56 protein-coding genes and 3 pseudogenes (1 of these 59 only partly in view) are annotated in these 55116 nt (G+C 71.3%); 19 read left to right on the plus strand and 40 right to left on the minus strand.

All coding sequences use genetic code 11. The features are described 5' to 3' along the window. Positions 1-287: 287 nt before the first annotated feature. Positions 288-483, plus strand: a pseudogene (locus ABT129_RS03295) (aldo/keto reductase); the annotation flags it as partial. 206 nt (positions 484-689) lie between these two features. Then, entirely contained in the window at positions 690-1541 is an 852-nt protein-coding gene (locus ABT129_RS03300) for an aldo/keto reductase (protein WP_351895940.1), read from the plus strand. A gap of 146 nt (positions 1542-1687) precedes the next feature. On the opposite strand, the gene ABT129_RS03305 is transcribed toward ABT129_RS03300, so the two are convergent. Together ABT129_RS03305 and ABT129_RS03310 are read right to left on the minus strand one after the other, a co-directional pair. Next, entirely contained in the window at positions 1688-1891 is a 204-nt protein-coding gene (locus ABT129_RS03305) for a cold-shock protein (RefSeq protein WP_351895942.1), read from the minus strand. Positions 1892-2205: 314 nt separating this feature from the next. Then, a complete protein-coding gene (locus ABT129_RS03310) occupies positions 2206-2391 on the minus strand; it encodes a hypothetical protein (protein ID WP_351895945.1) in 186 nt (61 codons plus the stop codon). A gap of 216 nt (positions 2392-2607) precedes the next feature. Here ABT129_RS03310 and ABT129_RS03315 point away from each other — a divergent pair, with 216 nt between their 5' ends. Then, a complete protein-coding gene (locus ABT129_RS03315) occupies positions 2608-2865 on the plus strand; it encodes a DUF6400 family protein (protein ID WP_351895947.1) in 258 nt (85 codons plus the stop codon). Continuing rightward, the gene (locus ABT129_RS03320; RefSeq protein ID WP_351895949.1) at positions 2849-3079 is read left to right on the plus strand and encodes a hypothetical protein; all 231 of its coding nucleotides are present in this window, start codon (positions 2849-2851) and stop codon (positions 3077-3079) included. The genes ABT129_RS03315 and ABT129_RS03320 overlap by 17 nt, the downstream gene beginning before the upstream one ends. A gap of 2 nt (positions 3080-3081) precedes the next feature. Here the strand turns inward: ABT129_RS03320 and hypE are convergent, their stop codons facing one another. The 15 genes from hypE to ABT129_RS03395 all read right to left on the minus strand — a co-directional run bounded on the left by hypE (position 3082) and on the right by ABT129_RS03395 (position 18009). Beyond that, positions 3082-4182, minus strand: a complete 1101-nt coding sequence (gene hypE, locus ABT129_RS03325; protein WP_502981637.1) for a hydrogenase expression/formation protein HypE — start codon at positions 4180-4182, stop codon at positions 3082-3084. After that, the gene (gene hypD / locus ABT129_RS03330) at positions 4175-5359 is read right to left on the minus strand and encodes a hydrogenase formation protein HypD (protein ID WP_351895952.1); all 1185 of its coding nucleotides are present in this window, start codon (positions 5357-5359) and stop codon (positions 4175-4177) included. The genes hypE and hypD overlap by 8 nt, the downstream gene beginning before the upstream one ends. Then, positions 5356-5673: a HypC/HybG/HupF family hydrogenase formation chaperone gene (locus ABT129_RS03335; RefSeq protein ID WP_351895953.1), complete on the minus strand. Its 318-nt coding sequence runs from the start codon at positions 5671-5673 to the stop codon at positions 5356-5358. Before ABT129_RS03335 ends, hypD begins: the two co-directional genes overlap by 4 nt. An 11-nt stretch (positions 5674-5684) precedes the next feature. Continuing rightward, positions 5685-8111 carry a carbamoyltransferase HypF gene (gene hypF, locus ABT129_RS03340; RefSeq protein WP_351895955.1) on the minus strand — a complete coding sequence of 809 codons (2427 nt, stop codon included), beginning with the start codon at positions 8109-8111 and terminating at the stop codon, positions 5685-5687. Beyond that, complete coding sequence (gene hypB, locus ABT129_RS03345) at positions 8108-8803, minus strand: hydrogenase nickel incorporation protein HypB (RefSeq protein WP_351895958.1); 696 nt, start codon at positions 8801-8803, stop codon at positions 8108-8110. The genes hypF and hypB overlap by 4 nt, the downstream gene beginning before the upstream one ends. 2 nt (positions 8804-8805) lie before the next feature. Further along, a complete protein-coding gene (locus ABT129_RS03350) occupies positions 8806-9201 on the minus strand; it encodes a hydrogenase maturation nickel metallochaperone HypA/HybF (RefSeq protein ID WP_351895960.1) in 396 nt (131 codons plus the stop codon). A 138-nt stretch (positions 9202-9339) separates the two neighbouring features. Then, complete coding sequence (locus ABT129_RS03355) at positions 9340-9480, minus strand: DUF6893 family small protein (protein WP_351895961.1); 141 nt, start codon at positions 9478-9480, stop codon at positions 9340-9342. Beyond that, on the minus strand, positions 9477-10007 hold the full coding sequence (locus ABT129_RS03360) for a hydrogenase maturation protease (protein ID WP_351895964.1): 531 nt from the start codon (positions 10005-10007) through the stop codon (positions 9477-9479). The genes ABT129_RS03355 and ABT129_RS03360 overlap by 4 nt, the downstream gene beginning before the upstream one ends. Next, positions 10004-11401, minus strand: coding sequence for a hypothetical protein (locus ABT129_RS03365; protein ID WP_351895966.1), 1398 nt, complete (start codon positions 11399-11401; stop codon positions 10004-10006). The genes ABT129_RS03360 and ABT129_RS03365 overlap by 4 nt, the downstream gene beginning before the upstream one ends. Continuing rightward, complete coding sequence (locus ABT129_RS03370) at positions 11398-12036, minus strand: DUF6084 family protein (RefSeq protein ID WP_351895967.1); 639 nt, start codon at positions 12034-12036, stop codon at positions 11398-11400. The genes ABT129_RS03365 and ABT129_RS03370 overlap by 4 nt, the downstream gene beginning before the upstream one ends. Then, entirely contained in the window at positions 12033-12692 is a 660-nt protein-coding gene (locus tag ABT129_RS03375) for a DUF5947 family protein (RefSeq protein WP_351895970.1), read from the minus strand. The genes ABT129_RS03370 and ABT129_RS03375 overlap by 4 nt, the downstream gene beginning before the upstream one ends. After that, on the minus strand, positions 12689-13246 hold the full coding sequence (locus tag ABT129_RS03380; protein ID WP_351895972.1) for a NifU-related iron-sulfur-binding protein: 558 nt from the start codon (positions 13244-13246) through the stop codon (positions 12689-12691). The genes ABT129_RS03375 and ABT129_RS03380 overlap by 4 nt, the downstream gene beginning before the upstream one ends. Then, a complete protein-coding gene (locus tag ABT129_RS03385) occupies positions 13243-15027 on the minus strand; it encodes a nickel-dependent hydrogenase large subunit (RefSeq protein WP_351895974.1) in 1785 nt (594 codons plus the stop codon). The genes ABT129_RS03380 and ABT129_RS03385 overlap by 4 nt, the downstream gene beginning before the upstream one ends. Positions 15028-15149: 122 nt before the next feature. Then, positions 15150-16232: an NADH-quinone oxidoreductase subunit B family protein gene (locus tag ABT129_RS03390; protein WP_351895977.1), complete on the minus strand. Its 1083-nt coding sequence runs from the start codon at positions 16230-16232 to the stop codon at positions 15150-15152. Positions 16233-16287: 55 nt separating this feature from the next. Continuing rightward, positions 16288-18009: a hydrogenase maturation protein gene (locus ABT129_RS03395; protein ID WP_351895979.1), complete on the minus strand. Its 1722-nt coding sequence runs from the start codon at positions 18007-18009 to the stop codon at positions 16288-16290. A gap of 348 nt (positions 18010-18357) precedes the next feature. Between ABT129_RS03395 and ABT129_RS03400 the strand changes: the two genes are divergently transcribed. Beyond that, positions 18358-18654: a hypothetical protein gene (locus ABT129_RS03400; protein WP_351895981.1), complete on the plus strand. Its 297-nt coding sequence runs from the start codon at positions 18358-18360 to the stop codon at positions 18652-18654. Between the two features lie 202 nt (positions 18655-18856). Here ABT129_RS03400 and ABT129_RS03405 read toward each other — a convergent pair whose 3' ends face one another. The 9 genes and pseudogenes from ABT129_RS03405 to ABT129_RS03445 all read right to left on the minus strand — a co-directional run bounded on the left by ABT129_RS03405 (position 18857) and on the right by ABT129_RS03445 (position 26315). After that, a complete protein-coding gene (locus ABT129_RS03405) occupies positions 18857-19405 on the minus strand; it encodes a chitinase C-terminal domain-containing protein (RefSeq protein ID WP_351895983.1) in 549 nt (182 codons plus the stop codon). Beyond that, positions 19402-19869: pseudogene (locus ABT129_RS03410) on the minus strand (glycosyl hydrolase family 18 protein); the annotation flags it as partial. The pseudogene ABT129_RS03410 and the gene ABT129_RS03405, both read right to left, overlap by 4 nt. A 43-nt stretch (positions 19870-19912) precedes the next feature. After that, a complete protein-coding gene (locus ABT129_RS03415; protein WP_351895985.1) occupies positions 19913-20536 on the minus strand; it encodes a hypothetical protein in 624 nt (207 codons plus the stop codon). Positions 20537-20726: 190 nt separating this feature from the next. Next, complete coding sequence (locus ABT129_RS03420) at positions 20727-21158, minus strand: VOC family protein (RefSeq protein WP_351895987.1); 432 nt, start codon at positions 21156-21158, stop codon at positions 20727-20729. Between the two features lie 159 nt (positions 21159-21317). Continuing rightward, positions 21318-21623, minus strand: a pseudogene (locus ABT129_RS03425) (carbonic anhydrase); the annotation flags it as partial. Between the two features lie 29 nt (positions 21624-21652). After that, complete coding sequence (locus tag ABT129_RS03430) at positions 21653-22357, minus strand: hypothetical protein (protein WP_351896497.1); 705 nt, start codon at positions 22355-22357, stop codon at positions 21653-21655. Between the two features lie 251 nt (positions 22358-22608). Then, positions 22609-23415 carry a hypothetical protein gene (locus ABT129_RS03435; RefSeq protein WP_351895990.1) on the minus strand — a complete coding sequence of 269 codons (807 nt, stop codon included), beginning with the start codon at positions 23413-23415 and terminating at the stop codon, positions 22609-22611. Between the two features lie 200 nt (positions 23416-23615). Beyond that, complete coding sequence (locus ABT129_RS03440; protein WP_351895992.1) at positions 23616-25145, minus strand: adenosine deaminase family protein; 1530 nt, start codon at positions 25143-25145, stop codon at positions 23616-23618. 303 nt (positions 25146-25448) lie between these two features. Further along, the gene (locus ABT129_RS03445; RefSeq protein ID WP_351895995.1) at positions 25449-26315 is read right to left on the minus strand and encodes an AraC family transcriptional regulator; all 867 of its coding nucleotides are present in this window, start codon (positions 26313-26315) and stop codon (positions 25449-25451) included. A 269-nt stretch (positions 26316-26584) separates the two neighbouring features. Between ABT129_RS03445 and ABT129_RS03450 the strand changes: the two genes are divergently transcribed. From ABT129_RS03450 to ABT129_RS03465, 4 genes are all read left to right on the plus strand, one after another. Continuing rightward, positions 26585-27700, plus strand: coding sequence for a serine hydrolase domain-containing protein (locus tag ABT129_RS03450; RefSeq protein WP_351895997.1), 1116 nt, complete (start codon positions 26585-26587; stop codon positions 27698-27700). 229 nt (positions 27701-27929) lie between these two features. Continuing rightward, positions 27930-28706 carry a class I SAM-dependent methyltransferase gene (locus ABT129_RS03455; protein ID WP_351896000.1) on the plus strand — a complete coding sequence of 259 codons (777 nt, stop codon included), beginning with the start codon at positions 27930-27932 and terminating at the stop codon, positions 28704-28706. Positions 28707-28908: 202 nt separating this feature from the next. Continuing rightward, positions 28909-29268 (plus strand): hypothetical protein, encoded by a 360-nt coding sequence (locus ABT129_RS03460; RefSeq protein WP_351896002.1) that lies wholly within the window; start codon positions 28909-28911, stop codon positions 29266-29268. A 411-nt stretch (positions 29269-29679) separates the two neighbouring features. Further along, complete coding sequence (locus ABT129_RS03465; RefSeq protein WP_351896004.1) at positions 29680-30915, plus strand: PP2C family protein-serine/threonine phosphatase; 1236 nt, start codon at positions 29680-29682, stop codon at positions 30913-30915. A 156-nt stretch (positions 30916-31071) separates the two neighbouring features. Here ABT129_RS03465 and ABT129_RS03470 read toward each other — a convergent pair whose 3' ends face one another. After that, positions 31072-32964, minus strand: coding sequence for a transketolase (locus tag ABT129_RS03470; protein WP_351896006.1), 1893 nt, complete (start codon positions 32962-32964; stop codon positions 31072-31074). A 588-nt stretch (positions 32965-33552) separates the two neighbouring features. Here ABT129_RS03470 and ABT129_RS03475 point away from each other — a divergent pair. Continuing rightward, positions 33553-34389, plus strand: a complete 837-nt coding sequence (locus ABT129_RS03475; protein WP_351896499.1) for a class II glutamine amidotransferase — start codon at positions 33553-33555, stop codon at positions 34387-34389. 69 nt (positions 34390-34458) lie between these two features. Here ABT129_RS03475 and ABT129_RS03480 read toward each other — a convergent pair whose 3' ends face one another. The 4 genes from ABT129_RS03480 to ABT129_RS03495 all read right to left on the minus strand — a co-directional run bounded on the left by ABT129_RS03480 (position 34459) and on the right by ABT129_RS03495 (position 37715). Then, positions 34459-35604, minus strand: a complete 1146-nt coding sequence (locus tag ABT129_RS03480) for an MFS transporter (RefSeq protein ID WP_351896501.1) — start codon at positions 35602-35604, stop codon at positions 34459-34461. Between the two features lie 38 nt (positions 35605-35642). Continuing rightward, on the minus strand, positions 35643-36209 hold the full coding sequence (locus ABT129_RS03485) for a Chromate resistance protein ChrB (RefSeq protein WP_351896009.1): 567 nt from the start codon (positions 36207-36209) through the stop codon (positions 35643-35645). Positions 36210-36468: 259 nt separating this feature from the next. Continuing rightward, positions 36469-36711, minus strand: coding sequence for a DUF6332 family protein (locus ABT129_RS03490; RefSeq protein ID WP_351896011.1), 243 nt, complete (start codon positions 36709-36711; stop codon positions 36469-36471). A 194-nt stretch (positions 36712-36905) separates the two neighbouring features. Next, complete coding sequence (locus tag ABT129_RS03495; RefSeq protein WP_351896012.1) at positions 36906-37715, minus strand: hypothetical protein; 810 nt, start codon at positions 37713-37715, stop codon at positions 36906-36908. Between the two features lie 127 nt (positions 37716-37842). On the opposite strand from ABT129_RS03495, the gene ABT129_RS03500 reads away from it, so the two are divergent. Continuing rightward, positions 37843-38361: a P-loop NTPase family protein gene (locus ABT129_RS03500; RefSeq protein WP_351896014.1), complete on the plus strand. Its 519-nt coding sequence runs from the start codon at positions 37843-37845 to the stop codon at positions 38359-38361. Positions 38362-39054: 693 nt separating this feature from the next. Further along, positions 39055-40644, plus strand: coding sequence for a phytoene desaturase family protein (locus tag ABT129_RS03505; protein WP_351896016.1), 1590 nt, complete (start codon positions 39055-39057; stop codon positions 40642-40644). A gap of 578 nt (positions 40645-41222) precedes the next feature. Here ABT129_RS03505 and ABT129_RS03510 read toward each other — a convergent pair. Beyond that, entirely contained in the window at positions 41223-41396 is a 174-nt protein-coding gene (locus ABT129_RS03510; RefSeq protein ID WP_351896018.1) for a CsbD family protein, read from the minus strand. Between the two features lie 367 nt (positions 41397-41763). On the opposite strand from ABT129_RS03510, the gene ABT129_RS03515 reads away from it, so the two are divergent. Next, positions 41764-43440: an FG-GAP-like repeat-containing protein gene (locus ABT129_RS03515; RefSeq protein ID WP_351896020.1), complete on the plus strand. Its 1677-nt coding sequence runs from the start codon at positions 41764-41766 to the stop codon at positions 43438-43440. Positions 43441-43488: 48 nt separating this feature from the next. Here the strand turns inward: ABT129_RS03515 and ABT129_RS03520 are convergent, their stop codons facing one another. From ABT129_RS03520 to ABT129_RS03530, 3 genes are all read right to left on the minus strand, one after another. Further along, positions 43489-44034, minus strand: a complete 546-nt coding sequence (locus tag ABT129_RS03520; RefSeq protein WP_351896022.1) for a TspO/MBR family protein — start codon at positions 44032-44034, stop codon at positions 43489-43491. 176 nt (positions 44035-44210) lie between these two features. Then, entirely contained in the window at positions 44211-44762 is a 552-nt protein-coding gene (locus ABT129_RS03525; RefSeq protein WP_351896024.1) for a glycoside hydrolase family 25 protein, read from the minus strand. 314 nt (positions 44763-45076) lie between these two features. Further along, complete coding sequence (locus ABT129_RS03530) at positions 45077-45232, minus strand: DUF6131 family protein (RefSeq protein WP_200429637.1); 156 nt, start codon at positions 45230-45232, stop codon at positions 45077-45079. Positions 45233-45594: 362 nt separating this feature from the next. Between ABT129_RS03530 and ABT129_RS03535 the strand changes: the two genes are divergently transcribed. Genes ABT129_RS03535 through ABT129_RS03545 form a run of 3 tightly spaced genes read left to right on the plus strand, consistent with a single transcriptional unit; the run spans position 45595 to position 47967 of the window. Continuing rightward, a complete protein-coding gene (locus tag ABT129_RS03535) occupies positions 45595-45858 on the plus strand; it encodes a BatC protein (RefSeq protein ID WP_351896027.1) in 264 nt (87 codons plus the stop codon). After that, the gene (locus ABT129_RS03540; protein ID WP_351896029.1) at positions 45855-47060 is read left to right on the plus strand and encodes a cupin domain-containing protein; all 1206 of its coding nucleotides are present in this window, start codon (positions 45855-45857) and stop codon (positions 47058-47060) included. Before ABT129_RS03535 ends, ABT129_RS03540 begins: the two co-directional genes overlap by 4 nt. 10 nt (positions 47061-47070) lie before the next feature. Beyond that, a complete protein-coding gene (locus ABT129_RS03545; protein WP_351896030.1) occupies positions 47071-47967 on the plus strand; it encodes a ferredoxin family protein in 897 nt (298 codons plus the stop codon). Positions 47968-48028: 61 nt separating this feature from the next. Here ABT129_RS03545 and ABT129_RS03550 read toward each other — a convergent pair whose 3' ends face one another. The 4 genes from ABT129_RS03550 to ABT129_RS03565 form a co-directional block, all read right to left on the minus strand. Next, positions 48029-48916, minus strand: a complete 888-nt coding sequence (locus tag ABT129_RS03550; RefSeq protein ID WP_351896032.1) for an SDR family oxidoreductase — start codon at positions 48914-48916, stop codon at positions 48029-48031. Positions 48917-49505: 589 nt separating this feature from the next. Beyond that, positions 49506-49772, minus strand: coding sequence for a DUF4235 domain-containing protein (locus ABT129_RS03555; RefSeq protein WP_351896034.1), 267 nt, complete (start codon positions 49770-49772; stop codon positions 49506-49508). Continuing rightward, positions 49769-50266 (minus strand): DUF3618 domain-containing protein, encoded by a 498-nt coding sequence (locus ABT129_RS03560; protein WP_351896037.1) that lies wholly within the window; start codon positions 50264-50266, stop codon positions 49769-49771. The genes ABT129_RS03555 and ABT129_RS03560 overlap by 4 nt, the downstream gene beginning before the upstream one ends. Next, the gene (locus tag ABT129_RS03565; RefSeq protein ID WP_351896040.1) at positions 50263-50682 is read right to left on the minus strand and encodes a phage holin family protein; all 420 of its coding nucleotides are present in this window, start codon (positions 50680-50682) and stop codon (positions 50263-50265) included. Before ABT129_RS03565 ends, ABT129_RS03560 begins: the two co-directional genes overlap by 4 nt. 484 nt (positions 50683-51166) lie before the next feature. Between ABT129_RS03565 and ABT129_RS03570 the strand changes: the two genes are divergently transcribed. Continuing rightward, the gene (locus ABT129_RS03570) at positions 51167-51715 is read left to right on the plus strand and encodes a type 1 glutamine amidotransferase domain-containing protein (protein ID WP_351896042.1); all 549 of its coding nucleotides are present in this window, start codon (positions 51167-51169) and stop codon (positions 51713-51715) included. A gap of 356 nt (positions 51716-52071) precedes the next feature. On the opposite strand, the gene ABT129_RS03575 is transcribed toward ABT129_RS03570, so the two are convergent. Then, the gene (locus ABT129_RS03575) at positions 52072-53688 is read right to left on the minus strand and encodes an FAD-binding oxidoreductase (RefSeq protein ID WP_351896045.1); all 1617 of its coding nucleotides are present in this window, start codon (positions 53686-53688) and stop codon (positions 52072-52074) included. 64 nt (positions 53689-53752) lie between these two features. Here ABT129_RS03575 and ABT129_RS03580 point away from each other — a divergent pair, with 64 nt between their 5' ends. Both ABT129_RS03580 and ABT129_RS03585 read left to right on the plus strand, forming a co-directional pair. Next, positions 53753-54418 (plus strand): TetR/AcrR family transcriptional regulator, encoded by a 666-nt coding sequence (locus ABT129_RS03580; protein WP_351896047.1) that lies wholly within the window; start codon positions 53753-53755, stop codon positions 54416-54418. Positions 54419-54602: 184 nt separating this feature from the next. Next, positions 54603-55116 carry the 5' portion of an SGNH/GDSL hydrolase family protein gene (locus ABT129_RS03585; protein ID WP_351896050.1) on the plus strand. The gene runs 284 nt beyond the window's last position, so 514 of the gene's 798 nt are visible here — the first part of the coding sequence; it begins with the start codon at positions 54603-54605; the stop codon falls past the right edge of the window.

Here is a 55116-nt window from a genome sequence, read left to right on the forward strand (position 1 = left end):
GCCCACCACCTGTCTGGTGGTGGGCCCACGGCCATGCCTGCGACCGCTGAAGGGACTCGGCCAACGAGTTCGTGCACGGTCGGCGGCGGTCCGCTCGTCACGGCCGGCGTACGAGATCCTGGAATCCCCGCGGTCGATCGGCAGCAAGCAGCTTCAGGTGGGGGCGCACCGCGCGGCTGAGGCCGCCATCACCCTCACCGTCCGGGTCACGACAGGCACCGCCCGGCGGGCTGGGCGAGAGTGGCGAAGGGACCGGCCTGGCATCACCACGAACCGGAGAGGGCGAGATGCGGGACATCAAACTGCGTGACCTGGAGGGTTTCCCTGATCGAGCTGGGCGCGATGGGCATGTCGCACGGCTACACCGGCGTGGGCGCCGACGAGGCGGAGTCGATCAGGACCGTGCACCGGGCGCTGGAGCTGGGCGTCACGCTCGTCTACACGGCCGAGATCTACGGCCCTGCGCCTGTGGACAAGGTGATCAAGGCCATCGGCTCCCGCCAGGCCCTCGATAACCGCGCTCGGCTCGGTCCTGGACGACGCCACCGCTCCCGGCCGCGTCGTCGACGAGGCCTTCACCCTCGACCAGACCCCGGACGACTGCCGCACCATGGCGGACCGCCAGGTCCTCAGGGCCCCTGATCCGCCTCTGCCCCTGCTCCCGCTCTCACCGCGAAGGACTCCCCCACATGCAGTACGTGACCTTGAACAACGGTGTCGAGATGCCGCTCCTCGGCTTCGGCGTCTACCAGATCCCCGCCGAGGACACCGAACGCGCCGTCTCCGACGCCCTCGCCGTCGGCTACCGCCTGCTGGACACGGCCGCCGCCTACGGCAACGAGGAGGCCGTCGGCCGCGCCATCAGGTCCAGCGGTATCCCGCGCGAGGACCTGTTCGTCACCACCAAGCTGTGGGTCCAGGACGCACCCGCCGAGAACAACGCCAAGCGAGCGTTCGAGACGTCCCTGCACAAGCTGGGACTGGACCACGTCGACCTGTACCTGATGCACCAGCCCTTCGGCGACGTCTACGCCCAGTGGCGTGCCATGGAAGCGCTGAACCGTGCGGGGACGGCGAAGGCGATCGGCGTCGCCAACTTCTACCCCGACCGCCTGATCGACCTGATCACCAACAACGAGATCACCCCGCAGGTCAACCAGATCGAGACCCACCCCTTCTTCCAGCGCGCCGACTACCAGAACCTCATGCGCGAGCACGGGGTGCAGATCCAGTCCTGGGGCGGCTTCGCCGAAGGCAGGAACGACCTCTTCACCCACCCCCTCCTGGCCGAGATCGGCAGGGAGCACGACAAGTCCGTCGCTCAGGTCGTGCTGCGCTGGCTCGTCCAGCGCGGCGTCATCACCATCCCCAAGTCGGTGCGTGCCGAGCGCATGGCCGAGAACTTCGACGTCTTCGACTTCCGGCTCACCGACGAGCAGATGGCACGGATCGCCACCCTCGACACCGGCAGCTCCCTGTTCTTCGACCACCGCGACCCGCAGATGGTCACCCGACTCGGGGGCCACCGCCTCGACACCTGACCGCCTCCGCCCCGGCAGCTAGCGGCCAGCGGGGCAGTACGAACGGCTCCGGGGGCGATGGCGCAGGCGGCGACGGCCGGACACGCCAGGGCCTCCGCGCAGCGATGCTTCGCGGAGGCCCTGGTCGCGCACGCACTGCAGTGGGGTCAGGCGGGGGTGATGTTCTCCGCCTGGGGGCCCTTCTGGCCCTGGGTGACGTCGAAGGTGACGGCCTGGCCCTCCTGCAGCTCGCGGAAGCCGGAGGAGTTGATGTTGGAGTAGTGCGCGAAGACGTCCGGTCCGCCGCCGTCCTGCGCGATGAATCCGAAGCCCTTTTCGGAGTTGAACCACTTCACGATGCCGCTGGCCATACCGCTGTCCTTCGATCTCGCCGGGAGTACCCGGTCGGGGTAAGAGGAGGAACCTTCCGCCTAGGGAGGGCGCCCGATCAGCGTCCTACCCCACAGCCCGCCCAAATATTCGATCTTCCCGATGAAACTGGTGACAGGGGCGCCCACGGGGCGGCGTGAGCACCAGAGTTCACCCCGGCTGACGATCAGGCTCCACCCGATGGCGCCCTGTCCGTCAGGCTGCTCTCCAGAGCCGTGCCTGCCACATTGGGTGCCGATCAGCCGCTCTCCGGCACATCGGGTGGGCGGATCTACTGCGTGGCGGTGCGGCGGTCTCAGGTCGTGGATGTGGCGTGGCGGGTCAGGGCCGCCTGGACGATGCGCAGGGCCTCGTCGGGGTCGATTCCGAGACGGGCGACGAGAGTGGCGTAGTCGGTGGCGGCACCGCGGGCCTGCTCGCGGGCGTTTTGGTCCGCGCGCGAGACCCCGCCCTCGGGTCGCTGTAGCCCTGCGCCACCCACCGTCACCACCGTGCCGCGTGCCCCCGGCCCCTCACGCCAACACGCCGTTCGTCGCCATGAGCGCCCCTGCCCATCACCCTCCGTCAAGGGCCTCCACCTGTTCGGCATGAGGTGCGCCACAGGGGCCGTCTGAGGCAGGTCGGGCACTTCTGCAGTGGCCGTGCGCTCTGGTAGAGGTGGTGGCGTACGTGTTCGATTCACCCCCGAAAGCTGCTCATGAACCACGGTCCCGACCCTCATTCCGACCTCGTCGACTTCAGCATCGACCTCACCGTCGAGGAGGCGCGTCGGCGTGCCGAGGTCGTCGCAGCGCTTGGGCCCGATTGGGACCCCGTGGCCGTACTGCGCGAGGAGGAGGCGGCACACGTCCTGCTGTACTCCGGCCTGGACGAGGAGCAGCAGAGGGTCCACGCCATGCTGGTCGCGGCGGGTGTGCTGCCCGGGGAGGTGCCGGGCCGTGCGTCTTCCTCTTGATCCCCACGCCGATCCGGCCCGGCGGGCCTGGGTCGCGTGTCCCGGCTGCGACGACGCCCGTGACTGCGCGAGCTGCCTGGACCGCCGGAACTGCCGGAGCCACTGGCGCTATCTGATCGGGAACAACGGGCCCCGGGTCCACCTGCAGTGCCCGAACTGCACCCACACGTGGACCCTCGACACCTCTCGTGAGCGGCGCGGCCGCCGGGCCTGAGTTCAGCAGATCCGGGGCAGCTGCTCCCCGAGCGGCATGTCGACGACGCGGGTGCCGCCGAGGCCGGTACGGGCGACGACCATGCCCGGGTGGGAGTCGACCGCCTCACCGATGACCGCCGCTTCGCGGCCCAGGGGGTGGGCGCGCATCGCGGCCAGCACGGCGTCCGCCTGCTCGCGCGGGACGAAGGCTACGAGCTTGCCCTCGTTCGCCACGTACATCGGGTCGAGTCCGAGCACCGCGCAGGCGTTGCCGACCGCTTCCGGGATCGGAACGGCGCGCTCCTGGATGACGACGCCGGTGCCCGACGCCGTCGCGATCTCGTTCAGTGAGGCGGCGAGTCCGCCGCGCGTGGGGTCGCGCAGCACGTGCAGGTCCGGGGTGACGGCGAGCATGGCCTCGACGAGGCCGCCGAGCGGGGCGCAGTCGCTGTCGATCTCGACACCGAATTCGAGGCCCTCCCGTACGCTCATGATCGCCACGCCGTGCATGCCGATCGGGCCGCTGACGATCACCACGTCTCCGGGCACCACCCGTTGCGGGCGCAGGTCGACTCCTTCGGGGATCAGCCCGATGCCCGAGGTGTTGATGTAGATGCCGTCGCCGTGACCGGCCTCCACGACCTTGGTGTCGCCGGTGACGATCTGTACGCCGGCGGTGCGCGCCGCCGCGCCGAGGGCCTGCGCCGCGCGGGCGACGACGTCGGTCTCGACGCCCTCCTCCAGGATGAAGCCGCAGGAGAGGTGGCTTGCCCGCGCCCCTCTCATGGCGAGGTCGTTGACGGTGCCGTTGACGGCGAGGTCCCCGATGCTGCCGCCGGGGAAGAACAGCGGGCGCACGACGAAGGAGTCCGTGGAGAACGCCAGGCGGGCGCCGCCGATCCGGATCTCGGCCGCGTCGGCGGTGTGCGCGAGGGCCGGTCCGCCGTAGGCGGGCGCGAAGACGTGCTCGATCAGCTCGGCGGACAGTGCTCCTCCGCCGCCGTGGCCCATGACGATGCGGGGGTGGTCGCGCAGCGGCGCCGGGCAGGTCCAGGCGAGCATGTCGGGTGCCGACGGCGTGGCGTCGGCCGCCGGGGTGGTGCTGACGGTGGTGTCAGGCAAGGGAGCTGCCCTCCAGGGAGGCGGTGACCGGGGTCGAGGTGCCGGCGGCGGCGCGGGCCGCTGCGGACGGGCGCTCCTCCGGGGTGGCCGCGTCGAGTCGGCGGTAGAGGTAGTACGCGGCGCAGGCGCCCTCGCTGGAGACCATCGTGGCGCCGAGCGGGGAGCGGGGTGTGCAGGTGGTGCCGAAGGCCTCGCACTGGTTCGGTTTGAGCTGGCCCTGGAGGACTTCGCCGCTGCGGCACTCGGCGGGCTCGCGGGTGTCGATGCCCTCGACGGAGAAGCGGTGTTCGGCGTCGTGGTCACGGTAGCGTCCGGAGAGGCGCCAGCCGCTGTCCGGGATGACGCCGATGCCGCGCCAGGCCCGGTCGGTGATCTCGAAGACGTCGCTGAGCATCGCCTGTGCCGCTGGGTTGCCGCGGTCGGTGACGGCGCGCTGGTAGGCGTTCTCGACGGTGTGCTCGCCTCGCTCCAACTGGATCACGGTCCGGCGTACGCCTTCCAGGATGTCCAGCGGCTCGAATCCCGTGACCACGATCGGGACCTTGTGGCGTTGCGAGAGCGCGGGGTACTCGGCCGTGCCCATCACACTGCACACGTGGCCGGCGGCCAGGAAGCCCTGCACGCGGCAGTCCGGGGACTGCATGATCGCGTCGATCGCCGGTGGAACGCGGACGTGGGACACGAGCAGGCTGAAGTTGCGGATGTCTCGCTTGCGTGCCTGATGGACCGTCATCGCGTTGGGCGGGGCCGTGGTCTCGAAGCCGATGCCGAAGAAGACCACTTCGCGGTCCGGGTTCTGCTCGGCGATCCGCAGCGCGTCCAGCGGGGAGTAGACCACCCGGACGTCGCCGCCTTGCCCTCGGACCTGGAACAGGTCGCGGCCGGTGCCGGGGACGCGGAGCATGTCACCGAAGGAGCAGAAGATCACCCCGGGTCTGGAGGCGATCTCCAGGGCCTTGTCGATCATCTCCAGCGGGGTGACACAGACCGGGCAGCCGGGGCCGTGGATCAGCTCGATCTCCGACGGCAGGAGCTGGTCGATGCCGTGGCGGATGATGCTGTGGGTCTGGCCGCCGCAGACTTCCATCAGGGCCCAGGGCCGGGTCACCGTCGCGCGGATCTCGTCGAGCAGCCGCTTCGCCAGGTCCGGGTTCTGGAACTCATCGATGTACTTCACGGCCGTACCTCTCCGGGGACGTTGTCCTGCTCCTGCCCTGCGCGCCCGGCCGCCTCCGCGGCTTCCCACGGATCGCCGAACTCCTCCTGGAGCATGCCGAGGGTCTCGAACAGCTCCAGCGTCCGCTTGGCCGACTCCTCGTCGAGCCTCTGGAGGGCGAAGCCCACGTGGACGATGGCGTACTCACCGGGCTTCAGGTCCGGCAGGTACTCCAGGCACACCTCCTTGACCACTCCGCCGAAGTCGACGGTGGCCATCCGGGTGCCGTCCCGGTCCTCGACGTCCAGCACTTTTCCGGGTACCGCCAGGCACATGGGTCTCTCCTCTACTGTCGCTCTGGTCGTGGCGTGCCGGGGGCCTCCTGGTCCGTGACCCGGGCGGCCACGACGAGCTGGCCGAGGGCCAGACCGCCGTCGTTCGGCGGGATCAGGCGATGGCGCAGCACGGTGAAGCCGTCCTCCCGCAGTCCTTCGGCGCAGGCCGAGGAGAGCAGGGTGTTGGCGAACACTCCCCCGGTCAGGGCGACGGTCTCCACTCCGGTCTCGCCGCGGGCGGTGGCGCAGACCGTACGCACCAGGCGGGCCACGGCGTGGTGGAACCGCGCCGCGACGACGGCTGCGGGGGTCCCGTCGAGGACGTCGGCGGTCACCGCAGCGAGCATGGGTGCGGGGTCGGCGGTGAGCGGAGCACCGGCCTGCGGCGAGCCGAACCGGAAGACGTACCGTCCGTCCTCCGCCACGCCGGGTGCGCGCAGGGCCGCGGCCTCCAGCTCGATCGCGGCCTGCGCCTCGTATCGCGCGTGGTGGCAGATCCCCGCGAGGGAGGAGACGGCGTCGAAGAGGCGCCCCATGCTGGATGTGGGTGTGCAGTTGAGTTGGCGCTCCAACTGCCTTTCCAGGAGAGGTAGTTCTCCCAGAGCGCAGGCTCGTGTGGCGGGCAGTGCGGGGTCTGCGGTGAGGTCCGCGGCCCGCAGGTGCGCCAGAGCCATGCGGTAGGGCCGTCGTACGGCCGCGTCGCCGCCCGGCAGGGGTACGTAGGCGAGGTGCGCGAGCCGTGAGAAGCCTGCGTAGTCCGCGAGAAGGAACTCACCGCCCCACACGGCGCCGTCGAGACCGTAGCCGGTGCCGTCGAAGGCCACGCCGATCACGGGGCGCGTGCCGTCGAGGCCGTTCTCGGCCATCGCCGCCGCGACGTGGGCGTGGTGGTGCTGTACGGGGACGACGGGCCGCCCGGCGGCGTGTTCGCGGGCCCATCGGGTGGATCGGTAGGCGGGGTGGCGATCCGCGGCGAGCAGACGGGGCCGTACGCCCGTGACGGACTCCAGCTGCCGCTCGGCGGTGGCGAGGGCGAGCTGGGTGGCGAGGTCGTCCATGTCGCCGATGTGGGCGGAGAGCCACGCCTGGCGGCCGTCGCCCAGGCAGAAGGCGTTCTTCAGGTCCCCGCCCACGGCGAGGGAGGGGGCGACCTCGACGGGCAGGGCGACCGGCAGCGGCACATAGCCCCGGGAGCGGCGCAGCGTCAGCGGCTCGCCGTCGCAGACACGGACGACGGAGTCGTCGCAGGGCACATGGATCGGCCGGTCGTGCAGCAGCCAGGCGTCCGCCAGACCGGCGAGCCTGGTCAGCGCCTCCGTGTCGTCCGTGACGATGGGTTCGCCCGAGAGGTTGCCGCTGGTCATCACCAGCAGCCGGGGCCCGTCCGGGTCGGCTGCGCCGAGGCCGAGGAGGAGGTGGTGCACGGGGGTGTACGGGAGCATGAAGCCGAGGTCCGGGCTGCCCGGCGCCACCTCCCGCGCCGGAGCGGCCCCGTGGCGGGGCCGGGGGTCGTCGCGGCGGCGGAGGAGGACGACGGGCCGGACGCCGCCGGTCAGGAGTTCACGTTCGAGCGAACCGAGGTGTGCGAGCGGCTCGATGTCGGCGAGGTCGGCGGCCATCATCGCGAACGGTTTGTCACCGCGCGCCTTGCGACGGCGCAGTGCGGCCACCGCGTCCGGGTTCGTCGCGTCGCAGGCCAGGTGGAACCCGCCCAGGCCCTTGACGGCGAGGATCGCACCGGCAAGGAGCATCCGGCGTGCGGCGCCGATCGGGTCGCTGCCGGAATCCGGGTCCGGTTCGATGCCCGAGGGGGCGGGGCCGTCCGGCGGGGTGACCAGCCGCAGGCGGGGGCCGCAGCGGGGGCAGGCGACGGGCTGGGCGTGAAAGCGGCGGTCGGCCGGGTCCGCGTACTCACGGGCGCACTCCGGACACATCGGGAAGCCGGCCATGGTGGTGTGGACCCGGTCGTACGGCAGGCCTGTGACGATCGTGAACCGCGGGCCGCAGTGGGTGCACGTGATGAAGGGGTGCAGGTACCGGCGGTCGGTCGGGTCCGCGAGCTCCGCGAGGCAGTCCTCGCAGGTGGCGGTGTCGGGCGGGACGAGGGTGCGGACGGCGCCGCCCTGGCGGGAGGGCACGATCGTGAACCCGCTGGCGCCGTTCGCGGTCACTTCGGCGGACTCGACGGACTCCACCCGGGCCAGGGGCGGGGCGTCGGGCGCGAGCCGGTCGCAGAAGGCGGCGACGTCCTGGGGGTCTCCCTCGACCTCCGCGACGACTCCGTCCGCCGTGTTCGTGACGTGGCCGGACAGGCGCAGCCCGGTGGCGAGGGCGTAGACGAAGGGCCGGAAGCCCACGCCCTGCACGACACCGCGGACGACCACGCGGCTGCGCCGGGGGGCCGTGGCGGGTGTGGGTCCGGGCCGCGCCGTGGTCACGCGCCGGCCTGGGCCATCACCGGGGTGTGGACGCGGTTCCCCTCGGCCGTCGCGAGGGCCCGGTCGAGGAGGGCGCCGGCGCCGCGGCCGTCACGCACGGAACTGAGGACGATCTCGACACCGGGATTGACCTGTTGCACGTTGGCGCGGAAGGCCGCCTCGTCGAACTCGGCCGCGTCGGCCATGTCGGTCTTGGTGACGATCACCAGCTGGGCGAGGCCGAACGCGGTGGGGTACTTGAGCGGCTTGTCCTCCCCCTCGGTGACCGAGGCGAGCACGACGCGCAGGGACTCCCCCAGGTCGTAGCCGGCGGGGCAGACGAGGTTGCCGACGTTCTCGACGAACAGCAGCCGGGTGGACTCCGGCAGCCAGTCGTGCAGGTGCCGGGCGACCATGTCGGCCTCCAGATGGCAGAGACCGTCGGTGAGCACCTGCTTGACGGGGGCTCCCGAGCGGGCCAGGCGGCGGGCGTCGTTCTCGGTGGCCAGATCGGCCGTGAGCGCGGCCGTGCTGACGCCCTGTTCGGCGGCGAGGCGCAGTTCACGCTCCAGCAGCGCGGTCTTCCCGCTTCCGGGGCTGGAGAGCAGGTTGACCACGGTGGTGCCGCGGGCGGTCAGTTCGGTGCGCAGGATGTGTGCCGCGGCCTCGTTCTTGGCGAGGACGGCGCGCTGGAGATCGACGGCTCGGCACATGCTCAGCTCTCCTCGGTGATCGGTTGGTGTTGTCGTTCGTGTGCCGCTTCGGGGTCGGCCCAGCGGACCCGACGGATCTGCAGTTCGCGGCCGGAGACGAGTGCGTCGGCCGCGGCGCCGCAGCCGGGGCAGAGCAGCCGCGGCGGCATGCCGACCGGCCAGACCTCGGCGCACGGTTCGCAGCGCGCGGTGCCCGGGACGGTACGGGTGATCAGCTCGGCGCCTTCGACGACGGTTCCGGCGCAGGCGAGTTCGAAACAGAAGGCGAGGGCGTCGGCGACGACGCCGGCCAGCTCGCCCACGTCCAGCTCGATGCTGCTGACGCCGACGGCACCGCGAGACCTGGCCGCGGTCTCGACCTGATCGACGACGGCGACCGCGAGGGACATCTCGTGCATCGGTCTCCGTCCTGGGCGCGGGGGTGGGTCTCGGGCGCCATTAGAGGACGGGGCGCGGCGGGGGTGCGCCCGGCGCGCCGGGACCCGACGGCGGTGTCGTCCGTTCGGTGCAGCCGCCGCCACCGAACCCGCCGGGCGTCACATCCTGCTGATGCGCAGATAGCGCCGGACGTCGGGGAGGACTCCCACGACGACGGCCAGGACGGCCAGGGCTGCGGTGACGGCGGCTGCGGCGCCGATGACGTTCCTGCGCATGGTGCTCTCCGTTTCGGTCTTCATACGACGGCTTCCTGGCGGACCAGTTCGGCCACCATCCGCACCGCGTCGGGCACTGCGGCGGCGACCTGGGGGCTGAGCCCGATGCCCTCGTCGAGGCAGGCCGGTTCACAGCCGACGACGAGGATCCGCCGTGGCGGCGCGGCGCCGGTTCCCGCGCACAGGGTGTCGAGCAGGGCGAGAACGGCGTCGGGGGTCATCCGGTGGCCGTCGAGCGGCGCGGGCTCCGTGCCGGAGCCGCGGTCGTCGGCCGCCGAGGCGTCGATCAGGTACAGCGCGCCCGGTTCGCCGCCGCGGGCGGTGACGTCGACCAGGACGAGGGTGTCCCAGCCGTCGAGGAGCTCGTAGGCGAGGTGGACGCCCCGGACTCCGACGTCGGTCAGCTGGACGGAGGAGGGGAGTTCCTCCTGGGCGAGCCGGCGCACGGTCTCCACGCCGAACGCGTCGTCGCCGAGGAAGATGTTGCCCACCCCCGCCACGAGGGTGCGGGCCGTGCCGGGCACCGGGGAGTCGGCCGCGGGGCCGTTCACCTGTCCTCCAGGGCTTCGACCTCGTCGGGCTGGAAGTAGAGGAACCGGCCCTGCTCGCGGCGGATGTCGGCGCCCGGGTCGTCCTCCACGGTCACCGCGATGTGGACCCCGCCGTCGACGTCGTGGACGACCGCCTCCACCAGGGCGGTGCGCCCGTCGAGGAACAGGTCCTGGGCGTCCGAGCGGCGCAGCCGTGGGCGCAGGACGACCCTGCTGCCCGCGGAGACCGCGTGTCCGTCGACGAGGACGTGGTCGCTGCCCGGATCGACGTCGGTGTCGCCGGCCGGGTCCCACCAGGGCGTCTCCGGTACGAGGACGCCGTCTGCCGGTTTCGGCGGCCCGGTGACGCCCTGCAGGCTGCGTACGGCTCCGTGCAGACGCTCCAGGACCTCGGGCGGCATGGTGTCCGCCAGCTCGATCACGGCCGCGGCTCGGGCGTCGGTCCCTCTGGCCTCGCGCTTCTCCTCGTCGGTGAGGGCGGCGGTGCGCAGGGCGAGGATCTCGTCGATCTCGGTCGCGTCGTAGAGGGCCCCTGGGCTCTCGGGCGCGATGGCCGGATGGTCCTCCAGGATGATCGGCGAGGAGAGCATCAGGTCGTCGCGACCGGGTTCACCGGCCAGGACGGGCCAGGTGTGCAGGTTGCGACAGGCGGCGACGGCGCCCTTGGCCCATTCCGGCGGGTCGGTCATCGACAGGAAGGAGCCGCCGTCGAGACGGAGCAGCGTGTGCGTGGCGACGAGGGAGTGGGGCAGTGCCGCGTGCCGGTCGGTGTCCTGACCGGCGGTCCACGCGCTGCTGTTCTCCACCGTGACCGAGAGGCGCTCGACGCGGTACGGGCCGTCGAGTTCGGCCGCCGAGATCCGCAGCGTGCCCCTGATCTCCTCGCGCCGGCGTACCAGTCGCCCGAGGACGCGCCCTGCGGCGTCGGTGACGTCCTCCACCTCTTCGGCGGCGGGGCGGGCGAAGGGCAGGGCGGCGCCGTCGCCCCTCAGTTCGCCGACGGGGACGACGAGGGTGACCCGCTCCTCGACTCCCTCGTCCCAGGGCACCAGGATGCGGTCGGCCAGGTGGAGTTCGCCGGTCGGCGCGAAGGTCCCGTCGGCGCGGAGTTCCTCGACGGTGCGCCGCTGGGCGCGCAGGAAGCGGACCTCCACGGCGAGTTCGGCACCGGTCCTCGGTTCCATGAGGCACTCGGTGTGCTGGAGGTCGTGCTCCTCCGCGGCGGCGCTCCAGGACGGTGGCACCAGGACCCCGAACTGCCAGCGCAGCCGGTTCTTGGCGGCGGACGCGCGGTACGGGTAGAGCACGTACCCCTCGAAGAGGACGGCGTCGGCGACGTGGCGGGCGACGGCGAAGCGCGCCTCGGTGCCGGGGGTGAAGGCGACGGTCGTCATCGTGTCCTCTCCCCCGCCGCTTCGAGCAGGGACTCGACGGTGGCCTGCCAGGACGGGAGGGCCCGGCGGGAGCGGTAGGCGAGCAGGGCGTCCATGGCGTCGCCCTGGAGCCGGATCCAGCCGCATCCGGGGAAGTGCTGGTCGATCATCTCGCGCCAGACCTTCACGGGCATGCGGTGGGAGACCTCCTTGTCCCAGGGAACGGGCTCGACGTGGAAGCCGCCGGCGCCGGTGAAGGCGGTGCCGGAGAAGAGCAGGAGCAGCGGGATCTCGCCGTCGGAGAGGGCCCGGAAGTAGCGGGACGCGGCGATGTCGGTGTCGTAGGTGCACGGCACGACGAGGTCGGTCTCGATCTCACCGGTGAAGCCGGGCACCATGACGGAGGCCTGGGCGAACTGGACCGGGTTGAGGCTGGTGCCCCACCGGGATCGTTCGCCGAAGAGGTCGCCCAGGGCCGCGGCCTCGTGGTCGTCGTAGCCGCGCCGGGCGGGTTCGATACGGATCTGGCAGCGCAGGGCCATGGCATGGACCCGGGTGCCGCCGGTGGCGGTGATCCGCAGCCGGAACACGAGCGTGGGGCCGGCCGCGTAGGCATCGGCGCGGACGTCGGTGCAGGTGAAGGAGAACTCGGTCACGGCCGGCTCCCCTGCGGCTCGCGGGCCAGCTCCCGTACGTGGGCGAAGAGGGCGTCGAGGTCGGCCCGTGCCTCCGCGCCTCCGTCGAAGCCCTGCCAGTGCAGTCGCATGCGGCCCACCAGTTCGTAACAGAGGTCGATCGGTACGAGGAAGCACTCGGTACGGCCTTCGTGGCGGCGCAGCAGCAGGGCCTCCACGTCGGGTTCGAGGTGGGCGGCGAGCCCGGTGGCGTCGAGGACGGACTGCCAGGCCTCGTCCTCCAGTTCGCTCTCGGTGGCCCCGGCGGGGCTCGGGTAGAGCGCCACCGGCCGGTCGAGGGCGGAGTTGCGGAAGAAGAACGCGACGGAGACCGGGATCCGCAGCGACTCCCACGCACGGTCGTCGATGCGGTGGCCCGGATCGCTCAGGAAGCGGCCGGGGACCGCGCGGAAGCGCCCCGGGGAGGCGCCGGAGCGGTCCATGAGCTGCGAGCACGGGCGGCAGGCGCAGACCAGGGCGCGCTTGTCCGTGTCGACGAGATGCGGATGGCGTTCCTCGGCCGCCAGCGGTGCCCCGCACAGTTCGCAGCGTTCCTCGCGGGGCGGGCGCGGGGTGGTGAACCGGCGCAGGCCCGTAGGCCGTTGGGGCCGGGCGGCGCTGTTCGGCGGCCCGTTCACGAGACGGCCGACGAGCGGCCGTCCGCGCCCGCGAGGGTGGGACGGGTGCCGATCTGGAGCAGGGCCGGCTGGCGCGGGGCGCCGGTCTCCAGCTCCACGCCGGTGACCTCCGGGGCGAAGCACGCGAGGGCGTCCAGGGCGGCCTGCCGGACGGACTCCTGGGTGCCGGCGCAGCCGCATCCGGACGAGGCCGTGACCCGCAGCCGCAGCACGCCCGTCGCCGGGTCGAATCCGGCGTTCTCCACGGGCTGGGGCAGGGCGGACAGGGCACGGTCGATACGGGTCGGCGCGTCCTCCGGGTGCAGTCCGTGCAGGTTCAGGAGGCTCGCGACGAGTTCGTCCGCGAGCAGCGGGCCGAGCGGGTCGGCGGGCGGGCGGGCGGCGGGGCGCCCGAGGAGGTCCACGACGCGGGCGATGCCGCTGCCGTAGAACTCCATGAGGACGCGTACGACTTCCTCCGCCGCCGCGCAGGCCTCGGTGTCGCCGTTCTCCGCCAGCCGGTCCAGGACCTGTTCGACCCGTCGGCCCGCCTCTTCGGCGGTGGTCGCGCTCATCCGGCCAGACCGCTCAGGCCGGTGGGCACGTGCATCTGCTTCACGGTCCTGCCGTTGCCCGTGTACATGTGGACGCCGCACGGCAGGCAGGGGTCGAAGCTGCGCACGGCGCGCATGATGTCGATGCCCTTGAAGTTCTCGGGCGTGTTCTCCTCGAAGATCGGGGTGTTCTGCACCGCGTCCTCGTACGGACCGGGGGTGCCGAACGTGTCCCGTGTGGAGGCGTTCCACGGGGTGGGCGGGTACGGGTGGTAGTTGGCGATCTTGCCGTCCCTGATCACCATGTGGTGGGAGAGAACGCCCCGTACGGCTTCGGTGAATCCGACGCCGATGGACTCGTCCGGGACCTCGAACTTCTCCCACGTCTGGGTGCGTCCGGCGCGGACCTCCTCCAGGCCCTTCTCGGCGCAGTGCAGGGCGACGGCGGCCGCGTACGCCTGGAAGTAGGTCCTGGCGCGGTTGCGCTCCAGGGCGTTGCTCCACTTCGGGATCCGCCACTCGAACGTGGTCTCCGGCTTGGTCATCGTGCGGGGCAGGTTGATGACGACGCTGTGCCCGGTGGCCTTGATGTAGCCGATGTCGACGAGGCCGGAGAGCGCGGTGGACCACAGGCGTGCGAGGGGGCCGCCGCCGGTGTCCAGTGCCAGGTGGTCCTTGCCGTCGAACCATCGCGGGGACATGACCCAGCTGTACTTGTCGTCGAAGTTCCGCTTCTGCGGGGCCGGGATGGTGTGCTGGTTCCACGGGTGGCGCGGGTCGACCGGGTTGCCCAGCGGGTCGTGGGTGACGAACTGTTCCTGCCCCTGCCAGTCCTCGTAGTACGAGCTGCCGAGCAGGATGCGGATGCCGAGGTTGATCTCGGTGAGGTCGTTGGTCACCAGCTTGCCGTCGACGACGACACCGGGGGTGACGAACATCCGCCGGCCCCAGTCGGTCATGTTGGCGTAGGTGAAGTCGCAGTGCTCGGGGTCGTTGAGCGCGCCCCAGCAGCCGAGCAGCACACGGCGGCGACCGACCTCCTCGTAGCCGGGCAGCGCCTCGTAGAAGAAGTCGAAGAGGTCGTCGTGGAGCGGGACGACTCGCTTCATGAACTCCACGTACCGCATGAGACGGCTCATGTAGTCGGTGAACAGCTGCACGGACGCGATGGTGCCGACACCACCGGGGTAGAGCGTGGAGGGGTGGACGTGGCGCCCCTCCATCAGACAGAACATCTCGCGGGTGTAGCGGCTGACCTGCAGCGCCTCGCGGTAGAACTCGCCCTCCAGGGGGTTGAGGGAGCGCATGATGTCGGCGATCGTGCGGTAGCCGTGCTCGGCGGCGTGCGGCGCCTCGGTGCGCTCGGCGAGCTCCAGGACCCCGGGGTTGGTCTCGCGGACCATCTTCTCGCAGTAGTCGACCCCGACCAGGTTCTCCTGGAAGATGTTGTGGTCGAACATGTACTCCGCGGACTCGCCGAGGTTGATGATCCACTCACCGAGGTGCGGGGGCTTCACTCCGTACGCCATGTTCTGCGCGTACACGGAGCAGGTGGCGTGGTTGTCTCCGCAGATGCCGCAGATGCGGCTGGTGATGAAGTGCGCGTCGCGGGGGTCCTTGCCCCGCATGAAGACGCTGTAGCCGCGGAAGACGGAGGAGGTGCTGTAGCACTCCGCGACGCGCTTCTGCTTGAAATCGATCTTGGTGTGGATGCCGAGGCTGCCCACGATCCGGGTGATCGGATCCCAGGCCATCTCCACCAGTCCGGAGTCGTCACCCGTCGTCTTCGTCCGAGGTGCCATGGTCTTTGCGGTGCCTTTCGTCAGCTCTTCGACTTCTCGAACAGGGAGATGGATGGGAGTTGCGGGGGGGCCGGGGGTGCACCGGCGTCAGCCGCGCGGACGCCGGTGCGGTGAGGTGACGGTCACCAGGGCGGCCGGTAGCCGGTGGTGATGCGGTCGCCGGTGTGCCGCCACTTCGGCTCCTTGTCCACGGTCTTGGCCGTGATGGTCCGCAGCCGGCGGATGACCGAGCCGTACACGCCGCTGGCGGTGCTGGAGACCTTGCCGCCGGGAGGCTCGTCCATGAACGGCATGAACTTGTCGGGGAATCCGGGCATCGTGCACGCGATGCAGATGCCGCCGACGTTCGGACAGCCGCCGATGCCGTTCATCCAGCCGCGCTTGGGGACGTTGCACTTGACGACCGGCCCCCAGCAGCCCAGCTTGACCAGGCACTTGGGCGAGTCGTACGTCGAGGCGAACTGGCCCTGCTCGTAGTAGCCGGCCCGGTCGCAGCCCTCGTGCGCGGTCGCCCCGAACAGCCAGGTCGGACGGAGCTTGTCGTCGAGCGGGATCATCGGGGCGGAGCCGACCGCCTGGTAGAGCAGGTAGGTCAGCGTCTCCGCGAAGTTGTCCGGCTGGATGGGGCAGCCGGGCACACACACGATGGGGATGCCCGCATGGGACTTCCACTCCCAGCCCAGATAGTCCGGGAGACCCATAGCGCCGGTCGGGTTCCCCGCCATGGCGTGGATGCCGCCGTACGTGGCGCAGGTGCCGATCGCGACCACCGCGAGCGCCTTCGGTGCCAGCCGGTCGATCCACTCGCTCGTGGTGATGGGCTGACCGGTCTCCGGGTTGTCGCCGAAGCCGCTCCAGTAGCCCTCCTGCTTGATGGCCTCGTTCGGGATCGATCCTTCGACGACCAGGACGAACGGGTCGATCTCGCCCCGCTCCCCCTTGAAGAACCACTCGATGAACGTGTCGGCGCCGCCCACCGGGCCGCACTCGAAGTCGATCAGTGGCCAGTGGACCGCGATCCTGGGCAGCCCCGGCAGCCCTGCGAGGGCGATCTCCTCGATGCTGGGCTGCATGGCGGCGGTCAGGGCCACCGAGTCGCCGTCGCAGCTCAGACCCGCGTTGATCCAGAGAATGTGGATCGGCTTCTCTTCGCTGCCGGGTGCGGCACCCTGGTCCTCGACCGGGGCCGGCTTTACTGCGCTCATGAGTCGCCTCCTGAGGAGGGATGGGGCAAGGCCTCACTTCGGGCCTGGGTCTTGCTCAACAGTCGGTCGATCCGGTCCCGCCCGCACCTGGGCCGTCCGGGGCCGACGCGCGGGAGACCTCCTTCCGGACGAAGGCCCGCCGGAGTGCGTGGTAGCTCGCGGCCGGATCGTCGAAGATCCGCCGCATCCGGGAGAGCTCCCGCTCACGGTGGGCGGCAAGGGGGGCGACGGACTCCCGGCGCTCGTACTCCGCCTTCTTCGCCGCGATCCTCGGCTGGAGCCCGCCACGCGATGCCAGCCGAAGGGCCAATCGGGTGATCTCGGCGGGGAACTCCCCGGGTCCGCAGTCGACGACACGGTCGACCAGTCCCCTGTGGAGCGCCCCGGCCGAGGAGATCGGCCGGGCCTCCTCGGTGAGCCGCTCCGCCTGGGCCGCGCCCACCTTCCCGGGCAGAGTGCGGGTCCAGTACTCCGAGCCGTACAGGCCCATCCGCCGGTAGTGCGGATTGAGCACCGAGCCCGACCGGCACCAGACCTCGTCGGCCGCGAGGGCGAGCATCACTCCGCCGGCGGCGGCGTTCCCGCCGATCGCGCTGACGACGAGCCGGTCGGTCGTGGTGAGGACCGCTTCCACCAGGTCGTTCATGGCGTTGATGTTGGCCCAGGACTCGGCGGCCGGGTCTGCGGCGGCTTCGATGACGTTCAGGTGGATGCCGTTGGAGAAGAAGTCACGCTGCCCGCCGAGCACGAGTACGGAGGTGGGGCGCGTGCGGGCGTCCCTCCAGGCCGCCAGCAGTCGGCGGCACTGGTCGGTGCCCATCGCCCCGCCCGGGAACGCGAAGGACAGGACGCCCACCGGTCCCTGCTCCCGGTACCGGATGTCGGACCAGCTACGTCCGCCGGGCTGTGCAGGCTCCGCTGCCTCCACGGCCTCTACGGGTCCCGGAAGCTCGGGCAGCTCCGGCAACCGGCCCGCGAGGGCCAGGGTGGCCGGGAGCTTGCACGCGCGGGGCCTGCCGGGACCGGTGCGGGCACGGAGCTCGGGGATCCACACCGCGCCGTCCACCGTGGCACGGCAGACGGCGCCCGCCCGGGTGGCCAGCAGGTCGCCGGGCCGTCCGCGCAGACCGTCCTCCGCGTGGCCACCGTGCAGGAACCATTCGGCGCCGAGCAGCCGGTCACGCACACCGGGCTGCGAGTCCGCGGCCCGCAGGGCGCGCAGAACGGTCTCGGTGGTGTCCTCGCTCCAGGAGATCCGGCGCTGCTCCTGCCGGAGTGCGGGGCGGACGCGGATCTCGCCGGTCTGCGGAAGCGGTGCCGCCCCGGCGGCGACCCGCTCGACGGCCAGGAGCACGGCGGCGACAGCGGCGTCGGAAAGCTCGTTGCGGTACAGGTCGCTCTTGCCGACTTCCGGGACGCGGAAGGTCGCGGACGCCCAGACGTCGCCCGCGTCCATCTCCTCGTCGGCCTGGAGGACGGTGACGCCCCACTCCTGCGCGCCTTCGTGGATCGCATGATCCAGTGACGACGGACCGCGGTCGCCGACCGGCCCCGGGTGCACGATGAGGCAGAGATGCGCCGTCCACACGTCACGGGGGACGACGGCCTTCAGCATGGGGGCGACGACCAGGTCGGGGACGTGGCGCGAAACGGCCTCGCGCACGGCGTCCCCGTCGGGAGTGACCTCCACGGGGACGGTGTGCCCGCGGTCGCGCAGCTCGACCAGGACACGCTGCGTGAGGCTGTTGAAGCTGCTGGCGACGAGCAGGATGCGCATGGGCGGCCCTTCCGGGTAGCGGTGGACCGCACGGGACGTGCGGTCCACCGACCGCCTGCGATCATCGGGCACCGCGGGCCGGGGACGAGGACGACGGAGCCCTCACCTCACCCGATCGAGGCCCGCGTCCGGCCGATTGGCGGGCGGCTGTCGGCGGCGCGCTGCCCAGGTGACGCGCCGAGCGGCCCATGGGAAAATCGAAGTCCCAGAGGTAGGCGGACGCGTACCTCTCGCACGGACGGACAGGCAGGTCGGCTCATGGCCGAGAATCCGAAGTCCTCCAGGCCGCCCTCGCGCGGCGAACCGAGCCGCGACGGTATGGCCGGGCAGCACGGGTGGTCTCCCGACGTGGACGAGACACGGCAGCAGGACAATCCGAGCGCCTCGCGTTCCTTCCACCCCGAGAAGCACGCGCCTCCACGCGGCAAGGGACGGAAGATCGCGAAGGAAGAGAGCCGCAGCGTCCCCGGCGACACCGTTCACAGCGACACGACCAGGGGCGAGAAGCACGGACACTCGCCGGAGAAGGGCGCCCACGACACAGGCCGCAAGGGTCGGACTCAGCGCCCCAGCGGCACGAAGGACGCCTCGGCGTACACCGGCGTGGACCCGGACGACGACTCCCCCGGCTCCCGCCAGGGCTGACGCGACACGACAGTCGCACGGGTGGGTCGCATCGCCCTGGACACGAGCACGCGGGTACGACCCGACCCGCTCTTCACCTGGAGAGTGCTTCCTCCCGTACAGCCGACAGGACCCCCTGTAAAAGCCCCATCGTCGCAGTTCAAAAGCGTTCTCCGTCTGGTTGATCAAGATGTGGAGTACCAGCCTGGGTCGCTGGGAACGATCAGCCGGCGGTGCCGATCAGCTTCCAGGGCTCGTGGTCGGCGTCGGCCCCGGTGCCCGGGGCACTGCCCTTCGTCTCCCATTTGGCCTTCCAGACCTTGCCGTTGTACCTGACCGTGGTCTGCCAGATCGGCTGGCCGGCCGGGGAGTAGATCTTGGTCGCGTCCCAGCTCCCGGCAATGCAGCCACCAGTCGGCGGGGTCGCCGTACCGAGTCCCTTGAGGCTGTGGTTCACCGGCGCGTACGCCGTACCGCCGATCGACAGACTCGTGTTCACCGGACCGGTGATCGGGAGGAAGTAGATAATCGGCAGGTCGAGCGACTTCCCGACCGGGATGATCTGGCAGTAGTCCAGTGTCGTGCTGACCCGGTCGAACGTCCGTCCGGGCACCAGCTTCCACTGGCCACCTTGGACATCCGTCTGCCAGTTGGCGTCCTTGACCAGCGGTGACGTCGAGGCCGGAATGTCAAACGACAGTTTCGTGCCTTGCCACCGCCGAGCGTGCGCCCGGTGTTCTTGGTGATCCGGACGGTCGGCTGCGACGGCCACAGGTTCGCCGTGGCGGTCGGGTAGTTGACCATCTCGACGCTCAGGTCGGCGGTCACCGTCGGCGCGACACCAGCGCTCCCGGTGCGCGGGTTGTTGTCGTAGGCGCCGATATTGCCCAGCTTCTCGTTCAGCCCGGTGGTCAGCGTGTACCCCATCCCGCACGGAGTGTCCGGCTGGATGTCCGCCGGGCAGAAGTAGTCGCCGCCGAGCTCCCACATCATCACGCCGCCCGCACCGGTCGACTTGACCAGATCGGTGACCGCGTCGATGCCCTGCTCGTCCTCGGTCGACAGGAACACCTTCTCCTCGGCGTTCCACAGCCACGACGTCTTCGTGGCGTCGTCCCAGTACCGGGTGTACTGGCCCGTGCGCCGGTCGGTGATGTCGGTCTCCGGCTTCAGCCCGACGCTGCGCGCATGGACCGGGGTGACGTTCTTCTCCACGCCGTGATCACACCAGCCCATACCAAGATCGTTCCACGGGGTGGCTGGCGGCTCCGACCACCCCTCAGCTGCCGCTCAGTGGAGACGCCCACGTGGGGTCGTGTCGGGATCTCCTCGTGAGGTGGGCCAGCAGGTGCTCCGCCGCGATGGAGACGGTGTCTTGCGGCGCGCCGACTGCGGTCAGGGCGGCGATGAGCCTTGCCGATGCTGTTTCCTGCACGTCCGGGTCGGTGAGAAGGGGAAGCAGCAGCAGGAAGCGGGTGGCTGTGTCCTGGACGCCTTCGGCCGCAAGGGACGGGCTGTCAGCCATCCGGATCAGTTCGTGCCATGTCAGCCCAGTGCCCGAGAAGTCTCCGTCCCAGCTGGCGATCTGCTCGACGTAGCTTCCGCCTGGACAGGTGCGGAGGTAGTCGGTGCCGTAGTCGCCATCCAGGTTGCGATAGATCACCACGGCTCCGGGGCCGCCTTCCGCCAACACCCTGAACACTGGCCAGCGTTCAGGATCGAAGAGGATCTCGGAGAGGACATCGGCGTCGGCGCCGTCCTCACCGAACCACTCCGGAACCGGGCGCTCGGCACACCGCCCGTCGCTGCACATCGACAGGAGGTAGTTCGACCAGAAGCCCCGGTGGACCAGCAGTGACTCGCCCGGCACCAACGGGCCGACGTCGTATCCCTCGATCAGCACCCCTCGATCCTGTCACCAGCCACTGACACGGCCCGATCCGGGATCGGCAAGGGGGCGCGGCCCAAGTGCGGGACAGCCCTCAGGCTTCGAACACCGTGGCCGACCTCGCTCTCACGGGACAGCTTCTGCCGCATACGAGACCTGAGAGGCAACCGGGAGACGGCTGCCGCCTCGCGGTCTCGGAGGAGAATCAGCCGAGGCAGAACTCGTTGCCCTCGATGTCCTGCATCGTGATGCAGGACTCGTTGACGCCATCGGCGCGCTGCGTGAGCACGTGCTTCGCGCCGAGCGCCATCAGCCGTGCGCATTCGGCTTCGAGTGTGGCCAGGCGCTCGTCACCCACGAGCCCTGTGCCGACCCGCACATCAAGGTGGACCCGGTTCTTGACGACCTTGCCTTCGGGAACTCGCTGGAAGAGCACGCGCGGGCCCACACCCGAGGGATCAGTGCACGCGAAGTAGACCTCGTCCTCGGGCGGCAGTGAGTCGTGGTACTCGTCCCACGTGGCAAAGCCCTCCGGGACTGGCGGGACGACGTACCCCAGCACTTCGCACCAGAAGGCGGCGAGGCGCGCGGGTTCCGCGCAGTCGAAGGTCACTTGGAACTGCCGAATCGTTGACATCGGCGCACGATAACAGGGGCCTTGCTCGTCTCCCCCGGCGGGTGGATCCACTCGTTGCCGTGGGCTGTTGCGTCGACGAGAGCGTGAAGACCGGCACAGCAGCATGCCCGTGGTTCACCGGCACGGTGGATGGTGGTCCTGGCTCACGGCACGGGTGGGTCAGACGAGTTGGTGAACAAGCTGGGTTGTCAGTTCGTATCTGGCCCCGACGACAGCCAGCTTCCCGGCCGCGATCCTCGCGGCGAGGTCGTTCTCCGCCGCAAGCCTGGAACGTACGCGCCGCACCTGTGCGTCGATCGTCGCGTCGATCCGCGCGGCGCCCTCGACCGAGCGGTCGATGGCGGGCTTGATCTCGTCGGCGATGTACTGGATGTGCGCGGGCAGCCCCTCGCCCCTCTCGTCCGCGCGGACAGCTGCCGAAACCGCGCCGCACGACTGATGCCCGAGCACCCGACAAAGGGGGATGGAATCCCGTGTGAAGCCCAGAGTCTCGGTCAGTGCACTCGTTCGCCGCACTGCGCAGGGAGCAGGACGGCACACGCCGGCAGCTCCTTGCGACGTGATCCCCTCACCCTCAGGCACGCTTCAGGGGAGCCGTCCACGGGCGCGTATTCGAGGGCGACCTCGTCCAGTACGACGATCTCACCCCCGGAGTGCAGTTCCCCCGCATGTACGCCGTCCGGGAAGCGGCCTGCCAGGGTCCCGAAGGCCGCGGTGCCCTCCTCGTCGGCGACGCACTCCTGGATGTCGAAACGCCAGTGCTCGGCGGCATCGGCAAGCAGTGCCCTGCCCTGCTTGCCCAGCCCCGCCAGGAACGCTGTGCGGGCTCGCAGCTGGTGAGCGATGGTGCAGCAGATCGGGACTGCCGTGCCGTAGGACGTCGTGACGCGCGTGTACTCGGCGTGGGGGTGGAAGGACAACGCCTCGTCGATCAGCACCAACGCGGCGTCCCGCGCCGCCGGGTGGCCCTGCTGAGCGATGTCCAGGAGCAGAGGGGTCGCGACCGCAGCCGCCGGGAACACCGCGCCGCTGTGGCCGTGAACGATTCCGCCACCGCCGAGCAGAGAGCCGGCGTCCGCCGCTGCCACCAGATTCGTCGCACCGGCCAGCGCGCGCAGACCGCGTGCGGCGCGAGCCGGTTCGTACCAGTCGGGGTGGCCCCGTATGGCACCCCAGTCCACGGCATCGATCGCATCCATCACGACCGCATCCTCGCACCTGACCGCTCCCGCGCTTCCTCGGGCTCGTCCGCGCTCGTGCATCCTTCCGTCGGGCACCGAGCTCGTGAACTTATCCACCGGCACCTTGCCCGCGCCCGCCTCCCGCCTCCCGCCTCCCGCCTCCCGCCTCCCGCCAGGACGGTGTCGCGCAGACCATCTCCTGATCTCCAGGCAGTCCGCCGCCGCTTGAACGAACACTCATTCCGTACGTGCGCGACGACGGCCGGGTCTCACCCCGTCCGCCATGCGCTCACCGTCCAGAAGACCGCGAATCCCGTCCACGCGAGCGCGAACGCCCAGGTCACAGGGTGTCCTCCGAACAGCGCCAGGGCTCCGAGCCATCCGACCCCGGCCGCCACGAACAACCAGCCGAAGGTGGGGAAGGCCAGGAGGCCCGAGAGCCGTCCGCTCACCACCGCCCAGGCGCCCGCCGCCAGAATCAGGCAGCCGACAGCGAGCCACGGGAGAACCCCGCGCTGCGAGGAGGGCGCGTAGGAGTGGCTGTGGCCGCGTACTCCCAGCGCCACGACCTCACCGCGCCACAAACGGAGTTCGGCCCGGTCGCCCGTTCGCACCTCTCGGTACGTGGGCGACCCCACCGACAGCCAGGCGGTGCGAGCGAGCCACTCGACCTCGATGTCGTAGTACGGGGTGCACGTGGTGCCACCGCCGCCCCCCGTGGTCACTCCGCCGGCCACGACACCGCCCGTGCTGCCACCGGCTGTGGCCATGCCTCCTCCGCCGCCGATGGTGGTGCCGGCCGCGGTGCCGCCGCTGGTGCCGTTGGAGGTGCAGTGCTCGCCCGTCCGGCGGTCGAGCACCGTACCTGTCTCGCGCCGCACGCACTCCGCGCCGCCTTCACCGCTGCCGGCCGCGCAGGCCGGTGCGTCGCGGTACTCCAAGGTGGCGCCGTATCCGTCGGCCACCTGCTGACCACAGAGGAGGACGCCCCAGGCGGCCGCGAGGACGACCAGCCCCCGTAACCAGCCGGGCAGCCGTCCTCGGTACCAACCTCGTCCGTACCCCGTTGTCTTCACCCCGCCGTGATTCCCCTCGGGCGAGGCCCTCACGCGCCGTGGTGCGGGCGCGCTGAAGGTCGCGCGGGACGACGATGGTGGGGTTCGCGGTGGCCGTCCTGCCCGCTCCGGGGTGGTGCGGCGGAGGGCCCGACCGACCGACGGTTGGGTACGGCCCGGGGCCGGGCGAACAACGGTTGGTCACGGTCGGGCCCCGCCGGCTAGCGGTTGCCGCCGGGGCGGGTGGTGCGGGCGTGGGTGGCCTCGAAGCGGCGGAAGGCGGCTTCCTGCCGCCACTGGACCTGTGCCTTCAGGTTGCGCTTCAGGAAACCGGCGCAGCGATCGGCCGGGCGTCCGCTGCCCTGGCGCTCGTCGGCGCAGGGGCCGACCGGCCGGTAGCCGGTGCGGATGTCGTCGTTCCACAGGCCGCGGCCGGGCAGGAAGGAGTGCTCCAGGGAGGCCCGGGCCAGGTCCCTCAGTTCCGGGTAGCGCAGCCCGTACATGTCTGCCGCGCGGCGGTACTCGTCCGTGATCTCGATGCGGGAGACGCCCGGATCGTCGGTGGCCAGGACCACGGGTACGCCGTGGCGGCGGTAGGTCGCGAAGGGATGCGCCGCGCCGGAGACGCGCAGGATCTGCTCGTTGCTGTGGAAGGGGACCTCGACGGCGACGCGTCGGCCGGCCATGTCACGCATGAGGGAGGGCCATCGGTCCTCGTGCAGGACGGACACGCCGTGCCCGATCCTCTCGGCGCGGCCGGTCTGGACGGCCTCCCTGATGTGGAAGGTGAGGTCTTCGGGCTTGACCAGCCCGGGCACCAGCTCCCCCGCGTGCAGGGTGATGTGCGCCTTGGGGTACTGCGTCTTGAGGTAGTTCAGCATCCGCATGTGAAGGCGGTAGTCGCGCAGGGCGACCTCACCGTCCTCGGGCTGGACGAGGTTGACGGCGACGAAGCGCGGATCGCGCTCGGCGAGCCGCATACCCAGGGCCATCTGCGTGAACACCCGCTCGGGGGTGCCGAGGCGGGCGACCTGCGAGATCCACCGGTAGGGCAGGAAGCAGGCCGCGTCGGGTCGGGGGGTGCCGCAGTGCGCGGCGGTGCGGAACTCGGTGTCGGTGGTGTCCGCGTCGGCGCGGGCCTGGCGGACGACCGCGTCCAGGGCCCCTTGGGCGAGGAGCTTGTCGTGCATGCGGTCGAGGTCCGCGTCGTAGCCGACCTTGTCGGCGAGGTCACGTGCCTGACCGGAGGCCGGGGAGATCATCGTCTCCAGATAGAACTGGTTCTGCCGTGCGGCCGTGTTGGCCACCTCGGCGAGCATCCGGCCGGGGTGGCGCCAGGTCACCTCACCGAACTTCCCGAAGGTCGCGAAGAAGTGGTCGTGGCCGTTGCCGTCGGCCGGGAAGTCCTGCATCGACCAGGCCCGGATCACCTGTTGGCGGAACGCGGCATCGGTGACGGCGTCGCCGGCCGGCCGGGTGCCGGGGCCGCACGGGGGCGCCACCGCGGTCGTGGTGTCCGTCGTGATGCACAGGCCGTCGTCGGTGGCCAGTTCGATCAGGAACTCGGTGGAGACCGCGCCGGAGAGGTGGTTGTGCAGGTCACCGCCCTTGGGAAGGTCGGTGAAGAAGTCCGCCGGCCGCCCCGGAGCCGGAGGTGCGAGAGGGACGGGGGCCGCGTGCGCGGTGGCCGGGGCGAGGAGTGCGAGGGCGCTGAGTGCACCGAGCAGATGGGATGGAATCACGGGGCACATGCTGGTGAAGCGGGTTGCGACGGCGGGGCACGCGGGGCCGGGAACCAGTGGATGTCACCCGTAAAGCCTCTGAAGGATCGTTCGCTCTCGCCTCGCCCCACCTCCCACCACGTCCCGCCTCCCGCCTCGCCTCACCTACCACCTCGCCTCACCTCCCACCTCGCCTCACCTCGCCCGCGGGGCAACCGGTTGGGCATCTTCGGGGCACACGGTTGGCGCGGTTCCTGTCCGCACAAGGCGGTGTGGGGTTGCGTACGGGCGAACCAGAGCTCCGCACCCGTGAGCACCACAGGCTCCAGCGGACTAAGCCACCCGCTCGATCGGGACCCACAGTTGCGAGTCGGTCTCCATGCCGACCTCGACCGGCCGCGTCCGCAGGAGTTCCGGACCCGGCCTGGTCACGTAGGGGTTCGAGGGGAACCATTGCGTGAACACATCCCGCCACAGCTCCTGGAGTGCGCTCGGGTAGGGACCGTGGTTGTCGAAGACCGCCCAGGTCCCCGCCGGCACGTCGAGGGCGTCCAGCTCCTCGGCAGCCGTCCCGGGGTGGGTCGCCACGCCCACCCAGTAGTCCACCTCGGCGCCCTCCTCCCGGCTGTCGGTCAGGTGCACCACCGCCGACAGGATCCCCTCGGGCTCCACTCCGACCAGACTCTTCATCCGTACGATCGCCCGGCTGTCCAGGCTCTCCACGTGTGCCTCCGCGGCCGCGTTGACGCCCTCGTGCACGAGAGGCACCCGGGCCCTCCTGCCCACCACCCGGAACGACTCCTTCTCCACGACCCGGTAGCGCATGGCCGTACTGCCCTCGACGACTACACGGAAGGACATCCGAGGCTGGGCCGTGAGCACCGCGCCCGTACGCCGGGCCTCCCCCGGCCCGATGCCGTGCACCGACCGGAACGCCCGCGCGAACGCTTCGCCCGAGCCGTACCCGTACCGCACGGCGACATCGAGCAGCGTCAGCTCCCCGGCCAGTACTTCGGCCCCCGCAAGCGTCATCCGCCGGCGCCGCACGTAGACCGGGAGCGGCATGCCGGCGAGCGCGGAGAACAGTCTCCGGAAGTGGTACTCCGACATCGCGGCGATCCGGGCCACCTCGGCCATGTCGACCTTCTGGTCCAGGCAGGCCTCCAGGTGCTCCATCGCCTGATTCAGCCGTTCCAGCACGCGTATCAGCCTCCTCCTCGCCGCAGGATCGGGTGCCGACCGGGCCGCCGTGACCCACCGGCTCGACGAACGGTCCGCCGGCGTCGCATGGGGACAGATGCCGATAGGAGGCAATTCTGGAGCATGGGTCCGTCGGTGGGGTCGTCGTTCCACAGCACGGTCGTAGGGCCACCTTGATGGAGTAGAGACGAACTGATCGGGCCCGGCCCGACAGAACCGGTACGGGAATTGTCGGGCTGGGAACCCTGCCGCTGCTTGAGGCTTGACGCATGACCGAAATCCAGGGATTCACCGAGCCTCGGTTCGCCGCCGTCCGTGAGGCACTCGCGGCTCTGCTCGACCAGGGCGATGGGGGCGCCTCTGCGGCCGTCTACATCGACGGTGAGGCGGTGGTCGACCTCTGGGGCGGGTTCGCCGACACGAACCGTCGCGTCGGATGGGAGCGCGACACCCTCACGTGCGTGAACTCGACCACCAAGAACATCACCGCCCTGTGCGCACTGATTCTGGCCGATCGCGGCCGGCTCGATCTGTCCGCACCGGTCGCGGCCTACTGGCCCGAGTTCGCCCAGGCCGGCAAGGAGCGCGTGCTGGTACGACACGTGCTGTCGCACACCGCAGGGCTGCCGGACCTGTCCGGGCTGACGGCGGTCGAGGACCTGTACGACTGGGAGAGCGTGGTGGCAGGACTGGCCGCGCAGGCGCCCGAATGGGAGCCGGGAACGGCCGCCGGCTATCACGCGCTCACCTTCGGGTTCCTGGTCGGTGAGATCGTCCACCGTGTCTCCGGCCGCAGCCTCGGCGAGTTCTTCGCCGAGGAGGTGGCCGGGCCGCTGGGCGCGGACTTCCACATCGGCCTCTCCCCCGAACATGACCACCGCGTCGCACCACTCGTCCCTCCCCCGTCTCTGACCGACGAGTACGCCTCCACCCCGCCGACCGGGCCGGATGGCACGCGCCGGGAACACCCCGGTGCCGCCATCCGGGTCAGGGAGGTCAATTCCGCTGCGTGGCGCCGCGCGCAGATCCCGGCGGTGAACGGCTTCGGCAACGCTCGGTCCGTCGCCCTCGTCCAGTCGGTACTGGCGAACCACGGATCGGTCGGCGGTGTGCGACTGCTGTCCCCCCAGGGCTGTGCGCCCGCGTGGAAGGAGGTGTTCCGCGGCGACGACCGCGTCCTGCGGGCGCCGATGTCCTGGACGGCGGGCTTCGGCAGGTTCGGCAACACCTTCGGCTGGGGCGGTTGGGGCGGCTCACTGGTCGTGGGCGACCCCGACGCACGCATGACGGTGGCCTACGTCATGAACCAGATGATCGACCGCGACCAGCAGGAGGACGATCGCGGCATGGAGATCGTCATGGCCGCGTACGGCGGACTGCGGTGACGACCCGACGAGGCAGGGTGGTCCGTGCCCGCACCGATCACCCATGCCCCTCTCCCCTCTCGCCGGCTCAAGAGGTGGGTGGGACCCTAGCGAGCCGTGCAGAAGCGGAACGGGGGCGGGGCCGGCGTCAGGATGCTGAGAAGCCTGCCTCTGACGTCGGTGAGGGTGTCCGTGCCGGCCCCGGAGGTGACCGGTACCTCCGGGAAATCAGCGCGGTAGCCTCGGGGCCATGTCCGAGACATCAGTGACCCGCTTCTACGACGAACTGGCCGACGACTACCACCTGATCTACTCGGACTGGGACGCGAGCATCGGTCGGCAGGGGGATGCCCTGGGCGCCCTGATCGGCCAGGATCGTGCGGCGGTACTCGACTGTTCCTGTGGCATCGGTACGCAGTCCATCGGCCTGGCGCTGCTCGGGCACCGCGTCACCGGGAGCGACCTCAGCCCGCGCGCCGCCGCCCGCGCCGCCCGTGAGGCCGCACGCCGGGACATGAGCCTGCGCACGGTGGCCGCCGACATGCGACGCCTCCCTTTCGCCGATGGACAGTTCGATGTCGTCGTCTGCGCCGACAACTCGCTGCCGCACCTGCTGACCGAGCGGGATGTGCGCACCGCCCTGGCCGAGATGCGCCGCGTGCTGCGTCCCGACGGCCTGCTCCTGGTCAGCACACGTCCCTACGACGACCTGCTGCGGGACCGCCCGAATTCGACGCCTCCACAGGTCCATGGGACCGCCGACGGCGCCGACGGAGGCGAGCGAACCGTCACCTTCCAGCTCTGGCACTGGCACGACGACGGCGAGCACTACGACTTGGAACACTTCCAACTCCTCCCGGCAGGCGACGAATGGCGTGTCCAGGTCCGCCGGACCACTTACTGGGCACTCGGCCAGGAACGGCTGGCCGACCTCGCCGCCGAGGCCGGGTTCGTCGACTTCGCGTGGCGGATGCCGCAGGAGACCGGCTTCTTCCAGCCGCTGCTCATGGCCCGCGCCGGTGCGTAGGTGGTGGTTCCAGAGCGGCCCGAACTCGGGGACGCGGATCTTCTCCAGGACCGGCTTGAACTGCGTGCAGTCTGCCCGATGACCTGGGGTGACGATCCGGGCCTCGCCCGGGAGATCGCCCGCACAGGCCCACCGCCCGAGGGCCTGTTGCGGAAATACGCCGCTGGGCAGTTGAGTCCTGTGGGTCGGTACAGTCGCGTGCATGCTGAAGCCATTGCTGCGTGTAGTTGAAGCGGGCGGTCGTGCCGTGGACGATCCGACCGAGGAGGCTCTGCACGACCTGCTGTCCGAGATGAATCTGTCGCACCGGTTCGTGATCCTGAAGAGACTCGATCTGGAGCCCGTGGATCAGCACTACATTCAGGTGTACCTGAACGACGACCTCAGCTACCAGGTCGAGTACCGCGAAGGCAGTGAGGACAAGCACTACCAGGCCCACGTTCCGAGGCTCCACGAAGTGTTCGGCCCTGAAGAGTCGACCGCCAAGGTGATGATGGACTGGGCGCACGATCGACAGGGATGGCGGGAGGCGTTGCCGTGGACCCCGATGCCTTCTCAGTGAAGGCTGACGGCCACTTGTTGATCGCCGCGACCAGGACTGTCGCCTCGTAGCGCGAAGCGCGGCGGCCGGCACCGCGCGGCTGTTTGTGGCGCCCCCCGGGGCACCCGGTGCTCCCCACGGCGATCGTGTCGCGCCGCGAGGCCGGAGGGGTGAGGCTGGGAGCAGGTGCGCCGTGGATGGAGCCGTTTCTCATCGGACGGTTCGGGTGAGGAGGCGGTGACGGTTGTGGCTGTCATCGCTACCGGGCGTGGCCGTCTCGGTGGACGGGAACGGTGTGTCTGCCGCGAGGGTGTCGGCCGGAGAAGGGTGTGGCGTGCGGTGATCGCTGTCAGCCGCAGGGACGATGCGGAGCCGGGTGCCGCGCGCATCCACAGCTGGCAGCTGGGCGGCTGAAAGGACCGGTGGAGGCCCGTGGGAACGGACATCGACCACGCGGCGTTGTTCGCGGCCACGCCCAGTCCGTATCTGGTGCTGGGCCCCGACCTGGTGATCGTCGCTGTCAACGAGGCCTACCTCCACGCCACCGGCCGGAGCATGCGGGACCTGGTCGGCCAGCACCTGTTCGACGCGTTCCCGGACAACCCGGCGGACCCGAACGCGGACGGGGTGCGGAATCTGAACGCCTCGCTGCAGCGGGTCCTGAGGTCGAGGCAACCGGACACGATGGCGGTACAGAAGTACGGCATCCCCGTCGTGGCCCGGCCCGGGACGTTCGAGGAGCGGTGGTGGTCGCCGATCAACACCCCCGTACTGGGTCCGGACGGGCAGGTGGCGTGGATCATCCACCGGGTGGAGGACGTGACCGACTTCGTCCGCTCCCGCCCGCCCGGGCCGGCCGGAGGAGTGCTGGCCAGGCGACAGGTGATGGAGGCCGAGCTGTACGCGCGGGCACGGGAGCTGCAGCGGCTGAACGAGGAGCTGCGCCAGGCACACGCCCGCGAACGACAGGTCGCCGTCACCCTGCAGGAAGCCATGCTGCACTCGCCCGACCTGGACCGGTACCAAAATGTCGCGGTGCGTTACCTTCCCGCGGTCGGGTCGCTGAACGTGTGCGGCGACTGGTTCGACGTGGTCGATCTCCCCGACGGCCGCTTCGGCGTCGCGGTCGGCGATGTCGTCGGCCACGGTCTGGAGGCCGCTGCCGTGATGGGCATGCTGCGCAGTGCCCTGAGCGCCGCCGTCCGAGCCGTCCACGAGCCGGCCCGGTCGCTGGAAGTACTCGGCCTGTACTCCCGATCGGTCGAAGGCGCGCTGGCCACCACCGCCTTCCAGGCCGTGATCGACACGCGTCAGTATCGGATCACCTACAGCAGTGCCGGACACCCCCCGCCCGTTCTGCTGCACCCCGACGGAACCTACGATCTGCTCGTCGAGGCGACCGACCCGCCGCTGGGCGCCCGCCCTGAACACGTCACCCGTCCGCAGGCCGCCCTCCCCTACAACTCCGGCGACACCCTCGTGCTCTACACCGACGGGCTCATCGAACGCCGCGACGAGGACATCGACGCCGGGCTGCACCGACTCGTCGACGCCCTCACCAGCCACGCGCGCACCGACCCGGACCGTCTCGCCGACACGCTGCTGGCCCGCCTCGGTGTAGCGGGCGGCGCCCGCGACGACATCGCCCTGATCGTCGTACGCCTCTGACCTGGCACTCGCTGAGTCAGGCGGAGCGGTCGTCGCGGGTGCACCACAGGTGCATCACGGGTCTGCCGTAGCGTCCCGGCACTCCGGGGTCTGCTTCCGACCTGCCCTCCCCGTCCCGGCCGCCCGGCGTCCGTCCCCCGCCTGCCCTCAGCGTGGTCATGCCTCCCACCGGTCCAGCAGCGTGCGGGCAGCGCGGGTGATGTGGGTGCGGGAGATCCCGGCGGCGTCGAGGAGTTCGTCGGTCGTGCCCGATCCCGGCAGGCCTGTGACGGCGAGGTGGGCGAAGGCCGGACGGCTTCCCGTCGTGGCAAGGGCCGACAGGACCGCCTCGCCGATGCCGCCTTCCGGGTGGTGGTCCTCGACGACGACGAGCGCCTCGGTCTCGCGGGCCGCGCGGGCGAGCGTTTGGGTGTCGATCGGCTTGATGGAGTACAGGTCGACCACACGGGCCTGGATGCCCTCGTTCGCCAGCTCCTCGAAGGCCGCCAGGCACTCGTGGAGGGTGACCCCGGCTCCGATCAGGGTCACTTCGTCGTTCTCGCCGCTACGGAGGACCTTGGATCCGCCGACCGGAAATCCCTCGCCGTGGGCGTACAGGACCGGGTACGCGCCACGGGTGGCGCGGAGGTACGAGATCCCCTCCACGTCGGCCATGGCGATGGTCAGAGCCGTCGCGGAGGTGGCGTCACTCGGGTACAGCACGGTGGATCCGCGGATCGCGCGCATCATGGCGAGGTCTTCCAGGCCCATCTGCGAGGGGCCGTCGGCACCGATCTCGACGCCGCAGTGGGTGCCGCACACGGCGATCGTGACCTGTGAGACGGCTGCCATGCGGAGGAAGTCGTGGGCCCTGGTGAGGAAGGCGGCGAAGGTGGTGGCGTAGGGGCGGAAGCCGCGCACGGCCATGCCGACGGCGTCGGCGATCATCTGCTGTTCGGCGATGTAGGTCTGGAAGTACCGCTCGGGGTGGGCCTTGCCGAAATCCTCGGCGTGGGTGGAGTTCCCGACCTCGGCATCCAGGGCGACGACGTCGGGGCGAGCCCCCAGGGCCGCGAGAGCGGCGCCGTAGGCGACCCGGGTCGCGACCTTGTCCCCCACGGCGTAGCGGGGCGGTTCCGCCGCCCCGTCTCGCGGAGCGTCGCCGGGCGAGGCGACGGGCGAGGCGTCGGGCGGCCGGGGGCCGCGCACGCGCAGGTCCCGGTCGCCGGAGAGCTCGGCGACCGCGCGCTCCGCGATGTCCTCGGGCAGGGGCTTGCCGTGCCAGCCGCCCTTGTCGGCGACCTCGGCCACACCCCGGCCCTTGACGGTCCTGGCGACGACGACCGTGGGAGCCTGCCCGTCCCCGGCGGTGGTCAGGGCACTGTCGATCGCCTCCAGGTCGTGGCCGTCGACCACGATCGCCCTGCAGCCGAACGCCTCGACACGGCGGGCGTAGGCGTCGGTGTCCCATTCCAGCTCGGTAGGGCCGCACTGTCCGAGGCGGTTCACGTCGATGAGGGCGACGAAGTGGGACAGCCGGTGGTGACCCGCCTTGTCGAGGGCCTCCCAGACGGATCCTTCGGCCGTCTCGCTGTCGCCGCACAGCACCCACACCCTGGCAGGGCTTCTCTCCAGCTCCCGGACGGCCAGAGCGATCCCGACCCCGTAGGCGATGCCCTGCCCGAGGGAGCCGGTGGCCACGTCGACCCAGGGCAGTACGGGAGTGGGGTGGCCTTGGAGCCGGTGCCCGAAGCGGCGATAGGTCGTCATGAGCTCGTCGTCGGTGATGGCGCCCGTCGCTTTGAACATGGCGTAGAGCAGCGGCGACGCGTGCCCCTTGGAGAAGATGAGGTGGTCACCCGCCGGGTTCTCGGGCTCGTCCCAGTCGTACCGGAGGTGCCGGGTCATCAGGACCGCCATGAGGTCGGCCGCCGACAGACTGGACGTGGGGTGGCCGGAGCCCGCGGCGGTGCTGGCCCGGACGGAGTCGGCACGCAGCTGCTGGGCGAGCGCGAAGACCTCGGAGAGGGCGCTCCCCGGGCCGAGGAGGGTGGGTGATGACGTCGTCATGAGCGAGATTCCTTCCATCCGAATGCGGCCGGGTCTACGCGAGCCGGTCCGGGCGACTCCCGATGTGGCTCGCTCGTCCTCCGCTGGGCCTTCCGCCGTCAGCGGTCGCGGGGGCCGTCCGTCCGGCTCGCCCGGGCTGCCCATCGGCTGGCTCCCGCAGGCTGCCCGTCCGTCTGACTCGCACAGGCTGCCCGCGCCGCCGTCTCGACCTGCCCGGGACATCCGCAGACGGCCGAGGCCGCGCGGTCGCGGACGGGGCCACCGGAAACCTCGGAGCCCGGATCCACGGACCCACATCCACGCACCAGGCCGACGGGCCTCAGCGGAACTCCGATGACCTGCGCGTACCCGTATGATCCGGGATCAATCACCCGCTGTGGGTACGTCCAGCGAGTCGGCTGCCGCTCGCGCTCTCTCCCCGGCGTACCCCGCTCCGCGCGGTGAGCCCGAGCCCAGGTCAGCCCTGCCTTCCGTGCTGCTCCGCTCCTCGCCCCGCCACCCGGCCCGGCCTCTCATCCGACCTCCGATCCGAGGGGCCGGGCGTCACCGGCGTACGCTCGGAACAGAGTCCGGAAGGGGATGACGCGGATGTGTCGCTGGCTCGCCTACTCGGGTACGCCGATGCTGCTCGACAGCGTGCTGTACGCCCCCGAGCACTCCCTCATCAATCAGAGTCTCCACGCGCGGCTGGGCGTCGAGTCGACCAACGGGGACGGATTCGGCATCGGCTGGTACGGGCCCGATCGCGACGGGACTCCGGCGGTCTTCCGGGATGTCGGGCCTGCCTGGAGCAACCGCAACCTGCGGGAGCTCGCCGCGCACCTCCGTTCGCCCTTGTTCTTCGCCCACGTCCGCGCCTCCACGGGCTCCGCGATCCAGGAGACCAACTGCCACCCCTTCCGCCACGGCCGGTGGCTGTGGATGCACAACGGAGCCATCGCCGACTTCCCCCGGCTGCAGCGCGATCTCTGCATGGCGGTCGATCCGGCCCTCTTTCCGTCCATCGAGGGCTCGACCGACTCCGAGGTGATGTTCTACCTGGCGGTCACCTTCGGCCTCGACCAGGACGTCCCGGGCGCGGTGGCCCGCATGGCGGGCCTGGTGGAACGTCTCGGCCGCGAACACGGCGTACCCGATCCCCTGCAGATGACGGTGGCGGTGAGCGACGGAGAGCGCGTGTGGGCCTTCCGCTACGCCAGTCGGGGGCGCCCACGCTCGCTCTTCTACACGAGCAGGGCCGAAACGGTCCGGAGCCTCCACCCGGAACTGCACTATCTCAGGGAGATCTCCGACGAGACCCGCATCGTGGTCTCGGAGCCCCTGGGCGACCTGCCCGGTGTGTGGAACGAACTGCCCGAGGGCAGCTACGCCACGATCCCCTCCGGCCTGGACACGGACTACCTCCCGTTCTCCCCGCTGCCTTGACGCCGGGCAGGAGATTCCGTTGATCCGGATGCCGTCGGCGGCGAACGGCACCCGAGCAGGAACGTGGAACTACTCCCCCACCGGTGCCGCGCGCGGGCGGCGTGCCAGGGCCAGCAGGGGGCCCGCGGCCAGGAGGGCGGCGAGGACCGCGTAACCGGTGGTGAGGGTCGCGACGGTCGCGACACCGGCGACGAGGAGGGGGCCACCCGCGTCGCCGAGCTCGCGGCCGAGTTCGGCCGACCCCATGGTCTGGCCCATCCGCTCCTCCGGTGTGGAGGCGGCGAGGGCGGCGAAGCCGAGCGGGGTGATCAGTCCGGTGCCGGTGCCGATGAGAGCGGCGGCCAGCAGGACTCCCGCAAGGCCGGGGAGCACCGCGGCGGCGAGGCCCACGGCGGTGACGAGCAGTCCGGTGAGCAGTCCGGTACGGGTGGTCAGGCGGCCGGCGTCCAACGCGCGGCCGGTTCTGGGCTGGACGACAGCGGCGGTGGCGGCGAGGACCGACACGGCGGCGCCGGTCGCGACGGTCCCGAGCCCGGCGGCGGCTCCCGAGACGGGCAGGAAGCCGACGCCGACGGAGAGCGCGGCGGTGGCTGCGGCGAGCGCGGCGGTCGGGGCGAGGAAGGACCGGTCGGCCAGGCGGCGGGCAAGGTCCGCGACCGTCTGACGCTTGCGGGGCAGCGGCGGTACGACGGGTACGGCGAGCGCCGCCCACACGGCGACGCCGGCCGCGCACAGGGCCATGACCGTGAACAACAGGCGCAGGCCACCCGCCCAGACGAGCACTCCGCCGAGGAGCGGGCCGAGGGTGTAGCCGATGGACTTGTAGAAGCCGTAACTGCCGAACGCGCGGCCACGTTTGGCCGCCGGGTTGAGGCGGGCGACGAGCGCCGAGGCCGAGGGGGAGAACGCGGAGGCGGCCGCGCCCTGGCCGAGGCGGGCGGCCCAGAGCCAGCCCGGGCTGTCGGCGATCGCGTACAGCGCGGAGGCGGCGGCGAAGGCGATCAGGCCTCCGAGGAGGACCGGCTTGCCGCCGATCCGGTCGGCGAGCGAGCCGAAGACGGGCTTGAGCAGGACCTCGGCACCGTCGTACAGGGCGAGCAGTCCGCCGAGGACGAGGAGCGAGGTGACGGCGTCCTCGGAGAACCCGCCGAGGTTGGCGGCGATGCCGTGGGCGCCGAAGGCGGTGGTGAACCCCGCGGCGTACAGCGGCCACATGGCCGACCTCGGGGCGGCCGCGGCTATGGGCGCGGTGCTCACGTGGCCTCCTCGTCGCTGGTGTGCAGGGCGGTGAAGACGCGCTCGGCGTACTCCTCGCAGACGGCCGTGCACTCCTTGAGCCGTATCCCGGCCTCGTTGGCCTCCGGGGCACCGAAGACGTCCCGTGCGGTCAGATCGCGGTGCCAGCGCCGCAACCGCTCCAGGCTCTGCTCCTCTTCCTCAAGCTCGGCCAGGGTGAACTTGGCGATGCGGATCTCCTTGGCGATCTCGTCCTCGAACTTGTTGCAGTCCGCGAGGAATTCCGCCCAGTCCGCCGATCGGGCGGCGGTGAACATCTCCCGGAAGCGGGACGCGTCCTCGTCCGTACGTCCGGAGGCCTGGAGCGTCACACCCTGGCCACCTGCCCCGTCGGTCAGTTCGAGGGCACGCCGCACGCCGTCCGCGAAGACCGGCACCTCCGGTACGGCCCAGATGCCCTGCCCCAGCGAGAGTGCGCCGATCTTGCGCAACTCCCGCCATACGGCCACTCGGTGGCGGGACGGGTCCGCGGGCAGCTTGATCACGAGGATCAGCCACCGTGTCGCCTGCTCGGCATGGGTCACGATTGGAAATGTAGCAGGCGTTACATCGGAGAGAGTGGCGCCTACGGGACGAGGCGTCCGCGCGAGGGGGGATGGACCGCAGCAGGGTGGTTCGGCGCCGATGTCCAGGACGAAGGTGAAACACGGCCACGGCCGCAGCTCCGGGAGCGGAATCGGTCGGGCCCGGCCTGCCTGGTCCTGCTGATCCGACCCGATCCAGCCCGATCCGGCCTAATCCAGCCCAATCCAGCCTGATCCGGCCTGATCTGCGAGACAGGCCCTAACGGGGCCGCCCGTATCGCCAGAGGACATGGATGACCCGGAGCACCGCGAGGACTCCACCCACCCAAGCTCCGGCGGTCAGAAGGAACTTCTCGACAGTGCGAGGGAGGTCCCAGACGGCTACCGGACCGGCGATCGTCGCGAACATGACGGCACCGAGGAAGCATGCGCTCAGCAGCGCGTATCCCATCTCCACCGTGAGCGCGTCTCGTTCCGCCTGACTCCGGCGTCGCATCGTCATGGTCGAAAGGATCGCATGCCGAAGGGTCACATCCGGGCCGGCCGGGTTCCTCCGTACGGCAACCGGAGCGCCGTCCGACTCGCAGACCGCCGGATCGGCCGACGGGTGCGGCCGTCCTCGGCACCGGTACGGGTACGGGTACGGTCCCGGGCGGCATCTCCTCCCCGTGGGAACGACGTCTCCGGGGAAACGGGTCAGCCAAGCGCTTCGACGACCATCCAGATCGTCAGCGGGGCCGTGCAGAGCACGGCCAGGACAGAAAGCCAAGCCATCGAGACATCGAGGATCCGCGCGAACGGAGTTCGGGGTACGAGCACGTCCGTCGTGTCCTGTGGGTGGTAACTGACCTGCTCGAACGGTGCCGCGCTCAGGTGTGAGAGGTATCGGGTCGTGCCGGAGCCGTCCTCGTACTGGTACACCCTCGGCCTGTCGGTCCGCGCCGCGACAACGGTCACGCCGTGCCGGCGCAGGCGACGCTCGTGGAGCGACGATCCGATGCACGCCACAGCGAGCCCGGTGAGCAGCACGGTGAGGCCACCGGCGATCCCGCTGACGAAGGCGCTGCCCTTCGCGTCGGGACCGTCCACCGTGGCGACGAGGGTCGCCGCCAGGCCGACGACCCCGACCAACGACCCGAGCACGGACCACGCGAGTCCGCGCCGGAACCTCTGCAATCTGGTTCTGGCGAAGGACCGCACGACGACCAGGGCGCCGCCATCGACTTCCTCGACCGCCGCGGGCAGCAGCGGGTTCACGGCGTCCGCGAAGACGGCGGCCGCCGCCTCGCTCACGTCCTCGATCCGCTGGACGGAGGGCGTCGCCCCCGCGAGCGACCTCAACTCGACGGTCACGCACCGCGCGTCGGCATGGACTCGGGCAACCGCCCTCGCGGGGATCGCCAACGTCTCGCCGCGGCGCTCAAGAACGAGTTCGTCCTGCCTCCAGGTCAGGACGGCGGCGCCACGCCCTTGCAGGACGGGTATGGAAGAGGATGTGATCGACATGCGGGAGATCGTAAGGCGGCGCGGCCGGCCGCGATCTGACGGCACCCCATTTATGGGAAGGCAGGCGGCTCGGGCCAGTTCACTGCGTCAGGCGGGACTGTCGTGAGGGGCCGGATAGGGTGCGCCTGTGGAACGGATCCTGGTGGTGGGCAGTACGGGCGCGGGCAAGTCCACACTCGCCCGAGCCTTGAGCGTTCGCCTTGGCCTGCCCTTCCACGAGATGGACGCGTTGTACTTCACGGGCCCCGGCTGGGCCGTCAACAGCGACGTCTCCGCCGACACGTCGCGGCTCACCTCCCGGCCACGTTGGATCATTGACTCGCTCGGCTATCCGGAGGTTCGTGACCTGCTGTGGGACCGGGCAGACACAGTGGTCTGGCTGGACTACCGCCGGCGAGCGATCATGCCTCGCGTTCTGCGTCGCTCTCTCCGACGCACCGTCACACGCGAGTCGCTCTACGGCGGCAACCGGGAGACCTGGGCGGGCTGGTTGAGCCGGGAACACCCGGTCTGGTGGGCGTGGTCACACCATGGAGCCCGGAGGCGCGAGATTCGTACCCGCGTCGACGACCCCCGCTTCGCCCAGCTCAGGGTCCTGCGATTCGGCCGCCCCGAGGAAACCGACGCCTGGTTGTCGTCCCAGTGAGCCGACCGCCGACGGGAGTCAGCGGGTCAGCCAGGTTGGGCAGGTCGGGCAGGTCGGGCGGTGCACCAGGTCGGGCAGCTCCGAGTGCTTCGTCACCCGGCACATCACGGACTCGTTGAACGCCAGCGCGGTGCCGTAGCTGTTCTCAGGATGCTCCTGTCGAACGGAGGCCTGCCTACGCGAGGGGCTCCCCCGGTGGGACCACGCCTCACCCTCAGTCCTCGCCTGTGACAGGGCGACGAGCACCCCGAGACCTGATCGCGTGAGACGCGACGATCGGGGTAGCCGCATCGCGACCGGGCGAGGCCCGCCAGCGCGCGCGGGCCCCACGCCGCGTCCCGGCCGGGCTGTACGGGCCGCCCCGGGGCCGTACACCCGCCGTTCCGCGAGGAGGATCGCCGTGGCCGTCCGTGATGAGCCCGTCCGACGTCCCTCTCGGGACGTGTGGGCCGTACTCCTCGATCCGACCTTTTACGGGGAGTGGGCGTCGAGCCCGTCCGGGTTGGTCCCGTTCGAGGCCACCCCGCCCGGGTACCCCGCTGCGGTACTCGATTCGGACTGCTTCCTGGGCCTCCGAGGGCTTAGCAATCGTCCGACACCAGGAGCCCGGCAGGGAAACGGCCCTGCAGCTACGGCGCCGGAGCCCGGACCGCCCGGCCGCCGTGGTGGCGCGACGGCCCGAGGAGGTGCGCCGTGCCTGACGCGGTGGTGATCGGTGCCGGACCCAACGGGCTGGTGGCCGCGAACCTGCTGGTCGACGCCGGGTGGAGCGTGGAGCTCCTCGAAGGCCAGGAGGAGCCGGGCGGGGCCGTACGAAGTGACCGCGGAGTGCACCCGGACTACGTCTCGGACCTCTTCAGCGCCTTCTACCCGCTCGCAGCCGCATCCCCCGTACTGGCAGGGCTCGATCTCGCCGCCGAGGGCCTGCGCTGGAGTCACGCCCCACGCGTGCTCGCCCACCCCCTGGCGGACGGTCGATGCGCGGTGCTCGAACGCGGCCCGGAGGAGACCCGCTCCGGACTGGAACAGTTCGCGGCCGGCGACGGGGCCTCCTGGGAGGCCATGTACCGGATGTGGAACCGGTTGGAGCCAGACATCGTCAGGGCTCTGTTCACGCCGTTCCCACCGATCCGCGCGGGGCTGCGGCTGGCCGCGAAACTCCGGGGTCACGACGGGCTAAGGCTGGTTCGGAGCCTGGCCCTGCCCGTACGACGCTTGGGCGAGGAACAATTCGACGGCGAGGGGGGCCGGCTCCTGCTCGCGGGCAACGCCCTGCACGCGGACCTGGCTCCCGAGGCGGCCGGCAGCGGCGGCTTCGGCTGGCTGATGTCGATGCTCGGCCAGAGCCACGGGTTCCCGGTGCCCGTCGGAGGGGCCGGAGCCCTCACGGCGGCCCTCGTGCGCCGCCTCCGGCGCCGTGGGGGCATCCTGCGGTGCGGACAGCGAGTCACGTCCGTCGTCATTCGCGAGAACACGGCTGTGGGCGTCGAAACCGCAGGCGGCGAGCGCATCGACGCGCGCCAGGCCGTACTCGCGGACACCTCGGCCCCCACCCTGTACCGGGAACTCGTCGGCGAGGACAACCTTCCGCCGCGCCTCCTGCGAGACCTGGAGCGCTTCCAGTGGGACTTCGCGACCTTCAAGGTCGACTGGGCCCTGTCGGGTCCGGTGCCGTGGACGGCGCCGGCGGCGGTCGGCGCGGGTACCGTCCACCTCGCCGACGGGGTGGACGGCCTGACCCGGTTCGCCGCCCAGATCGCCATGGGACACGTACCCGACGAACCGTTCGTTCTCTTCGGCCAGATGACCACCGCGGACCCCAGCCGCTCGCCCACGGGAACGGAATCGGCGTGGGCCTACACCCATCTCCCGCAGCACGTCGTCTCCGACGCGGGCCCCGACGGCATCACCGGCCGGTGGGACCCCCGCGAACAGGAAGCGATGGCCGACCGCATCGAAGCCCAGGTGGAACGGCTCGCGCCCGGCTTCCGCGCCCTGATCGGCGCGCGCCGTGTCCTGGCTCCGCCGACCCTTCAGGCCATGGACGAGAACCTCCACGGCGGTGCCGTCAACAACGGCACCACAGCCCTGCACCAGCAGACGGTCTTCCGTCCCACCCCCGGCACCGGCCGCCCCGAGACACCGGTGAAGCACCTCTACCTCGCCTCAGCCGCCGCCCACCCAGGCGGCGGCGTGCACGGCGCACCCGGCGCGAACGCGGCCCGAGTCGCCCTGCGCCCCCGTGCCCTGCGCGCCCCTCTCCACCGGGCCCAGCGCGTATAGGCAACACCCTGGTTGGCGGCGGCGACGCCGGCGGAGATCGCGGCGCTGGATCGTGAGCTACTGGCGATCTCTTGGTCAGAGCGCAGTGGGGATCGTCGTTGTCTTCGTCGCCCACGCGGGTCCAGAGCACGAGTGTCCTTTCCTGCCGCAGAGCGCTGAGGACGCCTTCCACGTCATCCCCCACGGAGCCTCTGGCGTCGAACGTCAACCGGACGACGGTCCCCGTGCTGCCGTACGCGACGAAGGACCGCACCCGCGGCGAGTGGGGGCGGTCGGCCGGCATCCCAAGGGAGTGTTGGCCGTCCGTCCGGAGGCGCGGTACGGGCGGGCAGGGGGCTTCTGGCATCTGTCAGCGCGGTCCGGGGACGCGAAGGACCGGCCATCTCGATCTCGCAACGCCGAGCCAGCAGTCGGGTTCCGCACTTCGTCACGCAGCGCTGGCCGGCGCACCTGGCTCGCAGCAGGCGGGAGCGACGACCCGAGACCGGCGGAGGACACCCGTGGCGGTGTTTCACCGCACGTGGCTGGGCCCCGACCCAAGGGGGAGGTCGGGGCCCAGCCACGCAGGTTGTGGCCTGTCAGCGTCGGAATTCGTCCTTGACGTCTTCCTTGGCCTCACGGGCCTTGCCCTTGGCCTGGTCCGCGTGGCCCTCGGCGGTCATCCGCTCGTTGCCGACCGTGCGGCCGACGGCCTCCTTGACCTTGCCCTTGGCCTGCTCGACCTGCGCCTTGCTCTTCTCCGTACCCGACATCGGGACCTCCTCCTAGATGAACCGGATTGGTCTTGACCGACGCCTGCTCCCGATCACCCCACTCAAACCTCCTGCCGACGAAGAAGGGTGCGGCACACGGTGTGCCTGCGGGCCAAGCTGCGGGCACAACCGATCGGCACTGCCCGGCGTGGAGCCGTTGATCGGGCCCGGAGGCTTCGGCGACCGTGGCTCCGGGACCCGCCCTGGCCACGCTCCTCATGATCGTCCGAGAATGCGTACCAGCGTCAGCAACTGCCGTCCCCCTGTTGGGACGGCCCCGCCGTCAGGAAGGTCACTGGTGTCACCGGTCACGGTCCCGCTTCACCGAAGAGCCCGCTCGTGGGCTGCCCGCACCACCGCTCTGCTCATGCTGCTGACCGCGGCGATGCTCCCGGGGCCGGCTCTCGCCGACACCGTCGAGCCCGCCACGGCGCCGCCGGTGCGGACGCTCTCGTACAACGTCTGCGGCGCCTCCGCCGCCTGCCGCAGCAGCCTCGACCTGCCCACGTGGACCGCTGCCGTGAAGCAGCAGGTACTGGCCTGGGACACCGACGCGCTGCTCCTGCAGGAACTCTGCTTCGGCCAGTGGGCAGCACTGCGCGACGCGCTCCCTGGCTACACCGCCGTCTGGACCGAGACCACGCAGGCGAACGGTTGTGCCGCGTGGTCCACCGACAGACGCTTCGGGCTGGGCGTCCTCGTCAAAGGCACGGAGGCCCACTCCTACAGGGCGAACCTGACCACCGAGAAGGAGCCCCGCGCGGTGCTCTGTGCCCGAGCTCCCGTCGACGGCCGTACCACCCTGGTCTGCACGACCCACCTCGACCAGGCGATCAAACCGGACAACGGATCCTCAGAGGCCTTGTCCCACATCGACGCGTGGGCCGCCGGTCTCCCCGTCGTCCTCGGTGGAGACCTCAACGCCGGCACGGCGTCGGCGTACGACCCGGTACTTGATCCCATCCGCCACGGACTCCCCGGCACCGGCCCCTTCGCCGAAGCGGACGAGAACGACCGGGAACACTTCACCTCCGCGTGCCTCGCCCAAGGCGTGAGCCAGTGCCGCTCGGGTGAACCCACCGTCGTCGTCAACGCCGTACCCAAGAAGTTCGACCACGTCTTCATGAGCGCCCGGGACTTCCACACCGTGCGCGCCGACGCCTTCGAACCCCAACCCGAGGGCTCCGTACCGCTCTCCGACCACTTGATGCTGCGCGCCGCCGCCCATCCCGAGCCCCGACCGGGCAGCGGTGTCGAAGGCGATCTGACCGGCGACGGCAGGCCCGACTTCCTCGCCGTGAAGGACGACGGCACCCTGCGCCTCTACTCCGGGACCGGTGGCGGCGGCGTCGCCCAGGCCCGTGTGATCGGCAACGGTGGCTGGTCCGGCGCCGCTGTCAGCCACCGAGGCGACTGGACCGGCGACGGCCGCGAGGACGTCCTCGCCCGCATCGGCGACGCCCTGTGGGTCTATCCGAACAAGGGCAGCGGCGAACTCGGCCCCCGGATCGCCATGGGCGGTCGCCCTGTCGGCTGGACGCACATCACTCCCTTCGCGGCCGGAGACATCGACGGTGACGCACTGCCCGATGTCCTCGTGCGCAGCGTGACCGGCCTGTGGCTCCATCGAGGCGCCCCCGCGGTCGACGGCATGCCCGCCTTCGCACCGCGCGCCACGCTGAACATCGGAGACGCCGAATGGGCCGGCTTCGACGTGCTCCTGCCCGGCGACGTGACCGGTGACGGCCGGCCGGACGTGTGGGGCCGCGACCGCGCCGACGGCACGCTCCGGCAGTACGCGGGCCGAGGCAACCAGCACCTGGCCGACGGGACCGGGCTCACCGGCGGACCCTTCACGGTCGCCGATCGCCGCCTCGCGGTGTCCTCCGGCGACGTGACCGGCGACGGATTCGCGGACCTGTGGACCACGCGTACCTCCGGCACCGCCGAGAACCTGGAGTTCCTCCCCGGCACGGCGACGGGGCCGGGCACACCGTCCACCGTCGGCACCGGCGGCTGGCAGTGGCTGGCCAGCCTGGGCTGAACACCGAGACGTCCCGGAGGTGGCCGGCCAGCCTTGGGGGGGACGGTCCTAGAAACGTCGGGAGGCGGCGGGGTGCCGACTCCCCTTCGGCTTGTTACGGCGGGCGATGGACGTGTTCAGAGCCGTGGCGAACACGCACCACGCCGCGTACGGGAGGAGAGCGCGGCCGGCCGCGGCGTCCGCACGGCCCACCCGGCGGATCAGCTCCACGTTGGCGGCGTTCAGCAACAGCGTGCCGACCGCCCCGGCACGCGGGCTGCGGCAGCCGAAGAAGAGCCACGTCCACCCCGCGTTCAGAGCCAGGTCCACCCCGAGACCGGCGGCGACTCCCCGCCGGTCCCTCCCCCGCGCCCGGTCCAGCGCCCGCCCTCCCGCAAAGGCCAGCGAACCGTACAGCGGCGTCCACACGGCGCCGAAGGCCCATGACGGCGGCTGCCACCCGGGCTTGTTCAGGGACCGATACCAGGCGCTGTCCGGGTCGACGGCCATGGACCCGGCCGCCGCGGCCGCTCCTACGGCCAGGGTCGCGGCGGCGTACGGTTGCCATCGATTCGCCCGCGGGTGGCGCTGTCCGTGCTCACTGATCAGCCTCATGCGGGGCCGATTCCCCGTACACGCTTGATCACGCGGCTTCACCACGCGAAGGTCGAGCCCCACCTGTGCTTCCGGTCGTGACCGGGACGCGGGCCTCCGCTGCGGGCCTCCGCCGTCGGACGGACCACGTCCGTTCTGCCCCGCCGCTGACGCAGTGGAGACCGGACACAGCAGGGTCAGTCACGGGCCCAGGCACGCAGGGCGCGGTCGTCCGCGAAGGCGGCGACGTTCTTGTCGTGAGGGCTGTCGGTGTACTGGTGGAAGGTCCAGTCCGCCTGGACGCGGGGGCGCCCGGCGGCGACGTAGTCCGCGATCCACAGACCGTCGCAGGCGTACGAGGTGGTGTCGACGTTGAGCCAGAAGTCGCGGTTCGTGTAGAGGACGACCTTGTTGTGCGGCCGCAGGCGCTTCACCTCGCGGAGAAAGGTGTCCTTCTCCGCGCAGCTCGCTCGTGTGCCGTCGCCGGTCGTCTCCCAGTCCACGGCCAGCAGTTCGCCGTCCCGCACGGGTGCCTTGGTGACGAAGTACTCGGCCTGAGCCGTGAGGTTGTCGGGCCAGAGGAAGTGGTAGAAGCCGACGACCAGGCCGGCGTCGCGACCCGTCTTCGTCTGGGTGGCGAGCCTGGGGTTGACGTAGGTACTGCCCTCCGTCGCCTTGACGAAGACGAAGGAAAGGCCGTCGGTTTCGTAGGAGGACTGATACGCGCTTACGTCGATGCCGTGCAGCAAGGTGGTTCCTCGTCCTGTCCGAACCGGGGGTGCTGCCTGTTGAATACCCCGCTCCACCAGGGTGGATCCCCTGCGTGCCCCTCGAACGTCAGCTCAGGCGCGTCACCCCTGCGGGTGCCGCCGTACACCTCGCGCCGCCTGGTCCGAGTGTCCGATGGGCAGCCTGACGCGAGGGGGCGCGGGCGACGCCTTCCGAGTATCTGCGGTGGCAGGGTCCGAGCCTGCGCGGGCAGGCTGGCCCGGGCCAGCGCGAGCGGTACGTTCCGCGCCTGCGCGGGTCGAGCCGGTCGAGCCGGTCGAGCCGGTCGAGCCGTCTACCAATAGTGACGGCGTCCGCCGACCGCGTGCCCCACCGCCCCGAGGATCCAGAGGATGACTCCGATGACGACCAGGATGATCCCGATGGTCCACAGGATGGAGATGCTGGCAACGAAACCGATCACGAGCAGGATGACCCCGAGAATGATCATGACAACCTCCGACCTCGCGGGTGTCTCCATCCAGAGTAGGCGCGTCCTCTGCGGGCGGCCTGTTCAGCGGGTCTTCGGGAGGGCGGCGGCTCCTGGCAGGCCTTCGCGTCGAGCAGCCGGGCCCGGAACGGTAGGCCGGTCGGTCGTCGGTCGGTCGGTCGGTCGGTCGGTCGGTCGGTCGGTGAGTCATCTCGCGTACGCGCGTCCGTGCACAGGCAGGCCTTCTGCGGCCCTGGCTCGGAGCGGTGGGGCGTCCCGCTCCGGTTGCCGCCCGTACCCGTGTAAGTGAGCTTGGAAGAGCGAAGCGACGGGGCGCGAGTGGAAACCATCCTGCCCCGATCGTCCGATCTTCAGGAGGAAGCATGGCGCACCCCGAGCACGACCCCACGCAGCAGGAAGGTCCGGCGGACGGCGGGGCGGCCGGAACTCCCGGCGTCCACGACGGCGGCGCGGACGGCGGAGCCGAAGGCCCCGCGGACGGCGGCGCGGCCGGCACCCCCGGCACCCACGACGGCGGCGCGGACGGCGGAGCCGAAGGCCCCGCGGACGGCGGAGCAGCCGGCACCCCCGGCACCCACGACGGCGGCGCGGACGGCGGAGCCGGCGAGAGTGGCGGCGGCGTTTGAGCACCGCCTCCACGACTCTTCGGGACACGGCGGCCGACGACGGCTGCCGTGTCCTCGAAACACGTCTGATCGGTATCAGCAGCGAAGAATTCGCCACGGAGGTCTGGGGGCGTGCCCCGCTGCTCACGCGCCGAGCGGGTGACTTCGCCGACCTCTTCTCGGCCTCCGCGGTGGACGAGTTGGTCTCCCGGCGCGGGTTGCGTACGCCGTTCCTGCGCGTCGCCAAGGACGGCTCGACTCTGCCCGAGTCGTCGTACACCTCTTCCGCGGGCGTCGGTGCGTCGGTCGCGGACCAGTTGGACGACACCGCGTTGTGGCGGAGCTTCGCCGACGGCGGCACCCTGGTGCTACAGGCGCTTCAGCGCACCTGGGAGCCGATCACTGACTTCGCGGCGCGGCTCGGTGCGGAGCTGGGCCACCCCGTGCAGGCCAACGCCTATGTGACCCCGCCGCAGAACCGGGGGTTCGACGACCACTACGACGTCCACGACGTGTTCGTCGTGCAGATCGCCGGCACCAAGCGCTGGATCATCCACGAGCCCGTGCACGCGGACCCGCTGCGCGACCAGCCCTGGACCGATCACCGGGCCGCGATCGCCGACGCCGCCCGGGGCGATGCGCACATCGACACCGTGCTGGAGCCCGGCGACGTTCTCTACCTGCCGCGCGGCTGGCTTCACGCCGCCGAGGCGCAGGGCGCGGTGTCGATCCACCTGACGCTCGGCGTTCACACGTGGACGCGGTACGCGCTCGCCGAGCAGCTGACGCGGTCCGCCCTGGCACTGCTGCGCGACGACGCCGAGATGCGCGGCTCTCTCCCACTGGGTGTGGACGGGCCCGACGGCGAACTCGCCTTCGTGCGCCGACGCCTCGTCGACGCCCTCGCCGAGGCCGATCCGACCCCCGCTTTCCACCGCACCCGACGCGGCCAGGCACGCCCCGGCCCCATGGGGCCGCTGGCGCAGCTCGCGGCCGTCGACGGCCTCGGTCCGAACGCGCCGGTGCGGCTCCGCGCGGCGCTGGAAGCACGGCTGGAGGGCCGACGCCTGACGACCCGCGTCGGCTGGCTCGACTTCCCGGAGGCGGACCTGCCGAGCGTGCTCCGTGTCCTCGACGGAAACGTCCACTTCGCCGGCGAACTGGGGCTTCCCTTCGTCGAACGACTGCTGCGCGCGGGCGTACTGGTGCCTGCGGGGTCCTGAGGCCGGCCGGATGGCGGCGCCCGCACGATTCTTCTGTGCCGAGGCCGCTCGCCGTCGGGGCGACCCGATCGCGGGCACGGCTCCGTACGGCTCGGTCTGGATCCTCATCGAGTACCGAGCCGGCTGGCCCACCAACGGCTTCGACGGACTGGCGCTGGAGCCCGAGGTCAAGGCACGGGTCTACTCCGCCGCACAGGTGGTGCGCGCCCGCATCCTGCTGATCAGGCGCCATGGACGTCTTCGGCAGGACGGTCCGCCGCGATGGGCCGTCCTGCGCTACGGAACGGACGGCGATCACCGTCAGAAGTGGGGCACCTGGCAGAGCGATCAGGATCTCGCGCAGGTCGCCGACGCCTTGGAAGCGCCCGGGGATCACGGCGGCACGCCTCTCGTCCTGGTCTGCGCTCATGGCCTGCACGACACCTGCTGCGCCGTCCGCGGCCGGCCGATGGCCCGCGCGCTGAGTGACCGCTGGCCCCAACTGGTGTGGGAGTGCACGCACGTGGGAGGCGACCGGTTCGCCCCCAACGTCGTCGTCCTGCCCGACGGTGTCTACTACGGCGGCCTCGACGTCTCCTCCGCGGTGGCAGTGGTGGAAGATCACCTGGCGGACCGTATCAGCGCGGACCACCTGCGTGGATACACCGATCTCATCCCGCCCCAACAGGCCGCCCTGTCCGCCGTGCTTCACCATGCGGGATCGTCGGGCCGACACGACTACGCGATCGAGGAAACGGTCCGCGACAACGACCGTTGGCGGATCCGTGTCACCGGCCGCCTCGCCGGGCTGTCGAGCTTCGAGGTCGAGATCCGCGCCCGCCGGACACCACCCCTCCAGCTGACCTGCCGGGGCCTGTCGGCGAGCTCAGCGGTGTACTACGAGGTCACGTCGCTCCACGTCGGCTGAACGAACGCCCGGCCGCCGACACCCGCCCCGTTCTCCGCCCGCCGTACCCGCCGAAGGCCCGTCACGCGTCGCGATGGCGCAGCTCGGTCTCCTCCAGTCGGCCGCCGCGGCCCAGCAGGCCGGTCGGTTCCAGTGGGTTCTCGCGCAGGAGGCGGGGCAGCGTGCGGCGGGACAGCAGGGTGACGGCCATGGGGAAGAGGGGGCGGGCGAGCTGGCCGAGGCGCAGCCAGGGAGGTGCGTAGACGGAGGCGGAGCGGCGGTCGATTCCCCGGGCGATCCAGTCGGCGACCTGCTCGACCGAGTGGACGTGGCGGGCGGGTGCCGGCATGTGGGCGCGGAGTTCGTGGAGGACGGCATGGTCGTCGACGCCCTTGATCATGTCGGTGTCGGTCCAGTGGAGGTAGACGATGCCCACGGTCACGCCCTCGTGGGCCACCTCGGCCCGCAGCGAGCGGGCGAACGACTCCACTCCGGCCTTCGAGGCGCAGTAGGCGCTCATCATGGGGGCGGCGCCGAAGGCCGCGGTCGAGGCGATCTGGAGGAAGTGACCGCGCGTGGCGAGCAGGCCGGGCAGGAAGACCCGGGCGGTGATGGCGCTGCCGACCAGATTGACCTCGATCACCCGGCGCCACGTGACCGGGTCGGAGTGGACGAAGGGGCCACCCTCGGCGACTCCCGCGTTGGCGACGACGACGGACGGCGGGCCGAGGTCCTCCGCGACCGCGTCCGCCACCTTTGCCATCGCCGTGTCGTCGGTGATGTCGACCTCGTACACGTGCGTCTCGACGGGCAGGGACCTGGCGACGCTCTCCAACGTCTGCGCCTCGCGTCCGAGGAGTGCGACGCGCATCCGGCGGGCGGCGAGCTCGCGCGCGAGTCCGGCGCCGAGGCCGCGCGCGGCTCCTGTGACCACCGCCGTGCGCACGGGGGACGAAGCGACGGGCGCCATGGTTCCTCCTCGGTAGGAAAGCCTGGGGTGTACGCCGTGGGGAGCGTCCGGCGGCCATCGCCCGGGGCCGTCCTCATCTGTGGGTCGAGCGGTTGCGAGGGCAGCGAAACGCCTGCCACGAGGCCGGGCAGAAAGACCCCAGGGACGGATCTGTCTTCGGTGGTTATTTCGTCTCGGGCGGGTCATCGGATGCACTCCGGACGCGGCGCCCACCGGATGCCACGCGCGGAGGTGGTCGGCGCCCTTCTGACATGCGGACGCCACCACGTCCGGACGAGTGGACGTGGTGGCGGATTCCTGCGGGTGGTGCGCCGGTGGCGCCCCGGTGGTGGCGCCCCGGTGGTGGTGCCCCGGTGGTGGTGCCCCGGTGGTGGTGCCGCCTCGCCGGGCGGCGTCGGCGGTTGCGCCCGCCGCCCGGGCCGCGTCCGAGAGCGGCGCGGGGGCTCGCCATCGCGTGCGGCGCCTGTCGGTGTCGGTGCGGCCGGGGCCGATTCGGGTCGGACGCTCGGTCCCTGCCCGGACGGGGGGCCGATTCAGGCGGCCGGCACCTGTTCCGGACGGGCGGTCCTTCCCGTTGTGGTCGGGCGGTTCAGCCGGGCCAGGTGCCGGTCAGGCGTCGGACGGTGGTGGCTCCGGCCCGGTCGACGGCGGCCTTGACGACGGCGAAGATCGCGCCCTGCACCGCGGCGGCGATCAGGATCTCCTGCCAGGTGCGGTCCTCGTCCATGGCGTCGGGTGCGTCGTCGTCGTGCCCGGCCCACTTCCAGGTCTGTCTGAAGGCGGCGCGTGCGAGCATGCCTCCGGCGAAGCCGAGCGCCAGGCCCGCCGGCCGGTAGACGAGTTTGGAGGTCTTCACCGGCTGCTCCTACCGCGCCGCACCAGGAGGAAGACACCGAGCACGGCGGCCGCGACGATCAGCGGAGTGCGGTTGGACCGGGCCGCTGCCCCTATCCGCCCGGCCTTCTCCAGGAGGGCGTCCGGGGTCTGTTCGGCGGCGAGCCGCCCGGCGTGGACCGCGGTGTCGCGCGCCTGCGCCGCGACGTGGCTCGCCTTGTCGAGGGCGGGCTCGGGGGTCTTGTCCTTGACCAGCCGGCCGGCTCGCGTCGCGGTCTCGCGGAGCTGACCGGTGACGACGGCGGCCTTCTCCGCGGCCTGTTCCTTGATGTCGGCCGCCTTCTCGGCGGCCTGTTCCTTGAAGTCGGCCGCCTTCTCCTTGGCCTGGGCCTTCACATCGGCCTTGGCGGCCAGCGACTCCACGGTCCGACCGAGGTCCTCACGGGTGTGCTCGACCATCTCGCGCAGTTCCTCCGGTGTCGGCGTGAATCCGTCGTCTCGGGGCTGTCGGCTCATCGGTGTGCCTTCTCCTTGATCTCGGCCACGTCGGCCTTGATGTTGTCGATGGTCTGCTCAGGGACGGGCGTGCCCGCCTCGGCGATCTGCTTCCTCCCCGCGGCGGCCATGAACGCCGCGACCGCCGCCAGCAGAGCGGCGACGAGCAGAGCGGCGGCCCAGACCGGCACGAGCAGGGCCAGCGCCGCGATCGCGGCGCCGATCAGCGCTTGGGCGGCGAAGACGCCGACGAGGCCGGCGCCGCCGACCAGACCTCCGCCCCGGCCGAAGCGTCTGCCCTTCTGGGCCAGCTCGGCCCGAGCCAACTGCATTTCCTCGCGGACCAGTTCGGAGAGTTGACGCGACGCCCGTGAAACGAGGTCGCCCACGGGCTCGTCCGCATGATCGGGGTCTGAGTGACGCTCAACGGCACTCACGGAATCACCGTCCTCCACTACCGGACTCGAAGTTTCGGCACGATCCGGTGCGCCGGGGCCGCTGTCACGGAAGCACTGCGGGCAGCGGGCCCGACGCCCGATCGCTCTGCCGCGCGCCTACCCTCCGATCCACGGACCACCCGTATCCGGTGCCTCCGATTCCCACTCCCCTCCGCAACCTCCCGACCCCGAGGGCACTCTCTCCACCGCTCCCTGGAGGCAGGCCTCGTCTCCACCGCGGCACGTCGGCAGCGCCTCAGGACGGAGGACCCCGCCGTGGGATCGGGAACCCTTTCGCGGCGCCGTGCCGGACATCCCGACGCGGCTGACCCCGACCCGTGGCGCGTACGGATCGCCGCACGGGACCGCCTCGATCCTCCCCTCGCGCCTCCCCCTCACTCGATGTACAAATAGGACGTTTGGGTCGCGTCCTGAGGGTGAGGAGCCCAGACGCCGAAGGTTCTCACCCTGGATGGAGCACACCATGCCGCTCGAAGGAAAGAACGTCCTCATCATCACGTCCAACTACGGGACGGAGCAGGACGAGCTGCAGAAGCCGATGGCCGACCTGCGTGACGCCGGCACGCGCGTCACGGTCGCCGCACAGGAGGACGACGCGGTCCAGACGCTCGTCTCGGACCGCCGACCGGGTGCGGTGGTCCAGCCGGACACCACCCTGGCGAAGGCGACGGCGGACGAGTTCGACGCCGTGATCGTGCCGGGCGGCACACTCAACGCCGACCAGCTCCGGACCGACCGCGACGCCCAACGCCTGCTGTCGGCCTTCGCCGAAGCCGGCAAGCCGGTCGCGGCCGTCTGCCACGGCCCCTGGCTCCTCGTGGAGAGCGGACTGGTGCGGGACCGCGAACTGACCTCGTACCCCTCGCTCCGTTCCGATCTCGAGAACGCGGGCGGCACGTGGGTGGACGCGGAGGTCGTCGTCGACACCTCCGCGGGACACACTCTGATCACCTCACGCAGGCCGGACGATCTCGACGCCTTCACGGCGGAGATCATCCGCGCCCTCGGCTAGACGGGGTCGGAGCGAGCGCGAGTTCCCCCCGTGAACAGCGGTGATCCGGACGTCATCGCGAGGGCCATCCACGAGTGCGTCGCACCGGGGCCGGTCTTCCACAGGCCGACGGCGCCGGACGTGGCCGGGGCCGAGGCGCGATCGAGGCCCTCCCCCGGCTCCGGCAGCTCGACGCCGCTCCGTCCTGACGGGCCCGCCGAGAACGTCCACCGGCCCGGAGCCACCACAGCCGCCGAGAACGTCCACCGGCCCGGAGCCACCACACCCGCCGGGAACGTCCACCGACCCGGGGGCACCTCACCCGCCGGGAACGTTCACGGCCCCAGGGCCACCCCGCCCGTCGATGCGCGGCCCGCTCAGTCCACCAGCACCCCCGGGTTGAGGATGCCGTGGGGGTCGAGGGCGCCCTTGGCGGCGCGCAGCGCGAGGGCGAAGGGCTCCGGTCGCTGACGGTCGTACTGCGGCCGGTGGTCGCGGCCGACGGCGTGGTGGTGGGTGATGGTGGCCCGGTGGCGGTGGAGCACCTCGTTCGCCACCGCCTTGAGATCGTCCCACAAGGCGACCTCGTCGCCGGGGCGCCCTGCGGCGAGCACCGTGAAGTACGGCGCGGCGCCGTCGGGATAGACGTGCGTGAGGCGGCAGTTGACGGTGGCCGGGTGGCCCGAGATCTTGAGCGCCGCCTCGCCGACCTCCCTGCGGACGTCCTCGACGAGGGCGGGTACGCGGTCCCAGGTGGCCGCGGTCTCGAAGGTCTCCGCGACGGCGCCCATCCGCGCCAGGCCGTCCCGGAGGTACGGCATCCGGAGGAACGCCGAGCGCCACGCGCTCACCGCCGCGTCCCCCGTTCCGGACGCGTCCCCCGTACCGGAAGAGGACGGCTCGCAGCGGCCCCCGTGGGAGCGGGCCAGGTCGACGGCCTGGGCGAGCCGGGGACCCACCGGGGCGTCGGCGGACTCGAAGCCGAGGACGAGGACGGCCGATCCGTCCCGCGCGGCACCGGACAGCGCGGCTTCGCCGGAGTCGAGCAGTCGACAGTTGGCGGGAGCGAGGTCGGACTGGGCGAGAGCGCGGACCGCCCCGAGTGCGGCGCCGAAGTCGTCGAAGGCGAGCGAGGCCGAGGCCTTGTGGACCGGGCGGGCCTGGAGCCGTACCCAGGCCTCGGTGATGATCCCGAGCGCGCCCTCCGAGCCGAGGAACATCCGGTCGGGCGAGGGACCCGCGCCCGACGCGGGCAGCCGCCACGATTCCGAGGCGCCCGCCGGGGTGATCACCCGAAGGGACTGGACGAAGTCGTCGATGTGGGTGCGACCGGTGGCGTAGTGCCCGCCGGCCCGGGTCGCGAGCCAGCCGCCGAGGGTGGAGAACTCGAAGCTCTGCGGGAAGTGCCGGAGCGTCAGGCCGTGCGGCCGCAACTGGTTCTCCAGGCTGGGGCCGAGCGTCCCCGCCTGGATACGGGCTGCCCGACCGGCGGTGTCCACCTCCGTCACCCGGTCCATGGCGGTCAGGTCGAGGGAGAGCACGGCGCGATGGGCGTCGCCCCGGTACTCCACGCCGCCCACCACCGAGGAGCCGCCGCCGAAGGGCACGACAGCGACCCCGTGTTCGCCGGCCCAGTCCAGGAGGTCGGCCACCTCCCGCTCCCGCGTCGGGAACGCGACCAGGTCGGGGATCCGGCCCGGGCGGCCGCGCAGGGCGCGCGCGACGTCCCGGTACGCCTTGCCCATCGCATGGGCCGCGCGATCGGCCGGGTCGGTGCTGATCAGATGCGCCAGGCTCGCGGAGGGCTCGATCGCGGGCGACCCGATGCGCAGATCGGCGACGCGGGGTACGGGGAGCGGGCGGGCCAGGGTGCCGGGCAGCAGGGCGCCCAACGCCACGCACTCGGCGTCGTCGGGGTGGGCTCCCTCCCACCCCCAGCCCCACCAGGACCGGACGGGGGTGGGCGGGATCGGCTGCGTCGTCGTGCCGGACATGGGCGCTCCAGAGGCCGCGAGTGAATTTACCTACGAGTAAATTACTTACTGATAATATCCGCGCATGGCAACCCCTCGCTCCAAGGCCGGCACCAAGGGCGTCCCCCGCGACCTGCGCCGCCGGCAGATGCTGGAAGCCGCCACGGAGGAGTTCGGAGGCCGCGGCTACGCCGCCGCCTCCCTGGCCGCCATCGCGGAGCGCGTCGGGGTCACGAAGACGCTGCTGCACCAGTACTTCGGCACGAAGGAAGACCTGTACGTCGCCTGCCTGGTGCCCGTCGGGGACGGACTCCTCGACACGATCCGCACGGCCATGGACGACGAGGAGGGGACGACCCCCCACACCCCGCTCCGCGTACTCCGGAGCATCTTCGTCGCGCTGGAGGGGCGCCGGGAAGCGTGGTTCGTCCTCTACGACCGCACCCTGCCACCCGGCGGCGAGGCCGCCCGGACCGCCGCGACCTACTGGTCCGCCATCGACGCGCTCGCGGCCGGCGGCACCGCCGACCTGTTGCGCGCCGCCGGATCCACCGACCCCCTGGACGCGGACGCGCTGCGCCACGTCTGGACGGACCTGGTCTCCACCCTTGTGCGGTGGTGGGTCAAGCACCCGGAGGAGTCACCGGAGGCCATGACCCGGCGCTGCGCCCGTCTCTTCACCGTCGGCGCCGCACTCGCGGCCGATCCCGCACTTCCGGGGCCTGAGGACCGGACGCCCGACAGCGACTGAACGGGCCCTCGGGTCGGGCAGCGTCGCGCTCCCCGCACACCCGGCACGCGCACCTGATGCTCCCGCCCCGGCGGTCGGCTCTCGCCACGAGCGCCAAGATATTCAGCAGCATGACTATTCACTTTATTGATTAGACTGCTTCTCCGGGTTGGCACGCCAGTGCCACGGGAGAGACGGACGGTCCATGAGGAACGGTCAGTATCTGCGGTACGTCGCGCTGGGCGACAGTCAGACGGAGGGGGTCGGCGACGGCGACGACGTCACCGGGCTGCGCGGCTTCGCGGACCGGCTGGCCGAACGGATCGCGGTGGTGAGCCCCGAGGTGCGGTACGCCAACCTGGCCGTCCGGGGCCGGCTCGCCGGACAGGTCCGCGCGGAGCAGCTCGGCCCCGCGCTCGCCCTCCGCCCCGACGTCGCCACCGTGATCGCCGGAGTCAACGACCTGTTGCGGCCACGGTTCGACCCGGACGAGACCGCCGCCCACGTCGAGGCGATGTTCGCCGCGCTCACCGCCGCGGGTACGCGCGTCGCGACCGTCACGTTCCCGGACATCACCCGGATCGCGCCCATCGCCCGCCCCGTCGCACCCCGGATCCACGCCCTCAACGAACGTATCCGGGGAGCGGCGGCCCGGCACGGCGTCGCTCTCGCCGAGACGTCCCCGCACGCCGCCGCCACCGATCCACGTCTCTGGGCCA

It is taken from the genome of Streptomyces sp. NPDC002057, assembly GCF_040296665.1.
Taxonomy (GTDB): Bacteria; Actinomycetota; Actinomycetes; order Streptomycetales; family Streptomycetaceae; genus Streptomyces.

Excerpts from the sequence above, each read along its gene's own strand:
- ABT129_RS03475 (WP_351896499.1), top strand. The coding sequence starts at position 33,553 with ATGTGTCGCTGGCTCGCCTACTCGGGTACGCCGATGCTGCTCGACAGC.
- ABT129_RS03530 (WP_200429637.1), bottom strand. The coding sequence starts at position 45,232 with ATGATCATTCTCGGGGTCATCCTGCTCGTGATCGGTTTCGTTGCCAGC.
- ABT129_RS03520 (WP_351896022.1), bottom strand. The coding sequence starts at position 44,034 with ATGAGGCTGATCAGTGAGCACGGACAGCGCCACCCGCGGGCGAATCGA.
- hypB (WP_351895958.1), bottom strand. The coding sequence starts at position 8,803 with ATGTGCCGAGCCGTCGATCTCCAGCGCGCCGTCCTCGCCAAGAACGAG.
- ABT129_RS03570 (WP_351896042.1), top strand. The coding sequence starts at position 51,167 with ATGCCGCTCGAAGGAAAGAACGTCCTCATCATCACGTCCAACTACGGG.
- ABT129_RS03300 (WP_351895940.1), top strand. The coding sequence starts at position 690 with ATGCAGTACGTGACCTTGAACAACGGTGTCGAGATGCCGCTCCTCGGC.
- ABT129_RS03380 (WP_351895972.1), bottom strand. The coding sequence starts at position 13,246 with ATGAGCGCGACCACCGCCGAAGAGGCGGGCCGACGGGTCGAACAGGTC.
- ABT129_RS03550 (WP_351896032.1), bottom strand. The coding sequence starts at position 48,916 with ATGGCGCCCGTCGCTTCGTCCCCCGTGCGCACGGCGGTGGTCACAGGA.
- ABT129_RS03355 (WP_351895961.1), bottom strand. The coding sequence starts at position 9,480 with ATGAAGACCGAAACGGAGAGCACCATGCGCAGGAACGTCATCGGCGCC.
- ABT129_RS03560 (WP_351896037.1), bottom strand. The coding sequence starts at position 50,266 with ATGAGCCGACAGCCCCGAGACGACGGATTCACGCCGACACCGGAGGAA.
- ABT129_RS03305 (WP_351895942.1), bottom strand. The coding sequence starts at position 1,891 with ATGGCCAGCGGCATCGTGAAGTGGTTCAACTCCGAAAAGGGCTTCGGA.
- ABT129_RS03350 (WP_351895960.1), bottom strand. The coding sequence starts at position 9,201 with ATGCACGAGATGTCCCTCGCGGTCGCCGTCGTCGATCAGGTCGAGACC.
- ABT129_RS03575 (WP_351896045.1), bottom strand. The coding sequence starts at position 53,688 with ATGTCCGGCACGACGACGCAGCCGATCCCGCCCACCCCCGTCCGGTCC.
- ABT129_RS03515 (WP_351896020.1), top strand. The coding sequence starts at position 41,764 with ATGCTGCTGACCGCGGCGATGCTCCCGGGGCCGGCTCTCGCCGACACC.
- ABT129_RS03440 (WP_351895992.1), bottom strand. The coding sequence starts at position 25,145 with ATGTGCCCCGTGATTCCATCCCATCTGCTCGGTGCACTCAGCGCCCTC.
- ABT129_RS03535 (WP_351896027.1), top strand. The coding sequence starts at position 45,595 with ATGGCGCACCCCGAGCACGACCCCACGCAGCAGGAAGGTCCGGCGGAC.
- ABT129_RS03495 (WP_351896012.1), bottom strand. The coding sequence starts at position 37,715 with ATGTCGATCACATCCTCTTCCATACCCGTCCTGCAAGGGCGTGGCGCC.
- ABT129_RS03385 (WP_351895974.1), bottom strand. The coding sequence starts at position 15,027 with ATGGCACCTCGGACGAAGACGACGGGTGACGACTCCGGACTGGTGGAG.
- ABT129_RS03315 (WP_351895947.1), top strand. The coding sequence starts at position 2,608 with ATGAACCACGGTCCCGACCCTCATTCCGACCTCGTCGACTTCAGCATC.
- ABT129_RS03480 (WP_351896501.1), bottom strand. The coding sequence starts at position 35,604 with ATGTGGCCGCTGTACGCCGCGGGGTTCACCACCGCCTTCGGCGCCCAC.
- ABT129_RS03510 (WP_351896018.1), bottom strand. The coding sequence starts at position 41,396 with ATGTCGGGTACGGAGAAGAGCAAGGCGCAGGTCGAGCAGGCCAAGGGC.
- ABT129_RS03395 (WP_351895979.1), bottom strand. The coding sequence starts at position 18,009 with ATGCGCATCCTGCTCGTCGCCAGCAGCTTCAACAGCCTCACGCAGCGT.
- ABT129_RS03470 (WP_351896006.1), bottom strand. The coding sequence starts at position 32,964 with ATGACGACGTCATCACCCACCCTCCTCGGCCCGGGGAGCGCCCTCTCC.
- ABT129_RS03545 (WP_351896030.1), top strand. The coding sequence starts at position 47,071 with ATGGCGGCGCCCGCACGATTCTTCTGTGCCGAGGCCGCTCGCCGTCGG.
- ABT129_RS03460 (WP_351896002.1), top strand. The coding sequence starts at position 28,909 with ATGCTGAAGCCATTGCTGCGTGTAGTTGAAGCGGGCGGTCGTGCCGTG.
- ABT129_RS03430 (WP_351896497.1), bottom strand. The coding sequence starts at position 22,357 with ATGGATGCGATCGATGCCGTGGACTGGGGTGCCATACGGGGCCACCCC.
- ABT129_RS03335 (WP_351895953.1), bottom strand. The coding sequence starts at position 5,673 with ATGTGCCTGGCGGTACCCGGAAAAGTGCTGGACGTCGAGGACCGGGAC.
- ABT129_RS03390 (WP_351895977.1), bottom strand. The coding sequence starts at position 16,232 with ATGAGCGCAGTAAAGCCGGCCCCGGTCGAGGACCAGGGTGCCGCACCC.
- ABT129_RS03450 (WP_351895997.1), top strand. The coding sequence starts at position 26,585 with ATGACCGAAATCCAGGGATTCACCGAGCCTCGGTTCGCCGCCGTCCGT.
- ABT129_RS03490 (WP_351896011.1), bottom strand. The coding sequence starts at position 36,711 with ATGACGATGCGACGCCGGAGTCAGGCGGAACGAGACGCGCTCACGGTG.
- ABT129_RS03455 (WP_351896000.1), top strand. The coding sequence starts at position 27,930 with ATGTCCGAGACATCAGTGACCCGCTTCTACGACGAACTGGCCGACGAC.
- ABT129_RS03420 (WP_351895987.1), bottom strand. The coding sequence starts at position 21,158 with ATGTCAACGATTCGGCAGTTCCAAGTGACCTTCGACTGCGCGGAACCC.
- ABT129_RS03580 (WP_351896047.1), top strand. The coding sequence starts at position 53,753 with ATGGCAACCCCTCGCTCCAAGGCCGGCACCAAGGGCGTCCCCCGCGAC.
- ABT129_RS03365 (WP_351895966.1), bottom strand. The coding sequence starts at position 11,401 with ATGACGACCGTCGCCTTCACCCCCGGCACCGAGGCGCGCTTCGCCGTC.